The sequence below is a fragment of the Sulfurimonas sp. genome (assembly GCF_041563495.1).
Classification (GTDB): Bacteria; Campylobacterota; Campylobacteria; order Campylobacterales; family Sulfurimonadaceae; genus Sulfurimonas.
This window is the reverse complement of the sequence record NZ_JBFFMZ010000001.1, coordinates 1-57,671: the sequence shown is the minus strand read 5'-3', so window position 1 is coordinate 57,671 and position 57,671 is coordinate 1. Positions and strand designations below refer to the sequence as shown.

Sequence of the window (57,671 nt, the reverse complement as noted above, 5' to 3'; positions counted from 1 at the left end):
TTTTCGCGATTATATCTAAAGAGTAATGAAAATTTGCTTGTATAGTTAAGAAGCTATGCTATACTTAAGATAAGTTAAATAAGGAGATAGATGATATGAAAAGTATATTATATTTGGTAGCAGTTGTAGTGTTTTTAGGTGGGTGTTCTTATAAGAACGAATCGATAAATCTCTCTTCATATAACGCAGAGTATACGGGCGAGATTTCTAAAGAGAAAAAAAGTGTCTTTATTGAGTCGGTAAAAGATGTAAGGGTCGATAAAAGAACTATAGGTTATATTCTTAAAGACGGTATAAAAACTATAAATCTTTTCAGTACTGAAGATTTTGCGAAAAATTATAAAGACGGCTTAAGTAGTGCACTTCGTATAGCTGGGTTTAAAGTTGGCTCAGGTTCTAATGCAGACTTAGTAATGAGCATAAGTATAAAAAATATAGAACTCATTCATAATGATAAAACTTTTGATAAAAATATTAAGGGTGAGATTGAACTAGAAGTTATTATTAAAAAAGGCAATGAGACTATTACTCAAAACTTTAAACCTTCAGCATCAAAGTGGATAGGTCCATCATACAGATCTAAAGATATGGAGCCGTTTTTAAATGAACTCTTTTCAGACAGTATCAATAGTATTGTTTCAAGATTAACGAAACATTGATTTTTTAAACTCACTTAAAATTATTTAAGTGAGTTTAATTGTTCCTGTACTTTTACTTGCTTAGTCTGTGCATCTGCTAGTGCTTCGCGATTTTTCACCAGTACATCCTCAGGTGCATTAGCAACAAATCTTTCATTGTTTAGCATACCGTTAAGTTTATCAATCTCTTTTTGTAGTTTTTCATTTTGTTTAGAGAGTTTTGAGATGATTGAACTCAAATCAATAGAATCAGTAGGTATGAAAGTCTCACAAGTATCGGCTATATCGCTTACTGCATTTTCAACCTTAGTCTCAATAAACTCTACTTCTGTTACCTTAGCAAGTCTAGCGATGAATGGAAGCATCATCTCTTTATCTGCATCTGAGATTCCGTCGATTTTAACAAATGCTTTTTCTATTTTTTGATTAGCTAAATCAACAAGAACTTTTGCGCGTCTGATAGATACAATAGCGTCCATGATAATTTCAAACTTTTTCTCTTCTTTTCTCTGTTTGGTCTTGCTTGGGTATGGAGATATCATAATAGACTCAGCATTCTCAAGTGAAGTTCCAGATAGCTCATGGTAAAGATACTCTGTAATAAAAGGCATAAAAGGATGAAGAAGTTTCATAGCTTCTTTAAAAATTGCGCCAAGTTCTACGATGGCACCTTTGTCAGCTTTACTTAGCTCGATACCCCAGTCACAAAATTCATTCCAAAGGAATCTGTACATAACTGTCGCAGCATCGTTGAACTTGTATTCATCAAGGGCAGCACGGACTTCTTTTGTAGCTAAGTTTAGGCGAGACATCATGTAACGACCTAGGTCACTCTCAACACAGAATCCTTTCATGTCAGGGAAAGTATCTACGTTCATCTGAAGGTATTTAGATGCATTGTAAAGTTTGTTGGTAAAGTTACGGTTTAACTCCAGCTTTTCTTGGCTCATTCTTATATCACGACCTTGAGCTGCGCTGATTGCAAGAGTGAAACGTAAAATGTCTGCAGAGTATTTGTTAACCATGTCTAGGGGATCGATTACGTTTCCTTTGGACTTACTCATCTTGTCACCTTTTTCATCGCGCACAAGAGCATGAAGATAGATGTGCTTAAACGGAAGTTCACCGTTAAAGCTTTCACCCATCATCATCATTCTCGCTACCCAGAAGAAAAGAATATCAAAACCTGTTATAAGCAGAGTATTTGGATAGAAATCTTTCATATCATCTGACTTGAAGAGTTTATCCATCTCAGAGTCGCCGTTACCCCAGCCTAGAGTTGAGAACGGCCATAAAGCAGAACTAAACCATGTGTCAAGGACGTCAGGGTCTTGAGTGAGATTTTTAGAGGCACATTTAGGACACGCTGATGGAGCTTCTTCTTGAGATGCAAACTCATGGTCACAATCATCACAGTAAAATACCGGAATCTGGTGTCCCCACCAAAGCTGACGAGAGATACACCAATCTCTTAAATCACCCATCCAAGAGTTATAGGAGTTTATCCAGTGCGGAGGGAAAAACTTTGCTTCTCCGTTATTAGTTTTTTCTATAGATTTGTCGGCTACTTTGCTTCTTACGAACCACTGCTTTGAGATATACGGTTCTACTACATTTTTACATCTGTAACAATGTCCTACTTGATGTTTATGGTCTTCTATTTTAACCATATAGCCTTCTTCTTCAAGACGCTTTACAATGATATCACGAGATTCTAATCTCTCTAGACCTTTAAACTCTTCTGCATAATCGTTTAAAATACCCTTTTCATCAAATACTGTTATGAATTCCAAGTCATGACGTTTTCCGACTTCGTAGTCATTCTGGTCGTGTGCAGGAGTAACTTTTACCACACCTGTTCCAAAATCCATATCAACGTGCTCATCAGCAATGATAGTTACTTCTCTTTGAAGCAGTGGAAGACGAATTTTTTTACCTATAAGGTCTTTGTAACGATTGTCATTAGGGTGAACCATTACCGCAGTATCGCCAAAGTATGTCTCAGGTCTTGTTGTTGCAACTTCTACATGTCCGCTTCCGTCTGCAAAAGGGTATTTGATGTGATAAAACTTACCGTCATGGTCTTCGTGTTCTACTTCGATGTCACTGAGTGCACCATCGTGTGTACACCAGTTAACCATGTAGTTTCCACGAATTATAAGGCCTTCGTTATAAAGATGAACAAAAGCCTCTTTAACCGACTTTTGAAGTCCCGCATCCATAGTAAAACGTTCACGTTCCCATGCAGGAGATACACCCATTTTACGAAGTTGATCTGTCATTATTCCTGCAGACTCTTCTTTCCAAGCCCATGCACGTTCCAAGAATTTCTCACGGCCTATTTCTTCTTTAGTTGTTCCTTCGGCTAAAAGTTGTTTCTCTACAACATTTTGAGTAGCGATTCCCGCGTGGTCTGTTCCCGGTTGCCAAAGTGTTTTGTAACCATCCATTCTTTTATATCTGGTGATAATATCTTGAAGTGTAAAAGTAAGTGCATGACCGATGTGCAGGCGACCTGTCACATTTGGAGGTGGCATCATAATAGAGAAGTTTTTTCCTTCTTCTTGGATTGCTTTGTTCCCGTCTACCTCGAAGTATTTTCTATCTTCGCAGATTTTGTAAAATTGATTTTCTATATTTTGTGGTTCATAGCCGTTTGACATCTGTATCGCCTTGTTAATAGTGCTTAAAATTTCGCGATTATATCTAAAAAGAGGTGAGTATTTGCTTAGAAGAAGGTTTCTTTATTCTCAAGTTCAAAAAGATAAGAGTTTATAAAATTATAATAATTATGTACGGTAGGTTTTAGTTGTTCAAAATGAAAAAAACTGTTGATATTAGTTAGGTCAGTCTTCTCGACATGTTTTATAAAGGTATAACTATCCACTTCTTCAGCAAATAATAAAAATACAAAACTAAAGTAAGACCCACCTATCTTTATTGTCTTTAATACATCTGTCAGTCTCATATTTTTCTTTATCTGTTTAGATATATCTTCTTGTGTATAAAACAAAACCAGACTGATGGGCACATGGTAACGTCTAATGTTATATGTCAAATATTCTATAGGCGGCTGCAGTCTTTCAACTAGAAACTGAGCTGTTTCTATTTGAGAAAGACCAGTGTGTAAGAATGGTCTTTTTGACATTTAAACATTCCTTTTAAACTTTTATATTCCGGTAATTATTTTTTTAATCGCTATCTTATCTTTATACATGTTTTTATCAGCTTCTGTAATGACTTCTGATAAATTTGCTCCAGCTTTGAATTCACTCACACCAAATGAAAAACTTACATGAAACGAAGCTTCCTGTGCCTTTAGTTTCTTTGATGTTATATCATCCCTAATGCTATTTAAACTCTCAATCGCTTTTGCCTGAGAGACTTTATTTGAAAACATAACTACAAACTCATCTCCACCGTATCTTATTACACTATGTTTTGTCTTTCTGAGTTGATTGGCTATAAAAATAAGAACTTTGTCTCCAATAATATGACCGAAAGTATCATTGACAATTTTAAAATAATTTAAGTCTATGATAGCAAGAGTTCCTGCCTCTTTTAAAGCCTCAGAATCTTCTTGTACAAAATGGTCATGAAGCCATTTCCTGTTTTGTACATTTGTAAGTTCATCTTTATATACTGATTCTTTTAATTTTTCTACTTCACGACGTAAATTTTCAGTCTCTTTTAGTACTGTATTTAGTAGTTTTTCATCTTTTTCTTTAATTGCATCAATAGCTCTGCTTGTGCTTGCGCTTAACTGCATTGCACTTTTGGAAGCTTGATTTTGTAAATCTGTTAAATTTGAGCATTCCATAAGAAGTAAATCTTTGGCAAGAGCTTTTTCATCTGTTATATCAGTATTGTGATTATTGGCATATTTAGCAAAGATCGAAGCATACATACTAGGAGTCACAACTGCGAGTTGATCTATAGAGTGCTTTGTTTCATTGGAGATAATTTTTAACGCTTCTTTGTTGGCTTGCATACCTTGTACCTTTAGTATATTAAGTATACCGTAATTATAACACATAAAAAACTATTACATATTTAAAGATGACATTTTAAGTACATGCCTATTTTAATTTCCATAACATAAGTTTATCTGCTTCATCTGCCGTTATTAATTCATTTGAAGTATGAAAATCAATTTTAAAAACAGTTTGTTTATGACCTTTTAATAGATGCTTTTCTTCAAGAGTTTGGGTGTCAATAATAGAGATTTCACTATTTTCATTTTTAACAAAAGCTGCTTTTGAACCATCAGGACTCAGTGCAACAGCGTAGATGAAAAAAGACCCTTTAGTCATCTTGTAGGATGTAGGTGTTTTATACAAGATTACACGTTTGTCTTTACCTCCGCTTAGGAGCAATCCATGTTTATAATCAATAGAAAAAACATCTCTTTTGTTAGCTTTATTGAATACATCTATAATTTTGCCGCTTTTAATTTCTATTTTTGTTATTTGAGGTGTTTCATCAGCCGTAAAAATATATTTTTTATCTTCACTTATTGCAAAGTCCGAAAAACTGGCTAAATTGAGTTGTTTCTTGTATTTTATTTTTTTATTTTTTAAGTCAAAGAGAATAAGTGCATTATCCATAGTTGCCATCATAATCGTGTCTGCATCTACGAATTTTATCTTTTGTAACTCCATACCTTTAGATTCATCAAGCAATTTTGTCAGTTTTTTATTTTCATAAATATAAAGTTCTCTTACTGTACTTAGTAAACGTTTTATAAAAATAAGTTTTCCATCAAGATAATCAACACTTAAAATTAATGATCGTATATTATCACCCATTATGCTTTTTTGTTTTTTAAGTATCACCTGATCTGTCAGTTTGTCTTTTTTTAAATCATATATATCAATGATTCCTTCCTCTGTACCTATTATTAGCTTGCCACCTACTTTTACAAAGTCCGAAACTGCTTCACTCGCCTGTATAAATTTATAGGGTTCAATATCTTTTGCACAAAGACTTAACAATGATAGAAGAAATAAGTGTATTAAGAGTTTCATTGATTATCCTTTTAACTGTTTTGCCAGACCTACAACAGACACTTTAAAAGCATCATTTGGACATGACTCTATACATTGTCCGCATTTTATACAAGCGGCTCCTGTGATTGGTTTGCTGGTCATTCCAACCATATCTAGTATCTCAACTTCTGGACAGGCTTCAAAACAAGCCATAGAATATAAACATTTGTCCTTGTCGTGAGTAACTTTTATAAGAGAATATTTGCCGATAAGTGCATTGAAACCGCCTAGCGGACAGATGTGTCCGCACCAACCGTATTTTTGCGAAAAAAGATCAAAGATAAAAATGGCAAGAAGAAAGAACCAGCCAAAACCAAAGCCAAAAATAATACCTCTATGAGCGATGCCGATAGGGCTAATCATATCAAATGCGGCAATAGAAAATATAAATGACAATATAAGGGTTATGGCTATTACCCAATAGCGAATATTGCGACTAAATGAAATAGAGTTTTCTTTTTCCAAAAGATTGAATCTTTTTTTTAGCCAGGTAGCTGTTTCGGTTATTATGTTTACGGGACAGACCCAAGAGCAAAAGAACCTGCCTCCTACAACGCCGTAGAAAAATAGTACAACCCCAACACCCATAAGAATATTGGCAGATATAAACGCACCAGCAAAAAACATCTGTAACACTACAAATGGATCTGAGAGAGGAATAAAACCAAAGACTATAGAGCTGCTTAAATCACCTTTTACGATATTCCAACCATAAGCATTGGCTCCAAAATATAAAGTCATTATCAATAATTGTGTTAATCTTCTTGGGATTAAAAAGCGATTTCTATACAAAAAGCTATTCATTGTAAAGTCCTTTTAAGATGCCGTCTACATCATTGACATTGTCTATTGCGCTTTTTTCATTTCTTTTGGTTCTTTGTATTTTTATGTCCGTTGACTTGGCTACATCCAACCTCTGTTCATCTTCCTTTTTCCATCCTACTACGTAGTGAGAACCGATATCACCTTTGCTTAGAGAGAGTGGAAGAATTTGAATAGAAGCGACTGTTGTAGGGCAGGCATGTTCACACATGCCGCAGCCGGTACAGTAGTCTGGATTTACGACAGGTTTTAAAAAAGCATGCATATCTGTGCGTGGGTTACGTTCATTATGAAGAACAATCGCCGTATCAGCCAGTGGACAGGCACGGATACACATTGTACATTGCAGTCCAAGATAGGCAAGACAGGTTTTTGTGTTGATTGTCGCAAGACCCATCCTGGAGTTGTTTATAGATAGTTTATCATCAACCCGCAATAGATTCAAATCAAGAGTCTTAGTCGGACAAGCCGATGCACACGGTATATCAGGACACAGATGACAGGCTTCTTTTCTTGGGGTAAAATATGGAGTTCCGATGGAAATGGTATCTGATATAGTAGAGAGTTTTAAAACATCATAGGGACAGGCTTGGATACACATTCCGCAACGGATGCAGGTTGAGACAAAATCTTTTTCCTCGATTGCCCCAGGTGGTCTTAGAATTAATTTTTTTGCTTGTGCCTGATTTAGATAAGCACTCCACATAATAATGCCAAATGCGCTGTATCCGACTCCCTGCATTATTTTTTGCAGAAAAAATCGTCTATCCGGAGAGTTTAGTTTTTTCATTTACACGCCCCCTGATAAAATACTAATATCTAATCGTTATCATTATAGTCTGTGAAGTTTTAAAACTAAATATAGATTTAATATTAATTATACTTATAATTATCTGATGATTGGATAGTGAATAAAATATAGTGAAGTTTATCTTAGTATAATCACACTTTTAAAATTTTGTGCAGGGGTTTATATTTGCCGTTATCTCGTTTAAATGAAGAACAATATATTGCAGCTACTTCAAATCAATCACAAAATCTAATCATTGCATCTGCGGGAACCGGAAAGACATCTACCATAGTAGGACGAATCGCACATCTCTTAAGTAACAATGTAAAACCTCAAGAAATTTTGCTTCTTACTTTTACAAATAAAGCAGCAGCTGAGATGGTGGAAAGGGTGGCAGAGTTCTTTGGTAAAGAGGTAGCCTCAAAGATAGATGCAGGTACTTTTCATGCTGTTAGTTACAGATGGCTTAAAAAACTTGACGGAAGAGTGGTTTTAAAACAGCAACGTGAACTTAAGACCCTATTTAGAAGTGTGTTTGAGAAACGTTCGTTTGATCATATCGGTGCTGAGATAATGCCTTATGGCGGAAATTATCTATATGATCTGTACTCTTTTTATCAAAACACAGAGTTGCAAAAAAACTTTGAAGACTGGATAGTAGATACTTATCCGGAACATGAGTTGTTTGCAATGATATATGCAGATATAGTCGATGAGTTTGAAGCCCTGAAAAAAGAGTACGGCTTTGTAAATTTTAATGATCTGCTTCTAAATTTCAGAGATATATGTAAAACAAAAGAGTTGGGTTATAAAGAAGTTCTCGTAGATGAGTATCAAGATACAAATGCTCTTCAAGGTACACTTATAGAAGCAATGAAGCCACCGTCTTTGTTTTGTGTTGGAGATTATGATCAGAGCATCTACGCTTTTAACGGTGCCGATATTTCCATAATCGGTTCATTTTCTGAAAAATATCCGGATGCCGTTGTACATACACTTACCAAAAATTACCGTTCAACCGTACCGATACTCTCACTTGCTACGAGAGTGATAGAACATAATGAACGCATCTATCCAAAGCAGTTGGAGGTGACAAGAAACCAAGAAGCTTCTTCACCGACACTTTTAGCATACGATGAACTTTTTGACCAATACCATGCAATTGCCGCAAAGATAAGAAATACTCACACGCCTCAAGAAGAGATAGCAGTCATATTTAGAAACAACTCTTCTGCTGATGGCATTGAAGTAGGGCTTCGTGAGCTTGGCATCCCTTGTAAGAGAAAAGGAGGGACAAGTTTCTTTGATTCAAAAGAGGTAAAGGCGGTTTTAGACTTTTATACTCTGCTTGTAAACGAGTCTGATATGATGTCGTTTATCCATCTTTTTGAGTTTGCCAGAGGTATCGGCAGTGCAATGGCAAAAGAGATATATATAGCTTTAAAAAATCTGGGACACGGAAGTATATTTTACGGTCTTTATGCTCCTGATGAGTCTATTAAAAATCCTTTTGAGAAGAGAAAACTAAATCATCAGCTTGGTCTCTTTGACGACTTTTTGGAACTTGGCGCAGTAGGAAAATTTGCAAAGCTCGGCTTTGAAGACAAGTTTATGAAAAACCCTATTTTAAAGCATCCAAAACTGACAAAAGACAGTGCTACATTTTTGCATGATTTTTATCTTTTGTTTCGTGATCTAAAAGGTGTAAAACAGCCAAAAACTGTTGTCCGCAAAATAGCTGCATCTGCGGTGTTTAAGTATATTGCCGAGATTCTATCAAACAAAAGAGCACAGCTTAAAGACGGTTCTATTGATGAACAGCAAAAAGCTGAGTCAATGACAAGAATTACAAGAAAGATGATGCTCTTAGAAGAGTTGTCCAAACCGTATTCAGAGCATGATAGATTTTTAAATGCCATGATTTTAGGCTCGTCCGATTTGACTCAGGGCGAGGGCGTAAACTTGTTAAGTGTCCATGCATCTAAAGGTCTTGAATATAAAGAGGTCTATATAGTTGATTTGATGGATGGTAGGTTTCCAAACAGAAAGCTGATGCAAAGAGGCGGTTCGCTCGATGAAGAGAGACGACTTTTTTATGTAGCCGTTACAAGGGCAAAAGATATCCTGTATCTTAGTTATGCAAAATACGACAAGATAAAAAAACAAAACTTTATAGCATCTCAGTTTTTATATGAAGCCGGGCTTGTTCCAAAAGATGAAGCCTTTAGAGCCTTGCTTGAAAAAGAGATGGATAAAGAAGAAGAGTAGTTAGGCAACTACTACTTCATTACGAATCTTTCTTACTTCTAAAAAGTAAGTATGACCAAGATAAATCACATAGTAAATAGCACCGAAGAAGATAGCAAACGGCACTAGGGAAATGATATAAAGAGCTAAAGTTTTGAGTATTATTTTATTGCCTGAGAAATAGTGTATCTTTTTGTATTCTTCTTTTGTACAGATATTTGAAGAGATGTCAAATGTGATCATCTTATAAAAAAAGTAATACAGGGGCAGATTAAATGCTATGACATTTACAAGCGGTATAAAGTAAAATGGGATTAACAATATAAACAAAAGCAACATTGTAACTGTCCACTTGAGAACTAAAAACAATCCAGAGAAGATGTTTGAGTATCCAATCATCTCAATATCGTTGTAGTGTCTTTTTTGAAGCTCTTTTAAGACAAAGGGAGTTAAAAAACCGATGACTAAGACGGCTATGAATATTGAAGCGTAAAGAATCAGAAAACTTCCGATTGCGTAGATAAGAAAAGTCGCTATCCAAGAGGTGATGGCATAGCTCATCAAAAACTGAATTATAGCAGAACCTTCAAGCATGGCGCTGACACTCTCGGTATGCGGAATTCCGTTTTGCATAGTAGTCTCACTGGTGTGAACTTGCATCTGTCCCATGCTCTCAACTCCAATGCCAGCTACAACAAAGAAAATAATGTACATAAGCACTATTGTGATGATAAAAGGTGCCAGAGAGTATTTCAGCATCTGCGTTGTAAAGAAGTCTTGTATACTTAGGAGTATAAGATTTTTTTCACTGTTTATATCGTTCATTGTTTGCTCCAAAGTTTTTGGTTTAGTTTCAGCTCATCTACAATCGAGATAGCCAAGTGAAGGGTCTTTACATACTCCATTGCTATTTTATACTCTAATAGTGAACGAAATACAGACGGCTCGAAAAGGTCTTTGTCATAGTACACAGCCATATGGATATGATTGCCTATAAAAGAGATATATACCGGACGCTTAGATTTGTCTTTAAAAATAAGAAGCTTTTTCATAAGTGCATGAGAGAGAATATATCTAGCTTCAATCTGGTCAGATGAGTAGACTACAAACTCTTTCTCAAAGTTGTTGTCATCCATCTTTACAAGTTCATCTCTGCTGAAGTTGTTTGACTGCAGCCAGTTGCCTATGAGATTTCCAAAAGTGCTTTGTGCAGTGTCTGGAAGTATGACGGTCTTGCCGTGAAAGTTCTTGTTGAACTCTGCAACTATAAAGAGCCCTTTAAATATAGTGCTCCAGTTGTCTTTGCCTTTTGAATTTTTATGACGTTTCTCGGCATGCAAATCAGAAAACTCTATGTTTGTGCCGTCTATATTTCCCCTAACATAATCATTTCCGTTCATTCTGTCGGGCACACCGAATAAATCTGAACGCTTAAAGAGATGTTCTGATATATGATGCTCGCTGTTATATGATAGTTTCTCATCTATGGCATGTATAAGCGGTTTGATAATATTTTGTTTAAATACGGACGTGTAGTCTTTGATAAGAAATTTATATATTATGGCTCCAAGAGCAAAGTAACCAAAAGCGGTAAAATAAATAAAATTGGAAGTTTCGTTGACAAGCGGAGCTATTGCAATAGCCAACAATAAAACTATCAAAGAGTAGATAACGCCTACGACAATAATCCTGTGGCGCAGATGTTTTCTCTCAATTTCGAGCTCTTGAAGTGTAGGGTGGAGAGTTTTGTAGTAAAAATCAGTTAACTCGCTGGTTGTTTTCATGAAGCTTAGTTAAAGAGCTCTTTGACATTTACGTTTTTTCTCTCAGTCTCAACTATCTCAAAGACCTGTTTTCTTTTGTAGTTCATAGCACTTGCCATAAAGTTTGTAGGCAGCATCTCTATAGCGTTATTGTAGTCCGTAACAGCTTGATTGTAAGCACGTCTAGCAGCAGATATTTGTTCCTCGACTTCATGCAGAGTGCCTTGGAGATGCATAACATTTTCGTTTGCTTTAAGATCAGGATAGTTCTCAACTGCGACCATGATGGAACCAAGGGCTGAACTTACTTTTGCATCCAGAGCTATTTTTTGTTCATCGCTTATGTTAGGCTTATTTGCTTCTGCGCGCAGTTTTGTGACTTCACTTAGAAGTGATTTCTCATGCTCCATATATTTGCTGACTGTTGCAACAAGATTTGGTATGAGATCATATCTTTTCTTTAAAACAGTATCAACACTTGCAAATATATTTTCAACTTGATTTTTCTTTGCAACCAAGGAGTTGTACATAAAAACTAAAACTAAAACAATAACGATTAATACAATTAAACTTGTCGGCATCTCTTAATCCTTTTTAATGTAGTTTATCAAACTATGACTTTGTTATATCTTTTGCACATAAATAGCCGCTTGCCCAGGCAAAAGCGAAGTTATATCCACCGCGTTTTCCTAGAACGTCTAACACTTCTCCGCAGAAATAGAGGTTTTTTTGTTTTAAAGACTCCATGGTCTTTGGGTTTATCTCAGTCGTGTCAACTCCTCCGCCGCTGACTTCGGCATGACGGAAACCATGAGTATCGGTAACTTCAAAACGCCAGTTTAGCATCTGGTTGGCTATTTTTTTGCTAAGTTTTGTGTGGATATCTTGCGCACTTGTATTTTGCGGTAGTTCAAGACTTTGAAGCAGTCCCTGAGCTATTTTTAGAGGAACAAGTCCCGCTAAGACATCAAGAGCAGAAAACTCGGGCATGGACTTTGCCAGGTTGCTTATGTGAGTCGAGAGTTTTTGAGCGTTAAATGAGGGAAGCAGATTTATGGAGATATCTACTTTTGCATACTCCATCAAAGCCACGCTTGCTCTTTGAGAGATGTCAAGAATTGCAAAACCAGAGACTCCGTAGTTCGTAAAAAGTACATCACCGTGAGTTGAGATATCTTTTTTGTTGTTTATAAGAAGGGTCACATCTGCAACCGTTTTTACTCCGCTCATCTTGTGAGCAATGCTAGAGTTTAGATGAAATTGCACAAGCGAAGGGTAGGTCGGGATGATGTTATGTCCGAACTCTTTTGCAAACTCATATCCGTTAGAGTTTCCGCCCAGATGCTCCGCCGCTTCCGAGCCTGTTGCGACAACGATCGAATCATATCTATTTAGCAGTTCTTTGATATCAGTTATTTTACTGTCTGTATGGATTTTAACGCCAAGGTTTGTAGCATGAGAGAGTAGAAGTGAAGCTACGCTTTTTGACTCGTTGCTAAGCGGATAAGCTCTGCCGTCATCTTTAACATCTAAAAGCAGACCTATGCTAGATGCAAATTGGCTAAACTCTTTAAAGCCAAAACTCTGCAGTGCATCTGCAACGAATGACGGGTTATCACTAAAAAAGTCATGTGTGGATAAGTTTTTGTTTGTAATGTTACAGCGACCGTTTCCAGAGACCAAAATCTTTTTGGCACACTTTGAATTTTGTTCAAAAACATCAACTTCACAAGATGCTCTTGCACAAAATATGGCGCACAAAAGTCCCGAAGCTCCACCTCCGATAACGGCTACTTTTTTAGACACTTTTCTTCTTTGCATTAACCAACCAATAGGCGATGGACAAACCTACTATTACAGTTCCTATAACCAATAAATCATCAGCTTTATCAGAAGATAATGAATAGATTAATATCTTTCTTATAAGTGCCGCCATTGCCAACATAATAAAGGCACTTATGGCAAAGCCTTTACCTTGAAGATGGTGTATCTCTTCGTGAATTAACTCAAGAGCCGCCCATAAGATTAGTAAACTCCCAAGAACAGTTAAAATACCTTTTTCTATTCCAATATTTGAGAAAAAGAGCAGATAAACATCATAACAAAATAAGCCAATAGCAAAAAAAGCAACAAGAGCTAATGCTCCTGCAAGAAAGAAATTAATATAAGAGTTGAATTTTTTTAGACCTGATAAAATTGTTTTTTCAAATTTTGATAAAGATAGAAATTTGCTTAGTTCTTCTTCTCTGTATGAGCTTGTAAGTACATCAAGATTCATATCTATAATCTTTTCAATAGCCTTTATCTCTTTTATGTGTTGTTCTTTGTTTTGAAAATTATCTTCAATATTTTGCAGGATAAATGTTCTAACAAAGTTAAAGGCAGAGTTTACATAATGTGTAGGTAGACCAATCTTCACATGAACTTCTCCTATTTTATATAGGTATGTAAAGTAGGATATATCATAGTTTCCACAAAATAGGTTAATGAACCACTCTTGTATTTTCTTGCGATGATGAGTGATTATTTCTTTGTTTTTTAAGAATTGGGCAGTTTTTCCAAACCCCCAAATATGGTCATAAAATTCATCTATAAAAGTATCGGCAAGTTCTGCCATTCTTGGTTGCAAATCTTTTAAGAGTTGTGCTTCTTCTTCTGAAAACTTGTAATGAGCTTTTAAATCACTATATTGTTGCATCTTGGCTACTTTTATTGAGGTATGTTAATTGTTTAGATTGTACTGCGCTCTATATTTAATAGGACTTAATTTATTATTTTACTCATTATCGTCTTTATAAGCTTCAAGAAACTCAGATAACAAAGAATCCACTGATTCTATTGTGTCTTTTATAGGTTCATCGGATTCCATAAAGTCGGTTGCCAAATAAGTCAGTGCAAAACTGTGTACATTGCCGGGACGGTGAGTTAAAACTTCTTCACCTAGACCTAGCTGAACATGTATTACTTCTGTGTCATTGACGCGAATAGATTCTATTTTTATCATGAAAGTCGTAGAATCTGTCTTGCCAAATACAAAACCTGCTTTTCTTAGTCTCTCTAATACACTCTCTTTTAATTTCTTTTTCTCTTCTTTATCCATAAAGCCTACTTTGTTAGGCATAAACAGACTAAGGTTCTTAACATTGTCAAGTGTATAAAAAGATTTTGAAAAAAGTGAAGTAACGAGTAATAAAAAGAATATTATCTTCATTGTTTATGCTCTCTTTTATAAGCTTTTAAAGCTAAATCCATATCTATTGCAAAGGTCGTTTTATCTGAGTATCCAAGAGATTCAAAGATGTGTTTTTGTGTTTTAGGATTTATAAAAAAGACAGTAGGAATCTGTCTTGAATAAAATTCCGACGGATATTTGCCTTTGTCTCTGTTCTTGTCGATGATTATAGGTATAAAATCTTTTTTTGTCTGTCCTTGAACCAAAGAAGAACTTAATGTTTTTCTCTCAAATTTTTTACACCAGGGACAGTAGTCACCTACTACTACAAGCATAAGCAGCTTATTTTGCTCTTTTGCAATCTTTAATGCAGAAGTGTAATCTCTTGAGTAGTTTACCTCAGATGCAAACTCATCTATCTGTGCAGAAAATATAAAAGAGAATGTCAGTAATATGAATAGAAGTATTTTCATTGAAAACCTTTGTGATAATTAGAAAATATTAGCATAATTACCGTTTAAAGAGTAACAATCTTAGCACCGAATCCACCAAGATGCTGTGGAGCATCTTCAAATTTTTTAACTTTTGGATGTGCTTTTAAAAAGTTTTTAACTGCATAAGAGAGTTTACCTGTTCCGATGCCGTGGTAAATGATGACTTCATCCCAGCCGTTTAGCAGTGCATCTGAGAGAAATTTGTCTAGTGTTTCTTCGGCTTCTTCTGCCCTCATGCCGTGTAAGTCACATTTTAAGCCTGCTCTTTTTTCTACATTTACTTTGACATTTGTTTGAGGTTTTATGTGTATATTTTTAGTCGGTTTTAGATCTTTTGTTTTTACTCTGAGCCTCATACCGCCTACTTCTATAAGAGCCTCTTTTTTATCTTTTATAGATACGATGGAGCCTTTGTTGTTTCTGTATTTGATAAAATCACCGACTTTAAATTGGTAGTTGTTAGGAAGAGGTTCTTTTTTCTCTTTTGGCAACTCTTTGTTTGCTTTGTTCATAGCTCTATGGATGGCTTTTGTGTCTCCGGCTTTTGCTGCCATTTTTGCTTCGTTTATAGCAAGTTCGTAACTCTCCATCAGCTCTTTTTTTTGCTTGTCTATCTCTTTAAATAGTGTCTCTTTTTGCTCTTTTAAATCTAACTCTTTTAGTCTCAACTCTTCAAGTCTTTCATCGACTTTTTTGTGTTTTTGTTTTAGCTCACGTTCTAACTGAGAACCTCTCTCTATAAGAAGGTTTAGTCTCTCGCTGTTGTCGCCGTAAACATTTTTTGCCTCATTTACTAAAATATTTGAGATGCCGTATCTGCTGGCTGTCTCAAAAGCGTAACTTTTACCGATGATTCCCTGCATAAACTCATATGTCGGAACTCTCTGCTCTTCATCATAAATGGCTGCCATAAGCTCTACATCGTCGCGGTCAGCCATCAAAGCGGCAAGACGTTTATGGTGAGTAGTGACTACAACTTTTTGTCCTCTTTTAATAAGGTCATCAAGTATGACTTTAAAAAGGGCTGCCGCTTCATCACTGTCGGTTCCCAGTTCTATCTCATCTATACCGACAAGGGCGGATTTGAACTCGAATATCTTTGAGAATTCCTGCATACGTCCCGCAAACGTCGAGATATCATTTTTTACATTTTGAGGGTCATCTATGATGGCAAGAATATTTTTAAAACTTCCTATGTGTGACTTGTGCTCATTTATTGACATTGGAATGATGTATTTTGCCATAAAAGCAGATGCCAAGATAGACTTTAAAAGCATAGTCTTTCCACCGGCGTTTACACCAGTCACCATAAGTATGTTCTTAGTAAAGTCGACATTCACCGGTTTTGGTTTGTGCAGAGCAGGGTGGGTAAAGTTGTTAAGTATGATTTTGGAGTCATTCTTGGATTTTACGATTTGAAGGTTTTTACTTCTGGCAAAGAGGACTCTCGCCTGATAGTTGTCAAACTTTGTAAACTCTTTGTCTATGTAAGCGATGAAAGGCTGAAGTTCCCATAATACAGTAGAAAACTCTTTTGCATAGGTGTAAAAGATTGCTTCTCTTTCTTGTTCTATGTATCTTATCTGCTCTTTTGATTTTAAGATGCTATCTGGCGAGACGTAGAAAAATCCGCCGCTGCTTCGCCCGATGACAGCACCTTTTAAAACATGGTTAAATCCGCCGCGAACCAAAAGACACTCCTCATCGTTTACGTAGTGAACCTGAGTATCTACAAGATAACCTGCAAGTTTGGAGCTTGACATCATCCTTTTCATGGATGTGCTCATGTTGTTTTTATGTTCTTTTATTCTTGCACTCAAACCAAAAAGTGTCTGGTCCAGATTTTCTTCAAACTTGCCATCGACGGTAAAATACTTTTCAACATCGTGAAACTTTTCATGAACTTCAAAGTTACTCATCCAATCACCGATGATGCCTTCAAGTTCGCGGTTTTTAAAGTAACGAAAATATCTGACTATCTTTACTATCTCAAATATCTGCTCAAAATTAAGCACACCTCTTTTTTTAAGATGTCCTTTTATGTCGTAAAAGTCTGCAACTTTTGGGGGAGCTTTGAATTCGACTTTGTCAAGTGCTTTGATGTAACGAAAATGCAGTTCTTGATCACCTTCGATATATAGTGAACTTTGACGGGAAAAAAAGTTTTTAAATTGTTCTATATGTTCACTCAAGTCGAGTTGATTTATGAGTAATTCTAGTTTAGAGGTTTTGTCTATTGCCATAATTTATTATTTTACCTATTGATTGCTTTTATATTTGCAATTTTAGCTGAATTTTGATTATGTTGGGGTTTTTGGGGGAGTTGTTTAGAGGGTATTGAGCAGAAAAATCTGCTCAATGAGAAAAATTACATTCCTGTAACGTTTTCTGCTTGTGGGCCTTTTTCGCCTTCACCGATTTCGAAAGTAACTTTTTGACCTTCGTTTAGTGAAACACGGTCGTAACCGTTGCTGTTGATTTGACGGAAGTGTACGAATACATCTTTACCACCGTTTTCTTGTTCGATAAATCCGAAACCTTTGTCGCTGTTGAACCATTTTACTGTTCCATTTACTAATTCTGCCATTGTGAATCCTTGTGTGTTAATACACCTTATTTCTAAAGTGGTTGAAAATCTAATATAAAGTCTTATTTTTAGGTGAATTTAACTGTTAACAAGGAGTTATCAATACAAAGCCGACTAAAGATGTAACTAGAATCATCTTTCATTAGCAACAGTATATCTGAATAATCACAAATATACTAATAAATATGTACTTTTGTGATAATTTAGCTATTTGCAGGTAGAAGCACTGATTATTTGACCGTAGTTTTTGGCGTTTTTATTTTATACAATAGCTTGGATTCCCATAAAGAACTAAAAGCTTTTATCACATGAAATTCACTCATATGGATGTAACATCACGATTCTAACAAATGTGATTCTCTCAAAAAATGTTATAAACCAAACTGATTGCATTTCATCCTCTTTAATAACTGAGTACCGATACTTAACAATATCTAGTTCACGATGATCATAATTCATATGTTCCAAGAATTTTTCAGGTATTTGATATTTCATGACATCTATCCAGACATGTGATTCTGGTACAGCAGATAAAATATTATGGTAATGACTTAGCCCACGAACGATTTTCTTAACGACTCGAAGAACTCTTTCATCTTCTCCTGGATAAATTATATGTCTGGATTTACAATCAACCTCGATTAATTGCAAAATATCATGAATGCGACGGTGAGCATCCTTTTCCTCGAAGCTGCATTGAATCTTGCTCTCTCAGAGTTTATTGCGACTATTATTCGGTTCACCCGCTAATGCTAGGACATTTCGGAAATGAGCCTCGTCATTTGCCCATCCATTATTGCACACGTTACAGGAAGGGATAGTAAGTCGCTGTACCTTTGAACTCACCTTTGAGGCTGGATATAAGCTCCTTGGGAAAACATGTTCTTTGTCGGTGGCTTTACCCTTTCCACAATACGCACATAATGTTTGGTTCAAAATAAACATATCCTTGCATTCTATCTAACGGTTGAGTTGAGAAATAGTTACCCGCAGGGTCAACTATTTCTCTCCAAAGGTTTGTTATACTATTTCAGTTTAAAAACCAAGCTTTTTCACTTTTGTTCCACTCAATATCGTATTCTTTTTTAAGTTTGCTAAAAGCGGTCAAAACTGTTTTTTTAATTGCCATGTTTCCATTTTCATTTTCATATACAAATTCATCTCCATATGTGTTTTCAATATCATAAACAATATCCATTTGATACATTGAATTTATCTAACATAAATTGTGCAACATCTACTGAATTTGCCATATAATAATCCTTTAGTATAACTATTTATTCAACAAACATTATAACACTATTAATACCGTATATGTAAAATAAATAAACATGCAAGCTGTATGTTAAATGTTGAAAAATATGTTGTTGTTGTGCAGTGTTTTATAAAATGTAAAGTACGATTAGTAAAGAAGTTTGAATTGCTTTGGGATTAGTTAGATTTTAGTGCTTTCTACTCACAAGTAGAAGCACTGATCATTTGACCGTAATGGGGAGTCTTTTCTTTGCCTATGAATGTATAAGTTCCGATGCTGATTGTGTATTGAGAGTTATTAACATCTATGCCGTTACATTTTACAGTTTTGTTTTGATTGAATTTCATGACAACATTTAGCATCTTGTCTCTTTGGGTATTACTGTAAGCGTTAAAGGCAACAGCACTAAAGACTATGCCTAAAGCGATAGCAGCGACAATTATCTTTTGATGACGAGTTAGTTCCGTAAAGTAATGCAGGGCTAAAAATAAAAACCCTACGATTATCAGACCTGCAATATAAGCCACTATGCTGTTCCTCTTATTTGATAAGTTATATCTCCGGCACCAAAGCCTATGATAAGACCTTTGTCTAAAGTCTTTAGAGTCTCTTTGTCTTTAATGACGGTTATATTGTTGTTTGCTCTTTTTATAGTGTCTGCCATAGTAAGGTTGTAGTTTTTAAACTTCTCTTTGAAGTCTATATCACGAGGAGCTTCACCTGCTGACCATACAGGAAGTATAATAAGCTCCTGAGCGCCTTCAAAACATTTTATGAACTCTTCAAGGTTGTCAATCGTTCGTGAATATTTATGCGGTTGCCAGATAGCCGTGATCTTGTCAAAACCTTTTAGATGTGCATACTCTTTTACAGATTCAAATGTTGCTTTTATCTCAGTAGGATGATGTCCGTAATCGTCAATGATAACGCTGTCGATTTCAGCTCCGACTATATCAAAACGTTTTTTGATACCTTTGAATGTAAGAAGCTTGGCTCTTATCTCTTCGATATCCATAGACTCGTTTGCAGCTAAAATTGCAAGTGCCGCATCAAGAGCAATATGTTTACCAAAGCCCCATACATCAAATGAACCTAAATCTTTAAGAGTAAATCTTGTGTGAGGTTCATCGTTGATAAGAACAAACTCTATGTCTTTTATATCTTTACTAGGGTAGAGCCAGTGAGCATCTACTTCATCTTTTAAAGTATTTAAAAATGGGTCTTCTGCATTTAAAACACGACACGGAGCAGAGTTAATAAATGTTTTGTATGAATCGTAAAATAGTTCATAGTTATAGTCATAATACTCCATGTGCTCAGGTTCGGCGTTGATAACTATTGCGCAATGAGGATTTGAGTTGATAAAACTTCCGTCACTCTCATCAGCTTCAAACAACATTACATCGTTTGTCTCATCATATCTTACGTTTGAACCGAATGCTTTTGATTCTGCACCGATTATCGCAGAACCGTCCATAATAGCCGTTAAAATAGCTGTAGTCGTACTCTTTCCGTGAGCACCGGCAACAGAGTAGACTTTTGAAGTATCAAGGATTTGAAGCAGTGCTTCGCGACGGGCAAGTACTTCTATGCCTTTTTTCTTCGCCTCTATGATTTCCGGATTATCGGGACGGATAATTGCCGAGTGTATTACCAGATCTTGGGAGTCAATAGCGTCCGCGCTATGAGGTACTGTGACTTTTATGCCTAAGTCACGAAGTTTTTTGGTGATTATTGTATCAGATATATCTGAGCCGCTGACTTCATGCCCTTTGTAGTGCATGTATTGAGCCAATCCTGAGATACCTATGCCGCCAATTCCGATGAAATGAATTTTCATACGCTTACTCCCCGTTACTTTGGGATTTGTCTAGCAATTTCTGTGCCTCTTTTGTGAAAGCACTTATGTAAAATGTACCTGCATCTTGAGTTGCATTCATGTCCGCAATCTTATTCATAAAATCGTCAAGATTTATATTCTCTGAAGAAGCTATCCAGTGAAACTTTAGGGCATTGGAAAATTTCTCATCATTTGTAAGTCCGCTTAGAACTTCAAAAAGAGCACTTGCATCTGAGATGTTTCCTGAGTGATAATACTCCATAGCGTACTCATACAGTGCTCTTAGAGTTGCAAAGTCTTGAACTTCAGTCATATCCATTACTCTGTGGGCTTCAAGTGTTTCTGTGAGTCTCTCTAACGCCAAATCGAGGATATTTGCATAAAAGCCTTGAAGAGTATCTTCATCAAATAGCTCATGTGCTTCTTGTTCTAGGACGTACAAAGAAGCTATATCAGAGTTTTGTTGAGCTTCTAGTACTTTTGCTTTTAAATCTTCTGCACTCATGCTAAACACTCCTTGATTCTTGTTAATGCGCTTCTTGTCTTTTCTTCATCTTCAACTAAAGCTATTCTTACGAAATCTTTTCCGGGATTTTCGCCTTCGCTGTTTTCTCTTGCAAGATATTCACCCGGCAGAACTTTTACGTTGTACTCTTCGTAGAGTTTTTTTGTAAATTCCAAAGGATTTTGCACTTTTAGCCAGATGTAGAATGTTGCTTTTGGCATCTCAATACCAAGTATCTCTTTTGCAAGAGCAAAATTCTTTTTGTATATTTTTCTGGCTGATTCAACATGTTTTTCTTCACTCCATGCAATTGCCGCTGCACCTTGAAGAGGAAGAGGAGAAGCACAACCGATGTATGTTCTATAGTTCATGTACTCTTTTAAAATATTTTTATCGCCTGCAATAAAACCTGAACGAAGACCAGGTGCCGATGAACGTTTTGAGATAGAGTTTACTACTAAAATATTTTTAAAATTATAATTTCCTGCATTCATTGATGCCTCTAAAAGTGAGGGTATCTTAGCATCTGTATAAAGTTCACTGTAACACTCATCGTTTATAAGTACAAAGTTATGCTTTAGACTTAGTTTTACCCACTTTGAGAGCTCTTCAAGAGTCAGTACGGAAGATGTCGGGTTGTTTGGAAAGTTGATGATTACAAGATCACACTTGCTTAACTCTTTTTCATCAATTTCCGGTTTAAAGTTGTTACTTTCATTTAAGTTCATAAGCAGCATCTTAGCTTTTGAAGCTATGGCAGCGCCTTCGTAAATCTGATAAAAAGGATTTGTAAAAGCCATAACAGGGTTTTCTTTATCAAAGAGTAAAAATTGTGGAAAATTAAAAAGTACTTCACGAGTTCCAAAAGTAGGAATAATCTCATCATCTCTTAGTTCAACTCCAAATCTTTTTTGTACAAAATTTCTTTGAGCAGTTCTTAGATTCTCTTCACCTGAAGTTTTTGGATATTTTTTAAGTAAATATGCATCGTCGCAAAGTCTGTTTTGAATAAATGCGGGAGTCTCAAACTGAGGCTCACCGATTGTCAAAACTGAGGGAGCATAATTAGGGTTAGGTACAATATTTTTCAGTAAATCATTTAGTTTTTCAAATGGATATGGTTCAAATTTCATATATTGTTCGCTTAGTTTAAATTATTGCAATTATATCTTAAATCTATTAGAAGCACTTTAACGATATTCTTATAAAAAGCGTAAGGATGTACAAGATGAAAATAATACTCTCGATAGTTCTCGCATTTTTATTTCTGGGATGCGGTGAAGACGGTAAAAAAGAGGTGCAACAGGCTCAGCCAAAGCAAGTTGTAAAAGAGGCTAGTGAAGTTAAAAAAACACCTTCAACAGAAGTTGTTGAAGCACCAAAAGAAGTCGTTGTAAAACAAGAAGAAGTCAAAGTAGACGGCAAGACTATCTTTAATGTTTGTTCTGCTTGTCACGGTCAAAATGCCGAAAAATCAGCACTTGGAAAATCTAAGATTATAAAAGGCTGGGATGCAGGAAAAATTGCAGATGCATTAAAAGGCTATAAAGAAGGAACTTACGGCGGAGTTATGAAAAGCGTTATGGTAGGTCAAGCTTCTAAACTTGATGATGAAAAGATTAAAGCAGTGTCGGACTACATCTCTAAGCTATAGCTTAGGGAGTCCGAATTTTTGAGTTATAAGTTCGCCTTCATCGTTAAAAAAAAGATAGTATAGAGTGTCTTTTTTAACACTCAGGCCTGCTAAATATCTAAGAGCCAGATTAGCCTGCAGAGATGCTATGTGCATAACAATAGGTGCAGCTATTCCTGCAGGTGTTTTTTGGATAATCTTAAAAGCATCCGTAAAAGATGAATTTTCTATGAAACATACTTGTCCGTGAAAAGCTTCGACACTTCCATATACCCACGGCACGTTTTTTCTTTTTGCATACTCGTTTATCTCACCGCGGCTTGGAAGATTATCCGTAGCATCTATGATTAAATCAACATCAATATTTTTTTTAGAGAACTCTTCAAAGTTACATTCATGAGCTATGGCTTTAACATAAGGGCATCTTTGCTCTATAAGCTGTGCATTGATAACAGCTTTGTTTTTGCCTACATCACCGCTTTTAAAAGCTATTTGGCGGTGAATGTTGTGAAGAGATACTTCGTCAAAATCTATCATATGGATTTCACCGATTCCACTTGCGCCCAAAGCAAAAGCCAAAGAACTTCCAAGTCCGCCTGAACCGACAACAGCTATCTTTTTAGTTTGCAGAAGATTTTGAGTCTCTTCGCCCCACAGTTGCACCTGACGGTGAAAATAATTCATCATGTTCTTATCCTTTTGTTCATCATCTCTTTAAAACCCCAAGAGCGTCTTGCTCGAATAACTTCCGTATGGCTCATGTCTACTATCATAAGTTCTTCTTTGTTGCCTAGGTGGGTAAGCAGCTCTCCGTTTGCAGATGCCAGTATGGAGTCTCCGTAAAATTTCCACGTAAACTCTTTATCTTTGTACTCACCTATGCGGTTAGCTCTAAGAATGTAGCAGTTGTGAGTAAATGCACGAGAAAGTATCAGACTCTTCCATCTGTCGTAAGAGTCAAAAGTCGAGACACTTGGAAGCAGGACGGCATCTACGTTTTTAGCAGATATCTGTGTCCACAACTCATCAAAGTGAAGCTCAAAACCGCTGATGATTGCAAACTTGAAACCGTCAACCTTAAAAATCATAGGTGTCTGTATAGGTTTGATGTCGTTTGCAAAAAACTTCTCTTCATTCCAATGTGTATAGTTTATAAGAAGTTGTTGTTGATAGTAAGCGGTAGAAGAGGGAGCAAATTTGGCTACTGTTTTATAAACCTGCTGCTTTTTTACGATTACGAGAGGCACGACTATCGTCATGTTGTAAGTAGAAGAGAGTTCTCTTAACACTTTGCTCTGATGCTCCGCCTGCTCTTTAATCATAGAGACAGACATGTTTTCAAGTTCTTTAAAAAAAGGGTTTAAAACATATTCGCCAAGAAGTAGGACTTTAACACCTTTGCTGTTTGCGACTCGTATGTAATTGTATAGTTTTGTACTACTCATTCCCTGCGCACTGAGTTGTAGCACCGCACAACGCATCAGCTATTCTTTATTTCGTTGATTTTTATAACGGCTTCTTCGAGTATCTTGCTGGCTTCAGCCAACTCTTTCATACCTTGTTCATACGCTTTTACACTGTTTTGGAGTGTGATCTCAGGATTCATTAGAGTCTCTAAAGTCTTTTTTGCATTTTCGAGTTTTGTCTCGAAATTCTCTGTCTTACTCATTGAGTGCATCCTTTACATAATCTTCAAATTTGTCAAGTTCAACCAAGAAGGCATCATGACCGTAGTCGCTGTCTATATCTATATAGTCATAATTTTCATTGCCTATTTGACTAAGAGTGTCGGCTATAGTTTTCATCTCCGTGTTTTTAAAGAGCAGGTCATCTCTAAAACTGATGAGATGCACTTTTGCAGTTATCTTTTTAAGAGCTTCTGCAAGTGAATCAAAATCACGGGAGAGATCAAAAATATTTATAGCTTTTGTAATATACAGATAAGCTAACGGGTCAAACCATTTTGTAAAGTTGTAACCGTTATATTCCAAATATGATTCAACTTGAAACTTACCGAAAAGTTCGTAAAGACCGTCAGTCCTTTTATACTCTCTGCCAAATTTACTTGCCATTGATTCATGAGATAAAAAGCTGATATGTCCCGCCATACGACCGACCGCCATACCTGCGAGACCCTGTTCTTTTATAAGCTCAGGATCATAATAACCTTGTTTAAATTCCGGATCTTTTAGGATTGACTCTTGTGCAACTTTATTAAAGGCTATCGCCCAAGGCTGTGTTGCATGTGTAGATGCCATAGAGATAATCTTGTTTGCAAAGTTTGGAAAGTGGATAGCAAACTGAAGAGCTTGCATTCCGCCCATAGAACCGCCGACAATAGCATGAACTCTGTGAATATTAAGTCTGTCAAAAAGGATGCGTTGAGCTTTTACCATATCTTTTATGGTTACAACGGGAAACTTGTAGCGGTAATAATCATGATGATGGTGCTGCATGCTCATAGGACCCGTTGAACCGAAACAACTGCCTATGACGTTTGAACAGACTACAAAATACTTATCTGTATCTATAGCCTTGCCCGGACCGATAAGTCCATCCCACCAACCGGGTTTTGTCTCATCTTCATATACGCCTGCACAGTGGTGTGAACCTGTCAGTGCATGACAAACTACAACTACATTGCTCTTGTCTTCGTTTAGCTCACCATATGTCTCATATGTGATGTCGTAAGGTTCTAAAATACGACCGCTTTCAAGATAAAGAGGATTTGTAAAATGCTCAGTATGTGTTTGTAGGTTCAAGGGCAAGTTGTAGCTCTCCATAAAATAATTGTGTTATTTTAGCGAAAATGACTTAATACTAATTTGATTGAGGGAAAAAGGGCAAAATAATCTGCCCTTTATTTCTCTACGCTAAGCTTCTAAAGCCTGTTTCATATCATCTATAAGATCTTTTATGGATTCAAGTCCGCAAGAGATTCGGATAAGTCCCTCAGGAACACCGCATGCGATAAGTTCATCTGGAGTAAGTTGCTGGTGAGTCGTAGATGCAGGATGAGTGATGATTGATTTAGAATCACCGATATTTACAACCAGAGAGTAAAGCTTAGTTGCATCTACTATCTTTGTAGCTTCTTCTAAAGACGCAACTTCAAAACTTAGAAGACCGGAACACTGTCCGTCTTCAAAATACTTTTGTGCATTTTCATAGTTTGAGTTGCTTTTTAGTCCTGGATAGTTTACTTTCTTGACTTTTGGATGCGACTCTAAAAACTCTGCAAGTGCAAGTGCATTTTTAGAGTGTTCACGCATACGAAGAGAGAGATGCTCCATTCCTTGGATGAATAACCATGAGTTAAACGGAGACGATACTGCGCCTAAATCACGAAGAAGTGAAAGTCTTGCTCTAAGGCTAAACGGAGGAAGAGGAATATCTGTGTAAACCAGACCGTGATAAGAAGCGTCAGGTTCATTAAAATGGGAATACCTGTCATTGCCTTTTAGTTTATCGACCAGACCGTTTCTCTCTACCATAATACCGCCGATAGCAAGACCTTGACCTGTTGTGTACTTAGATGCACTGTGAACCGTGATGTCGGCACCAAACTCAAAGGGGCGGCATAAAACAGGAGTTGCTACCGTGTTATCCACCACTGTCAGAATGTTGTGTTTATTTGCAATAGCAGTTATAGCCTCGATGTCGGCAACGTCAATGCTAGGGTTTGTCAAAGATTCAAAGAAGATGACTTTAGTCTTAGCATCTACAAGTGCTTCAATCTGCTCTGGTTTATGAACATCAAAAAATCTTGCTTCGATTCCAAATCTCTTTAATGTATGAGCAGTCTGAGTTAAAGAACCGCCGTAAAGCTGTTTGGCACAAACAATGTTATCTCCGGCTTCAGCAGCATTTGCGATAGCAAAAAAGATAGCACTCATACCGCTTGAAGTAGCGATTGCCGCAGCACCGCCCTCAAGCTCTGCAAAACGTTTTTCAAACACATCCGTAGTAGGGTTGTTAAGACGAGTGTAGATGTTTCCAAGCTCTTTTAGAGCAAATAGATTTGCAGCATGTTCAACATCACGAAACTCATAAGCTGTTGTCTGATAGATAGGGACTGCCATAGTCCCCTGAGCGTCTTTTTCGTAACCGGCATGCAGTGCTTTTGTCTGTAAATCCATAATATCTCCAATAGAGGTGGTTTAAAATATTTGAGCAATTTTATCAAAAATTGCTTAATATAAAAATATGTAATATATTGGTGTTTGCGTAGAAGCTCTTTAGTAGCCTTTTACATGTAGTAGTCTGTATTGTTCACAAGCTCTTTCATATCCAATGTTGCAGGCTTTACCAAATAATAACTTTGCTTTTCTTTTGTCCTGTTTTATGTCTTCACTACCTTGTTTATATAAAACACCAAGATAAAAACAGGCCTTAGAATGTCTTGATTTACATGATTTGGTAAATAGTTTTTTCGCTTTTTTTCTGTCTTTTTTTACCCCGTCACCATTAACATGTAAAACTCCAAGCTCTATACAAGCATACTTGTCTCCACCATCACAAGCTTCATCGTAGAGTTCGGCAGCTCGTTGCATATTTCCTTTTTTACATTCAGCCAGCCCATCTGTTAGTAAAGTAGCGGATAAAGTTATATTTAACAAAAAAACAATACTCATTATTATTCTAATCATTTCAATCCCTAGTAATTTTTTAATAGTCGTAATTCTAACAAAATTGTAATAATGCTGACTTAATTAAAAAAGTTAGATTAATTATTCTTTATCAAAACTATCAACTATTATTGCACCCATAGATGCCGGCATTGCAATAACTATCATTCTCTTTATTGCAATAAATGAATTGTCTAATATTGGAAACTTGTCAATTGCCAATAGTATCATAGCGACTACGAAAACAGTTATTAAATAAGCTATAAAAACACGAAATACAAATACTAAAAATCTTTTTTGAATATTTGCTTGAAATACATTCTCATATGCATAAAATGATAAAAAACCAAATGATAAAAAAACTAAAATCATTAAATTAAATATAGGAAGTGTTTCTCCAATCTTCCAAGCTTCTTCTGAAAAAGAAATAGGCACAGCAAGTGCAAAAGCGCCGATGGCTATTTGAGAAACATCTTCTAAATTGAAATATAAGTTTATTTTCTTTGTCATTTAACTACTCTGTTTTTTCCACTGTTTTTTGCTTTATATAAAGCTTTGTCTGCTGTTTCAATTAATTTCATTGCACTATTTACATTGTCATCTGTTTGACCAACTCCAATACTTACTTTAACACTAAAGTCATCAAATGTTAGTTTTGATATATTCTCTCTCATCTTATCAGCTATCTTAAAAGCTTGATTGACAGTTGTATTTGGCATAAGAATAACTATCTCTTCTCCACCATATCTGGCTGCCATATCCATTTCTCTAATATTGTTGTTTAAAAACTTACCTATTGTTTTTAGTACTTCATCACCTTTTTGATGTCCATATGTATCATTTACTTTTTTGAAGTCATCAATATCAATCATCAATAAAGAGAGTTTTCTATGACTTCGTTTTGACTCACTGATCTCTTTAGCTAAAACAACATCAAAAACATCTCTTAAATAGAGTTCGGTAAGCTCATCAATTGTTGCCATTTCGGATAATACATTACTTTTTTCTTCTTCAATGATTTTCGGTTCAGATAAAATATTGACAATATTTGTTAAATAATCTAATGAAGCGACAACCAAGCCTACATCTCTTTGCAAAATATTATTTAAATTTTTATAATGAGAAATTATCTCTATAAAAAGCTTTTTTGCTTCTTCATTACTTTTAAAATGTTCATGCGTAATGGAAGATAGAATAGTTTTATATAAGTTATCAGGATAATAATCTTCATATTTTTTTAAAATACTTTCATCATCTAATATCTTTTCTATATCAGAAATTTTAAAAACAATCTCTTCATTTTTTATAATATCTTCTATCTCTTGTGTCTTCATTTGTTGTTTTAACCTTTTAGGCAAATAACCTTTTGAAGTCTTCGCTCTCTTTTAAATTCTCAAACAGCTCTTCATTATCAATTTCATCTTTAAGATTAGGGGATTTTTCTATTGCTGTTGTCAAATCTGCTATTGCTTCTTTTTGATTTCCAAGTGCAGCGTTTGCACAAGAACGTTGCCAATACGCATATCCGTAATCAGCATCAATCTCTATCGCCTTGTTGCTTAGATTTAGAGCCCATTCATATTCATCCATATCAATAACAGCATCTGCTTTGTAGGCATAAACTTCCGCATCATTCTCATTTACTTTTAGTATTTCGTCATATATATCTATTCTTGATTGAGTGTTCGTTTCCAAATTTGAACGCATCCATAGAGAGTGAATATATTGGGTGTTGTATATTTTATTTTGATTGTCTAGTATTTTTTTTGATTGTTGTGTCATGCCTTCTTCAAGGCTTTGCATTTGAGCATTGTATTTTTGCGTGATTTTATTCACTCTTTCTTCAATAATATTTTCTGTCTTACTTCGAATATCTCTAAGAGAGTTCCAGCCTGCAAAAATAAGTATTGACGTAGCAGCGGCAATTAAATAAAATACATTTCCAATTGTATCAGTCATGTATCTTGCAGCTCGATCTGTTTGTTCAACTTCTGTTCTTGTTATTCTTCTCTCAACTTCATTTCTTAATTTCATATTTTCTATACGCAAATCTTTTAGTTCGTCTAAAATATATCTTTCAATCAGAGGTTTTTCCAACAATGGCTTTGACGCATGAGCATCTTTGTCATTGGCAAATACTACACTTGAAAATATGAGCAACATAAAAAATATAAAAAACTTCAACGTGAAATTCATAGATAGCCTTTGTTATTAAAAATTACTTTCATTATAACAAAGATGTCTTCAATAAAATTTAGATATAAAAACTTCTACAACCATATAGTTGGTTGCAGATTAACGCTTTTCGTAAAGAGATTTACTTCTAGCATTAAGAAGGGTAGGTTTTTGAGAGAGAAACTCATCTACTGCGATGGCACACTCTCGTCCTTCATGTATTGCCCAGACTACTAGTGACTGACCTCTGCGCATGTCTCCGGCACTAAAGATGCCCTCTACAGAAGTTGCATAGTTATTTGTTGCTACGTTGCTTCTTGGGTCAGTTTCAAGTGAGAGTTCTTCTATCATACCTGTCTGCTCAGGTCCTAAGAATCCCATAGCCAAAAAGATGATGTCTGCTTTTAGTATAAATTCGCTCCCATCTATCTCAGTGAAACCTTTATCTCCCCATTCTATTCTTGCACAGTTGATGCCGGTTACATTATTATTTTCATCTTTGATGAACGATTTTGAGAGGATGTTATAGTCAAGCTCGCAACCCTCTTCCTGAGAAGAAGATAGTTTAAATACTCTCGGGTAAGTAGGCCACGGCATCCCATCGGTACGCTCAAGCGGAGCTTTTGGCATCAGTTCTATCTGCGTGATAGATGCAGCGCCTTGACGAACAGAGTTTCCGACACAGTCACTTCCAGTATCACCGCCGCCGATAACTACTACATGTTTAGCAGTTGCTAGAATCTCTTTTTCTTTTGGAATCTCTTCACCTTCGATGCGGGAGTTGCACTGAGATAAAAACTCCATAGCAAAGTGGATGTTGTTAGCATCTCTGTTTTGTATCGGTAAATCTCTCGGCAGAGATGCACCACCGCACAGAACTACGGCATTGTACTGTTCCTGCAGAGATTTTAAAGGTATATCTACGCCGACATGAGCCTCAGTGATAAACTCTACGCCTTCTTCTGCCATAATGTCTACACGACGCTGAACAACTTTTTTCTTGTCAAGTTTGAAGTTTGGAATACCGTAACGCACAAGTCCGCCGATGCGCTTGTCTCTCTCATAGACACTTACGGCATGTCCGGCTTTGTTTAGCTGATTTGCAACGCTGAGTCCTGCAGGCCCTGAACCTACAACGGCAACTTTTTTACCCGTACACACTTTTGGTATCTGAGCTTTCATCCAGCCTTCTTCGTAAGCTCTCTCAATAATAGAATACTCGATTCCTTTAATGGTCACTGCATCATCATTGAGACCAAGCACACATGCAGTCTCACAAGTAGCAGGGCATACACGGCCTGTAAACTCAGGAAAGTTGTTTGTGCTCATAAGCGAGCGAAAAGCGTTTTCCCACTTGTCTCTGTATACTTGGTCGTTAAACTGAGGTATGAGATTGCCAAGCGGACAGCCATAGCTACTGTGACAAAACGGAACTCCGCAGTCCATGCATCTGGCGCCTTGGAGTTCCATTTCTTCTTTAGATGCAGGAGTTACAAATTCATTGGAGTGCTTGATACGCTCATGTACCGGCGCTAGTGAAAAGTTTTGACGTTTGTACTCTTTAAATCCTGTTATTTTTCCCATAATCAAACCCTCCTATGCGCTTATATGTGCTGTAACATCTTGTTCATCTTTTCTTCTTTTTAGATGTGCAAGAACCCGTTTGTAATCTACAGGCATGACTTTAATAAACTTCCCTTTACTTGTCTGCCAATTTGCTAAAATATCAGATGCCTCTTTTGAAGAGGTATATTTGACATAATTTTCTATCATACCTTTTACTTCTGCTTCATCTTCATCTGTCTCGATTTTGTCAAGGTCTACCATGCCTCTGTTGATTCTTTTAGAAAGATTGTCGTGTTCATCATAGACATATGCTATACCGCCGCTCATACCCGCTGCAAAATTCTTTCCGATTTCACCAAGGATGACTACACGACCGCCTGTCATATATTCACAACCGTGATCGCCGACGGCACCTACTACTACGTTGGCACCTGAGTTACGTACACAAAAGCGCTCACCTGCAAGACCGTAGATATAAGCTTCACCGCTTGTAGCACCGTAAAAAGATACATTTCCCAGTATTACGTTTTCGTTTGCCTCATAAGTCGCGTTGTGGGGAGGGTAGAGTATAAGCTTACCGCCGCAAAGACCTTTACCGAAGTAGTCGTTTGCATCTCCCTCTATCTCAAAAGTTATTCCGCTGTTTACAAATGCACCAAAACTCTGTCCGCCGCTTCCCGTGGCTTTGAAGTAAATAGTATCATCAGCAAGACCGGCATCTCCATACTTGCGCGTAACTTCTGCTGAGAGCATTGTTCCTACTGTACGATTGATGTTGCGGAGTCTTATCTTCTCTTTAATCGGAGTTGCATTTTTTAGTGCAGGCTGGGCTAACTCAATAAGTCTGTTATCAAGCGCTATATCCAAGCCATGGTCTTGTTCTGTAGTCTTGTAAGCCGTATCGTCGCTTCTCAGGTGAACACGGTGTAAAAGTTTGTCAAGTTGGAGATGCTTTGCTTTCCAGTGGTTTACACCCTCACGAGCTTTTAGTTTGTCTGTACGACCCACCATCTCGTTGATAGTTCTGAATCCGAGCTCTGCCATTATCTCACGTAACTCTTGTGCAATAAATTTTACATAGTTTACTATGTGTTCAGGCTTACCAGTATATTTTGCACGCAGTTCTTTATCCTGTGTAGCGATTCCGACAGGACAAGTATTTAAGTGACACTTACGCATCATGATACAACCCTCGACAACAAGTGCAGCAGTAGCGATTCCCCACTCCTCAGCACCCAGCAGAGTCGCTATAGCAATATCACGACCTGTACGAAGCTGACCGTCAGTCTGTACTACGATGCGTGAGCGAAGACCGTTTTTAACTAGAGTCTGGTGAGTCTCAGAAAGACCAAGTTCCCAAGGAAGACCGGCATGTTTGATGGAAGTCTGCGGAGATGCTCCCGTACCCCCGTCAAAGCCTGAGATAAGAACAACGTCTGAGTGCGCTTTTGCAACACCTGCGGCAATGGTTCCGACACCTACTTCAGATACAAGTTTGGTGTTTATACGAGCTTTGGTATTTGAATTTTTAAGGTCATGAATCAATTGCTTCAAATCTTCTATAGAGTAGATATCATGATGCGGAGGAGGGGAGATAAGCCCAACACCCGGGGTTGAGTGACGGGTACGACCGATAATCTCATCTACTTTGTGACCTGGAAGCTGACCGCCTTCACCCGGTTTTGCACCTTGGGCTAGTTTAATCTGAATCTCATCAGAGTTTACAAGATAGTTTGCAGTTACGCCAAAACGCCCGGACGCGACCTGCTTGATCCTGGAGTTTTTCTCAGTACCAAACCTCGCAGCATCTTCTCCGCCTTCACCTGTATTGCTTCTTGCACCGATGGAGTTCATAGCGATGGCTAGTGTAGTGTGAGCTTCTTCTGAGATAGAACCGTAACTCATAGCTCCCGTAGCAAAACGAGTGATGATGGACTCAACGGATTCTATTTCGTCAATGTCTATAGGCTCTTGTCCTTTAAAATCAAGAAGCGAGCGAAGAGTCACATAAGCTTCTTGAGGTTCGTTTATAAGTTTTGCATACTGCTTATAAGTCTCGTAACTATTGTTTTTTGTAGAATTTTGAAGCAGGAAAATCGTCTCAGGTGTAAAGAGATGGTTTTCTCCACGTTGACGGTAGGCATAGTGACCTCCGACAGGTAAGTCATTTGCCTCAATAATATCACGAGGATAAGCTATAGAGTGACATAAAAGAGTCTCTTCTTCGATAGTGTCTATGTCTATACCTTCAAGACGAGTCGGCGTACCTTTGAAGTAGTTGTCAACAAGGTTTTGAGAAAGACCGATCGCTTCAAATATCTGCGCGCCCGTGTAAGAGCGTATGGTCGAGATACCCATCTTTGACATTACTTTAAAGATTCCTTTTCCGATGGCTGTTATGTAGTTTTGTATAGCCTGCTCATGAGTGATGTCTTCATCTATAAGTTTACGAGCGCGCATATCTTCAATGGACTCAAATGCCAAGTAAGGGTTGATGGCATTTGCTCCGTAACCGATAAGCGTAGCAAAGTGATGTATAGCTCTTGCTTCGCCTGTCTCTACGACTAGACCGCAGTTTGTTCTGATGCCCTCGGAAATGAGGTGATGATGAACGGCACTTGTAGCAAGCAGAGTCGGAATGGCAGCTTGGTTGATAGAAGTGCCTCTGGTTGAGAGTATGATGACTTCAAAACCTCTCTTTACCGCATCGCTTGCCTGTTTTATGACAGAGTCAAGGGCTTCTTTCATTGAACCCGGTTTTTTGGAGTCAAAAAGTATGCTTATTTTTTTAGCACGGAAATTAAACTCGTTGATACCGCTGAGTTTCTCAAACTGTTCATTAGTCAAAATAGGGGAGTTTAGTTTTATGAACCTGCGATCTTCATCCACTTCTTGGAAAAGATTTCCCTGAGGTCCTATGTAAGAGACTAAAGACATAACGGACTCTTCTCTGATAGGGTCAATCGGAGGATTCGTCACTTGTGCAAAAAGCTGATGGAAATAGTTGTAGAGATTGATGGAAGCATTTGAAAGGACTGAAAGTGCCGCATCGTTACCCATAGAACCTGTTGCTTCGTATGCCGTATTTGCCATTGGTGTTAGAGTGACTTTTAAGTCCTCTTGAGTATATCCAAAACATTTCTGACGTTGAAGAATTGTCTCATGATTTGGTTGTTTTACTTCGTTGTTAAGCTGTAAATCATTAAGGTCGATTTTTTGTTTTTCTATCCACTCGCCGTAATTATGGACACTTGAGATATTTGCTTTAATCTCATCATCGCTGATTATTCTGCCTTGCTCCAAGTCTGCCAAGAACATCTTGCCCGGTTGCAGTCTTCCTTTTAGAACTATGTCTTCAGTTGGAAATTCCAAAGCACCTTGTTCAGATGCCATTACTAAAATATCGTCTTTTGTAAGAAAGTAGCGTGAAGGACGAAGACCGTTTCTATCAAGCGTTGCACCGACTACTTTTCCATCTGTAAAGGCTACGGAAGCAGGACCGTCCCAAGGTTCCATAAATGTTGCGTGGTATTCATAAAAAGCACGTCTCTCTTCATCCATCTCTTCATCTTTCCAAGCTTCAGGAATCATCATCATCATAACGTGAGCAAGCGGGCGACCTGCAAGGGTTAAAAGTTCTATAACATTATCAAGAACTGAAGAGTCTGAACCTTTGGCTTCGTTGATGAGGTAAGGGTAGATTTTTTCCAACTCATCATCAGTGAATAGTTTTGATTTGAGCATAGATTGACGTGCCCGCATCCAGTTTATGTTTCCGCGAAGAGTGTTTATCTCACCGTTGTGAGCTATGTATCTAAAGGGCTGAGCAAGAGGCCATGAGGGAAAAGTGTTTGTTGAGAAACGACTGTGAACCAGTGCGATAGCAGATTCATAATCCGGTTCGTTCAAGTCAGGAAAATACAGAGGCAGTTGCTCAGTGATAAGCTGACCTTTATAAGAGATGGTCTTGTGTGACATCGAAGGCATATAAAAGTATCCAGTACCGTTGATCGGTGAAGCCGTTACTTTTGACTGTGCATACTTACGGATTACAAAAAGTTTACGCTCAAAAGCATCTGCGCTTTCAAGGTCAGGGTTTCTGCCTACAATAACTTGATGTACATACGGTTCAACATTTTTAACCGTATATCCAAGTGTCTCGTTTGAAGTAGGGACTCTTCTCCACCCGATAAACTTCTGTCCAAGCTCTTCGATGCAGTTTTCTACTATTGTCTTACACTCTGCGTAAGCTTCAGGGTCTTTTGGTAAGAAAACCACACCGACACCGTAGTGTTCAAACTCAGGCAGGTCAATGGAGTCATCTTTGAGGATTCTTCGTAAAAATCTGTCTGGCATCTGTGTTAGGATTCCCGCACCGTCACCTGAGTTTTTCTCAGCTCCGACAGCACCGCGATGCTCAAGATTTGCTAAAAGTGTAATACCTTTTTGTACAATGTCGTGAGATGAAATTCCTTTTAAGTGGGCAACAAAACCGACACCGCATGCGTCATGTTCAAATTCCGGATTATAGAGACCCTCCCTCTTTGGTAAATACTCAGCTTTCATGGTTTTTCCCTTCAAAATAATTCACGCAGATGTAATCATAATTTCTTAAAATAATATCTAAAGTAATATTAAATACCTATTCATAATTATTGAGAAAAATATAATAAAACAGTGTATATATAAAATGCTTATGATAAAATATATAATAATAAAATTTATAATTATGGGGACCGATGAATGTCATCTAATCAAAAAGTACATTGGGATGATAGATATAAACTAGGTATTGATGCTATAGATACTCAGCATGAGAAGCTGTTTGAGTTGGTTAACAGACTCTTTGACCTTGAAGATTCAAACAGTGATAAAGAAGAACTTAGAAAAATATTATATGAGTTTAGTGACTATATGAAAGTTCATTTCCGCGATGAAGAAGAGTATATGGCATCTATAGATTTTCCAACTCTTGAAGAGCATAAAAAATTACATCAAGAGATTATTGAAAGCATTGCTCAGGTTATTTCTACACCGGCAAAATTAAATATCATAAAGTCTAAGATGAGAATAGTCTCAAAGCGTGCTTTGATAGATCATATAATGCATGAAGATACTAAGATGAATATATTTTTGGCTGAGAAGGAAGATGAAAATATATTTGATATCTCAGATATCTAAGTAGATTCTTTTTCTATTCGTAAATAACTACAGTTCCCGCTAAGAGGTCGTGAAGACCTCTTTTGTCACGTCTAAAAGCTACCATAAAAAAACCTATTAAAAGTGCTAATGTAGATACGATGTAGCCAAAAGAACGGGTTACGGCCTGTGTATTGTCAATATCTTGAAGAGTCTTAGCATCTACGATTTTAATATGGACAAATTTTTTACCGGGAGTAGCACCTCTCCATCGTCTCCAAAAGAGCATTGTAACAAGTAAAACTGCCATTTCAAAAAGAAGTTCCCATTTCAAAGAAGTTTGCGGTTGAGATTCCAGAGCTTTTTGAGCATTTCCGCTCATAGCGTAAGCGATGTTTTGTTGATATTGTGCGAAGTCAAACCAGTTGCCATCACTTAAAAAATAAATGACAACGGCTACTGGCAGAGCCAGAAAAAGAGTGTCTAAGAATGAAGCAATAAAACGAATCCAAAAACCTGCGTATTTTACTTCATTCATAATTTATCCTTGAGATAACTCTACCTCGAAAGAGGTAAGCTTTAGTGCCCTAGCGGCTAGCGTAATAAAGATGGGCTTTTGCTCATCTTTATGTTATACATGGTAGTTGGGTGCTTCTTGAGTGATGATAACATCGTGAACATGAGACTCTTTAAGCCCCGCACTTGTAATCTCAACAAACTCAGCTTTCTCCCAGAACATCTGGATGCTTTCACTTCCGCAGTAACCCATTGATGAACGAAGACCACCCATCATCTGGTGAACAATACCGGCAATAGAACCTCTAAAAGGTACACGGCCTTCGATTCCTTCAGGAACAAGTTTGTCTGCTGCCGTTCCTTCTTGAAAATATCTGTCAGTTGAACCGGTTTGCATAGCACCTATACTTCCCATACCGCGGTATGATTTATACTGACGTCCTTGAAACATGATAGTCTCACCAGGAGACTCTTCCGTACCTGCTAGAAGTGAACCTGCCATTACACATGAAGCACCTACAGCTAAAGCCTTGGCAATGTCTCCAGAGTATTTTATACCGCCATCGGCGATAACAGGAACTCCGTGTTTTTTTGCAGCTTCAGCACACTCAGAGATTGCAGAAATTTGAGGAACACCGACACCTGCAACGATACGAGTAGTACAGATCGAACCAGGTCCGATACCTACTTTTACTCCGTCTGCTCCAGCTTCTATAAGAGCTTCAACTGCTTCTGCAGTAGCGATATTACCTGCAATAACATCGATTTCCATAGTCTCTTTTATTCTTTTAACAGTATCTAAAATGCCTTTAGAATGACCGTGAGCAGAATCAAGAACTAGAACATCACAACCTGCATCTACTAATGCTTTTGCACGGTCAAGTTGACCGACACCGATTGCTCCACCGACTATAAGTCTTCCAAATGGATCTTTATTTGAGTTAGGATACTCGATGCGTTTTTTGATATCTTTGATAGTCACAAGACCTTTTAAAAATCCTTCTTCATCAATAATCGGAAGTTTTTCTATCTTGTTTTGGTGCATAATATCTGCCGCTCCGTCAAGTGAGATACCCTTTGTTGCAGTGACAAGCGGCATTTTAGTCATAACTTCACTTGCAAGTTTACTCATGTCTTTTTCAAATCTCATATCACGGTTTGTAAGGATACCGAGAAGTTTGTTGTGAGTGTCTACAACAGGCACACCTGAAATCTTGAACTCTTTCATCAGTGCATCAGCATCAGCAAGTGTAGCATCTGGATGAACATAGATAGGGTCTATAATAATTCCGCTTTCACTCTTTTTAACCTTAGTAATCTGTTTAGCCTGAGCTTCTATATTCATATTTTTATGGATAATTCCGATACCGCCAAGTCTAGCCATAGCGATAGCTGCTCTATACTCAGTTACTGTATCCATTGCTGCAGAAACCATAGGAATTTTTAAAGTAATATTACGAGTCAGTTTTGTCTCTAGTGAAACTTCTTTTGGTAATACTTCAGAATATTGTGGTACTAACAGTACATCTTCAAATGTTAGGGCGCGTTTACGAATTCTCATGGTTATCCTTTGGTGCTAAGAATATAATATGCTTATTTCTTTATAATTTTTGGATTATATCTTTTTTGTGGTTAAAAAGAGGTAAAGAGAAAATTTATGATAGAGATAACAAGCAGTTATCTTCTATCAAAATGATATATTGAGCTGTTAGTTTTAGGCTTTTTATTTTCCCAGCTTAGATATGAAGTCTTTAGATGCTTACCGTCGTTTGTGATTTCATGGATGATAGTGTGTACATGGTCTTCATTAGATTGGCATATCTCCGTGCTCATATCGCAGTCAAATACTATTTTAGTCGGTGTGCTTTTTTTAAAATTTGCTATAAACTCAGGTTGGTTTTGCTTTACACAGTAGTGAGTTGCCTTAATCTGTTCACACTTTATGTCTTTACAGTGGTACATCGTAACCATTTGTTTTGGAGAGTTTGGAAGCAGGTCTTCTTGTATGGTGGAGTTTCTGCCTATGGACTTAAACGCTATGCCTGTTTTGTCTGTTCCGACCATTGGCAAAACATATTTATTTTTGTAAGAGTTGGTACCTATCTGCTTATCAGCAGGAGATAAAACCCATTCACCGCGAAGCGATTCCATCCACTCATATATATCAAATGCATCTGCATCTTTTGCATAGCCGGATGCTGTAATAAAAAGAGTAGCCAATAAGCTCATAAGAATTTTTTTAAACATATCGTTTCCTTGAAAAATATTGCAGTATTATAGCTTGTTAAATATTTATTGTGTAGATGCAGGGCGTTGATTGTTGTTGTGTGTAAGTTCCCACTTTAAAGGTGGGAACAAGAAAAGAAAATATTATTTGGTGTAGTTTATTTGTTTTTCTAAAGAAAGAGAGCCGTCAAAAAGAGTCTGCTCATCGTAAGGTTTAGCGATAAGCTGAAGTCCTACAGGCATTCCTTCATCAGATTTTGATATTGGGAGGCAAAGGGCAGGTAGTCCCGCTAGATTTACACTGATAGAGTAGAGGTCGCTTAAGTACATATCCATCGGATTTTCAAGCTCACCAAATTTTGGTGCAGTTCCCGGTGCTATCGGTGAAAGGATTAAGTCTACATCTTTAAAGATTTCGTTGTATTGGTCTTTAATCATGTGTCTTGTCTTTTGTGCTTTCACGTAGTAAGCTTCATAGTATCCGCTTGAGAGTACAAAGTTTCCAAGTAAAATACGACGCTTTACTTCATCCCCGAAACCGTTGCTGCGAGTCTTGATGAAAGTGTCTTCAAGGTTTGAACCGGTTACGCGGTTACCGTAACGGATGCCGTCGTAACGTGCAAGGTTTGTAGCAGCTTCGGCAGTTGCCGTAATGTAGTAAGCAGAGATGTCAAACTTGGCATCCATCAACTCTTTTTCAACTATGGTATGACCTGCAGCTTTAAGTGCCTCTATAGCTGTCTGATAAGCTTTCTTTACATCTTCGCTTGCATTTTCAACATGCTTTGGAAGAACAGCGATAGTCAACTTTCTGTTGGCATCTAACTTATCTGAGACTTTGTCATCCATGTCTGCAGAAGTCGAATCTTTTAAGTCATGTCCGCTGATGATATCGTACAAAATTGCGGCATCTTCTACATTTTGTGTCATTGGTCCGATCTGGTCAAGTGAAGAAGCATAAGCACCTAAACCGTAACGGCTTACTCTTCCGTAAGTCGGTTTCATCCCTACGATACCGCAAAATGACGCAGGCTGACGGATAGAACCGCCTGTATCTGAACCAAGGGCGGCAATAGCAAGACCTGCGGCAACAGCAGCAGCAGAACCGCCTGAACTCCCTCCCGGAACACACTCAGAGTTGTGAGGGTTTAAAGTCTTACCGTAAAAGCTGGATTCTGTAGTCGAACCCATAGCAAATTCATCCATGTTTGTTCTACCAAACGGACTAAGACCTGCTTTTTGCATCTTCTCGATTACAGTTGCGTTGTATGGAGCGATGTAACCTTGGAGTATGTTTGAACCAGAAGTCACAGACCAGCCTTTTACCTGGATGTTGTCTTTTATAGCAATGGGTACACCGTCACCGACATTGTTTACATCTATGTAAGCATTCAGTTCTGCTCTTTCTTGTATCTTAGTTTTTAGTTCTTCTTTAAATTTGTTTAGTTCATCTTTTGATAATTTTAAGGCTTCTTTTAACGTAATCACTAGATTTCCTTTGATTTTTTTACTTTTTGCACAGCAAAAATTCCAAGAGCAACAACTACAAATATTACAGCTATGCTGATAGCTATAAATGAAGTTGAAACAGGCTCTGCGAAATTAGGCATTTACAACTCTCGCACATCTTTCACATGTACACTCTTCACTGGCTGCTTGATATTTCCAGCATCTAGGACATTTGTGAGCAGTCGCTTTTTGTATTGTAAACGTATCATTTTCAACTTTGAAACTGCCAAGCTCTTCACCCGAAGCTTCATCTGATACGGCAGATACTACAAACCAGTCTTCAGCATCTGTGCTGTCAATTGCAAGAGCAATCTCTGAATCAGTTGAAATAACAACTTCGAGAGTGCTTTTGATGATTTTTTCTTTTTTGAGAGTATCTATGATTGTTCCAAAGCCTTCACGTGCTTTAGTCATATACTCGGCATTGAAAGTAGATTTACCTGTTTTAATCTCTTCATATGTCATGTCAAAGATAGTTTGTGCATCACCTTTGATGATAGCCGGAGCATTTTCAACAATCTCATCTGCCGTGTAAGTGAGTATTGGAGCCATTAGAAGAAGTAAAGTCTTTGTGATGATTGCCATAGCACTCTGACTTGCCATTCTTCTTGGGTCATTTTTTGCATTACAGTAAAGAGAATCTTTTGTCATATCGATGTACATACCGCTCAACTCATTTACGATAAAATTGTTTAGCATGCTCATACCGTTAACAAAGTTGTAGTTAGCAAATGACTTATGGACATCTGCAAGGACTTTTTGAGCAACGTCAAGTATCCACTTGTCTAACTCACCCATATCTTCATAAGCAGTTAAACTTTCAAGGTCGTTAATGTTTGCAAGCATGATTCTAAAAGTGTTTCTTAATTTACGGTAGTTCTCAGATGTCTGTTTTAAGATGCCCTGAGAGATTTTCAAGTCCCCTTGATAATCACTAGATGCAACCCATAGACGAAGAATCTCACTTCCGTACTCTTTTAAGACTTTCTCAGGAGCAATAACATTGCCCTTGGATTTTGACATCTTCTCGCCTTTTTCATCTACCGTAAAACCGTGAGTTAAAACACCTTTATAAGGTGCTTTGTGCTCAACTGCACAAGATAAGAACAGAGATGATTGGAACCAACCGCGGTGTTGGTCAGAACCCTCTACATAAAGGTCTGACTGGTATTCACCTGCGTCATAGTTACGGGACTTTAACACTGAGTTCCAAGTCGAACCGCTGTCAAACCAAACGTCAAGGATATCAGTTACTTTTTCAAGTTCATCAGCTTTATATCCTGCACCCGGATAAAGAAGTTCTTCGATAGGCATTGAGTACCAGGCATCACTTCCTTGCATCTCAAATATCATTGCCGTGAAGTTTAGTACTTTTTCGTCCAAAAGAACTTCACCTGTCTCTTTAACTCTAAAAAATGCGATAGGAACACCCCAGTCACGCTGACGTGAGATACACCAGTCAGGACGGTTTTCAACCATGGAAGTAAGTCTTTTTCTTCCTGTCTCAGGGATGAAAAGAGTCTTTTCAACTTCGCTGAGCGCTATCTCTCTTAGAGTATTGTCTTCGCCCTCAGGTTTTCCGTCCACAGAGATAAACCATTGTCTAGTTGCTCTAAAGATAAGAGGAGTATGGCTTCTCCAACAGTGCGGGTATGAGTGAGTGAACTTTGACTCGTAAAGAAGAGCATCGCCTAAAAGCTCCAAGATTCTATCATTTGTTTTAAAGATAAGTTGACCTACAAACTCTTCAGGGTTCGGAAGAAGTTTTTCTTTAACAATCGTTTCATCAAAACAGCCGGTCTCATCAACGGGCATAATAACTTCCAAGTCATATTTCAGCCCGACACGGTAGTCATCTTCACCATGCCCGGGAGCCGTGTGAACACCGCCGGTACCGCTGTCCATAAGAACATGGTCACCAAGAACAATCTTTGAACTTCTTCCGTTTAACGGATTAGTAGCTACTTGATTTTCAAAAAGTTTAGAATCTATCTCTTTTGCTATTTCACCTTTTACAACGCCAAGTTCAAGCAGAGATTCAAAAAGTGCCTTAGCCACGATATAACCGTCGGTAGTAAGAACATACTTTTCTTCCGGATGAAGAGAGATACCTGTGTTTGACGGAAGAGTCCAAGGCGTAGTTGTCCAGATGACAAGAGATGCTTTACCTGTTAAGCCGGCTTTAGCTTTAGCTTCATCACTCAACTCAAATGCTACATAGATTGAGTGAGACTCTTTGTCTTCATACTCAACCTCTGCTTCAGCAAGTGCAGTACGTTCTGCCCATGACCAGTAAACAGGTTTACTACGCTCAATCAGAAGACCTTTTTTTGCAACACTGCAAAGTGTGCGGTAGATGTTTGCTTCAAACTTATAGTCCATTGTTACATAAGGATTTTCCCAGTCAGCCAAAATACCCAACTGTTTAAACTCGCCTTTTTGTATATCTACAAATTTAGCGGCGTGTGCACGACAAAGCTCTCTTACTTTTGAAACTTCTAAAAGCTCTTTTTTCTTCTTACCGCCAAGCTTTTTCTCAACCTGTTGCTCGATTGGAAGACCGTGACAATCCCAGCCCGGAGTAAAACGAACAGATTTACCGTCGAAGTAGTTATATTTGATAATAATATCTTTTAAAACCTTGTTAAGCGCGTGACCGATATGTATGTTTCCGTTTGCATAAGGAGGTCCGTCATGAAGAGTGAAGCTTGGTGCACCTTTACGGTTAGCCTTCATTTTTTCATAGATTTTATTTTTATCCCATGACGCATAACGCACAGGTTCGTTGTTTACTAGATTGCCTCTCATAGCAAAGTTTGTAGTAGGTAAAAGTAGTGTCTCTTTGTAGTCCATCTGTACCTCAAAAGTGTTTAAAATTTTTGGATTATATCTATTGTGTGTTTAAAAGCTTCTTTAAACTGTGATAATGGTGCTATAATAAGCCAATCCAAATTTGCTTAAAAGGGCTATTGACACATGAGACTGCATCTTATATTTATTGGTAACAAATTTATTTATAACGTATCTTTACAAGAGTATATTTTAAGAAAAATAAGGCAAAAATCTGATTTTATAGATGCTATCACATATTTTAAAGAGAGTGATAATTCACTATTTTTATACCTTGAACAAGAACTAAACTCATCCGATAAGATTATTATCATAACTACTAAACAGAACTTTTCAACAATTGGCAAGTTGATATCCACGGTAACAAGCGACAATCAAGTTCTAAAAGACAATATGCTTATTCCATCTAACTGTTCGGTTTTTGAAGAGGCTTCTTACCTGCTTGAGTACAAAGATTCTATAACAAACGTATTACATATAGACGAAATGCAGAAGATGCCTGAGATACTACTTCATTTTGAAGAGAGCAAGGCTGTTGTACATGTTTTTGAGCAAAGCAGAGACTCGACATATGCGATGCTAAACCCCATAGCTCAAACTTTCGATGTAAATATAGATGTCATCACTTTAATAGACGGTTGGGTGAGAGTTGATATAGTGAGTAAAAAGTATGGAAATATCTCTAAGTTTATAAATTCAGCCAAACAGTTACTTCCAAGAAACCTCATAGCAGCATCAAACATAGTTCTGTATATCATAGAAACACTATCAAGAAATCAAAAGAGACTTACTTTTGCAGAGAGTTGCAGCGGGGGGCTGTTGAGTTACTATTTCACAAAAGAAAACGGTGCTTCTAAAATACTTGACGGAGCATTGATTACTTATTCAAATGAGATAAAAGAAAATTGGCTTGCAGTTGAGCACACTTCATTGCAAGAATTTGGAGCAGTAAGTGAAGATGTCGTAAAAGAGATGAGTGAAGGAGCACTAAATGTAAGTAATGCCGATTATGCACTTTCTATTAGCGGGATTGCAGGAGATTCCGGAGGAACTGAATTTAAACCGGTCGGTACTGTTTTTGTCGGAGCAAGTTCCAAGACTCATCAGGCACAGATGCACCTTAAGTTGGATGGAGACAGGAACTATGTGCAGCATCAAAGTGTATTATTTGCAATAAAAATGCTTATTTTAATAGATAAAGAGATGTTTTTTTAAATTTGTCCAAAAATATCTTGACATCTAAAATCTATTTGTCTATAATTTCGACCTCTTAAGAATAAGAGGAAAAAGTCTTGTTAGCTCAGCTGGTAGAGCACGTCACTTTTAATGATGTGGCCGATGGTTCGAATCCATCACAGGACACCATTTTTTACACTAAAAAACATTTATGCGGTGGTAGTTCAGTTGGTTAGAATACCTGCCTGTCACGCAGGGGGTCGCGAGTTCGAGTCTCGTCCACCGCGCCACTGTTTTTTGGTTAATTGATGGGCGCTTAGCTCAGTTGGTAGAGCGCTACCCTTACAAGGTAGATGTCACTGGTTCGAGTCCAGTAGTGCCCACCATATATATAAGCCTTTTGTTTATGAAAGTGACCCTTTCGTCTAGTGGCCAAGGACACTATCACTTCATGGTAGGGACAGAGGTTCAAATCCTTTAGGGGTCGCCACTTATTTGGTGTTATGCAAAGTTACAAAATGGGCGCTTAGCTCAGTTGGTAGAGCGCTACCCTTACAAGGTAGATGTCACTGGTTCGAGTCCAGTAGTGCCCACCATTTTAGTAACACTTTTTACAATTATGCGCGGTGGTAGTTCAGTTGGTTAGAATACCTGCCTGTCACGCAGGGGGTCGCGAGTTCGAGTCTCGTCCACCGCGCCACTTCATTTTGATTATATGCAACTTAATTTTCAGCTCACATACTAGAGAGTATTCTTCGTTAAAAACTTAAGCACAACTAATTCAAAATATCTTATTTTAACTCTCTTCTTGTACTCTTTTTAGCAACTCTTTAAATTTATTGGAAACCTGTCTTGTCTTTCTAAGTTTTTTTGTTCTGCTGAGTCTGTAAACACCGTTAGTGTTTATAAAAGCATTTACCTCTAAATCAGCCCTTTTATTTAAGTCTAAAACTTCACAGCTTAGAGAATCCAAGATAAGCGGAGGTTTGTCTGCTTGGGCAAAATAACTAAGAACCATATGGTCTCTTTTTGAGTATTTATCATATGCTATTGTAATAAAAAGTTTGTCTTTTTCAAATCCAAGTTTTAAAAGTGTGAAGTATTTTATGATAGCGTAGTCTTCACAATCCCCGTGTCCGGTAGTTAAAAACTCTTTTGGTGTAGCCCAATAATCGCTATGGTTGTCTATTGATCCATCAGGTTGATATTTTAGTCTGTTTAGATAGTTGTTGATTTTAGTAAGTTGTATAAATTCAGAATCATTTTTAATTGAGCTAATCGTTCTATCGTACTCTTGGATTCTGTCACAGGCTTCTTGTCCCGCGCTTTTTTGTATATAAAAAATCTCATTTTTTGTAAATGACGGATATACGGAACCGTAAAGAGTTACAGTAAATAGTAGAAATATAAGTAATTTAATAACTCTTCCTTGGAATTTTATTATGAGTATATCGGTTGATCCTCTTTTAACTTTATAAAAAGCTTTTTGTGCCTCTGACGTCATACATATCTTTGTATCTAAATGTGATTAGATTCTGCATAATCGCAAATAAAATTATAAAGTTAATAAAGCTGCTACCACCGTAACTAAACATTGGTAAAGGAACTCCGACAACAGGTGCGTAACCTATCGTCATTGATATATTAACACCCATATAGACAAATATCATAAAAGAGATAGCGATGGTTACTACCTTAATATAATAGTCGGTATTGTAGATGCTAAGGCTCATTAGATGAAGAATAAGCATAACGTATACCAATATGATTGCAAGAGCACCTAAAAACCCGGTTCTCTCAACAAGAAAAGCAAAGATAAAATCACTTGTAGCTATAGGCAGAAATCTCATCTGTGTCTGCGTAGCTTCTTCTTTTGACTTCCCAGTTAAGCCTCCTGAACCGATTGCAATGATTGATTGCTGAACATGGTAAGATGGCTTTTCACTTAAAAAATCTGTAATTCTTGTTTTTTGATAATCATGCAGGGCAAATTTATATACCAGTGGAGAAAAAAGTAAAATAGCTGCCAAGATGCTTACCCATATCTTCCAATAGACACCTATAAAAAAAAGAACACCGTAGCCAATAATCAGAAGAACAAGAGCAGTTCCCAAGTCAGGTTCTTTTACTATTAGAACAAATGGAAGAAGTATATAAAAGCTGATATACAAAAAATCCTTGACTCCATATCCATTCATCGGAGGCGGGTTTCTTTGAATAATGTATGCCAGCATTAAAATGAGTGCAGGTTTTACAAACTCTGAGGGTTGAATAGTTGCGTTGATAAACGGAATGTCAATCCACCTCTGTGCTCCAAGCCTTGAATGTCCAAAAAACTCAACAGCAAGTAAAAGAGCGACATTTGCCCAGTAAATCAATGGTATCAGCCAACTCATTCTGCGAATAGGGAGTAAAAAGACAAATAAAAATGCTATAACTGCAATACCTACATATGTGCTTTGTTTTTGTGCAAGAGCAGGAACAACTTCACCTATCAGCCAATTGGAAGTAAAAACAAGCGGTATAATTAAGATAATAGAAAAAAAATCAAATTGTGCTAAAATACGCTTATCAAATCTCCACAAGTTTGTAACTCCAAAAAATTTTTAAAATTGTATCACAAAGGGACATAATGAGCGATATAAAAAGCTATATTTGCGATAATCCACAGAGATTGGACATATTTTTAGCATCTGAGATAGGGCAAACACGCTCACAAATAGCTTCTTTAATAAAACACGGATGTGTTAAAATAGAAGCTAAACCGGTAACTCGTCCCGGAGTAAAACTAAAAGCGGGGCAAAATATAGAGGTTGAATTTCCACAAGCCAAAGAATCTCCCGCTATGGATATTGATTTTGATGTTGAGATTCTTTACGAAGATGATGATGTTTTGGTTATTAATAAACCAAGCGGTGTTACAGTGCATCCGGCACCAAGTGTAAAAGAGGCGACACTTGTTGATTGGCTGAAACATAAAGGCATCAGACTTTCAAATATAAGCGGTGAAGAGCGACACGGAATAGTCCACAGACTGGATAAAGGCACGAGTGGAGCTATGGTGGTTGCAAAGAACAATGAATCTCATGAATTCTTATCACAACAGCTTCAAGATAAAAGTATGGGAAGATACTATCTGGCAGTTGTAAATCCGCCTTTAAAAGATGATATAACGACAATAGAACAAAATATCGGTAGAAGCTCACATAACAGGTTGAAAATGTCTTGCAGTGACAACTCTAAATCAAAATATGCAAAAACCATGTTTAAAGTTCTTGCGCTTTCTAGTGATGAAAAACAGCAACTGGTCGCTTGTAAATTATTTACTGGACGTACGCATCAGATACGTGTGCATCTAGAGACAATTAACCGTCATATTATTGGAGATCATATATACTCTTTAAGCCCAAAGCAAGAGAAGTCGGAACGAATTTTGCTACATGCTTACATGATATATTTCATTCATCCAACTAGTAAAAAAGAGATATCTTTTGTCGCAGAGCTGGACAATGTGATGAAAAATTATATAGACAAAAAATTTGATATGGAGCAAATAAATGAAGTTATGGAAACTAGCAACATTTTGCGCGGCTTCTCTACTAATTCTTAGTGGTTGTGGCGGTGCAATACCGAAACCTGCCGATGAGATAAAGATAGATAAAACACTGCCGATAGTAAAACTCACGCAAAACGGAACTGTTGAAGACATGAATGCAGTCGCGTTTGAATGGAAAGCAATTGAAGACGAGAGAGTTAAGGGTATATATATCTATAAGCAGGTTGTGAGCGAAGAAGCAGCTGAGCTTGAACACTACAAAACAATAAACAATCGTTTTACGACTCATTATCTTGACAGAGATATAAAGCCCGAAACGACTTACAACTATAGCTTTAAGACTTTTTCAAAAGAAGCAGAATCTCCAATGAGTGAAGTAAAGGTTGTTAATTCTCTTCCTGTATTACAGTCTGTCGTTTGGATTCAAAGTATTCAAAATATGCCAAGAACTGCAAAAATTATCTGGAGACCTCACGCAAACCAAAAAGTAAAATCATACATTATTGAGAGAAGAACTTTAGAAGAAGATAAGTGGAGCAAGATTGCAACAGTTGATGGCAGATTAAATGCAGAGTTCATAGATGTAGATCTTAAAGATAATTTTGTATATAAATATCGTGTTCGTGTTTTAACATATGACGGTATTGTTTCAACACCGAGTGAAATAGTTCAAGTTGTCACAAAAGCATTGCCGATAAGCGTTAAACATATTGTTGCAACTACAGACTTACCGAGAAAAATTGAGATAAACTGGGAAAAATCAACTACTGAGGATTTTGACCGTTATTATCTTTACAGATCAGAAACATCAGATGGAAGTTATGAGTTAATAGCAAAACTTTACAACAATACGTTTACTGATGTAATCGAAGAAGATGGAAAAGAGTATTTTTACAGAGTAAGTGCTGTTGAGAAAAATGGACTAGAGAGTATTCACGATAAGCTTTCAATTCAAGGTATAACTCTTATTAAACCTGAAACTCCGTCATTAGTAGAAGCTAAGATAGCAGAGAATAAGATTGAAATCAAATGGAACAATAAGGATCCAAGAGTTAAAACGTACACTGTTGTTAAAAAAGCTAAAACTGGCTGGTTTGACGCTAAAGATGAAGAGTTTGTAGAGATAAAAGGTACAAAATTCTTAGATTCTGAAATCGGACCGAATGTTACCTACTATTACCAAGTATTTGCTATTGATGAGTTTGGTATAAAATCACAACCAAGTATTGAAGTGGAGATCAAGACTCCAAACACAGTTGCTGATAATAGAAAAAAAGAAGAAGAGATAACAGAACCTAATTCTAAAACTCAAAAGAAAAGTGAAGAGGTAATCATACCTACTCAAGATTTTAACTAAAACGAGAATTAATGCCGCATCTACATATTCAAGAGTTTAAAGAGATAAGTTTTCCTCAAAGCCATGATGAAGTTTCATTTAACTTCATGGCTAAAAATGCAAAACACAGTGATGAGACTCTTATCTCTGTCACTGTCGAAGAAGATGATTTCTTTTTGCTTGTAAAAGAAGAAGATAATAAGAACCTTTTAAAGACAGATAAATTAACCAGACCAGCATCTATACATAACGTGCATAAAGCACTTCTATCTTATGCTCAACTTGCAGATTTAGAGATTATTTCTTCAAACGTTCCTCAAAAACAAAAAAATATTCACTTAGAAGAAGCAACAGCACTTAAACATATAAGTTATTTTGCAGATAATTTTCCCCAAGCATCTGAGATAAGGATTGAAGTGGGTTTTGGTTCGGGTAGACATCTGATTCATCAAGCTACACAAAACCCGGATATTTTATTTATTGGTATAGAAATACATAGACCTTCCATTGAACAGGTCTTAAAACAAGTCAGCATCCAGAAGATAGAAAATTTGCTGGTTTTGGATTATGATGCAAGACTTTTTATGGAACTTGTTCCATCAAATATTGTAGGCAGGATTTATGTTCACTTTCCGGTGCCATGGGATAAAAAACCGCATCGCAGAGTAATATCTACTTCTTTTATAGAAGAATCAAGAAGGGTTTTAAAAGTAGACGGACGACTGGAACTTCGTACAGACAGTGAAAACTATTATGCTTACTCTTACGAAACATTTATAAACTTTCATAAAACTATACTTCACATAAACAAGAACAAAGATATTGCAATAAGTTCTAAATATGAAGATAGATGGAAGAAGATGGAGAAAAACATCTATGATTTAACCATGATAAATGAAGAAGAATCAGATAAGCTTAGTTTAGACGGCAGCTTTGAGTTTTCTACGGTTGGCTTATCGGATGAACAACTAATAGAACTTCATGGTATCACTCAAAGATTTGAGGGTGGTTTTATCCACTTTGAGAGAGTTTACAAGTTAGATGATGGTGTGATGCTTCGTGTATCTCTTGGAAGTTTTGACAGACCTGAGCATCTCTATGTTCTTATAAGAGAGAAGTCTGCTTCTTATTATCCTGCCCTCCCGTTAAAATCAAAAAGTAATCTCTTGGCACACAGATATTTAGACGGAGTATTTAATGGATAAGGTAATTATGGCACAGGATTTATCGCTTTCATATTCTAATGATGAAACGATTATCAATAAAGCGAATTTTTCTATTGACTCAGGTAGTTTTATTTTTATTACCGGTGCAAGCGGTAGTGGAAAATCTACCCTTTTAAAATCTCTTTATGGTGCCTTAAAACCTAAACAAGGTAGTTTAATAGTCGGTGGTGTTGAGCTACGCGGTGTCTCAAGTGCAAAACTAAACTTCTTAAGAAGACATGTCGGCATAGTCTTTCAAGATTATAAACTTGTTAAAGAGTGGACTATTGAGAAAAATATCATGCTTCCTCTTATTATAAACGGATATGAAAAAAATGTAACACAAAATCAAGTTGATTCTCTTTTGAAGCATGTCAGACTTAAACATCAATCAGGAAAGTATCCTTTAGAACTTAGTGGTGGAGAACAACAGCGTGTTGCAATGGCAAGAGCTTTAGCACACAACCCTATTTTAATACTTGCAGATGAGCCGACGGGAAACTTGGATGATTACTCTTCACAGCTAATTTGGAATCTTTTAGAAGGTGCAAATGAGCAGTTAAAAACTACGGTAATAGTAGTTACACATAACATTCCTCAGACAATAAATGTAGATTATAAACACTATAATATTGAGTACGGGAGCGTGCATGAAGTCGTTTAAAAATCATCTCTCTTTAGTTGTAGCGCTTCTTAGCATACTCTTTTCTATTCAAATATTTATTATTGTAGATAGGTCTATAGAGGCTTATAAAGAAAATTTATCTAACAATTATGCGGTAATAATCGTAAGTCAAAAAAAACTTTCAGATGAAGCTATCTTTGATATAAACGATATGATTTCAAACGTGAGTGAGTTGTCCGCAGAAAGCGTCATAAAAAGATTAAACAGTGGAATAAATAAAAAAAACATAGAACTATTAAAACTGACTCTACCAAAATTTTATAAGCTAGGTCTTGCATATTATCCTAGTCCAAAAGAGATAAAAAGACTCAGAAAAGATTTGCTCAAAAACAGCTCTATAAAAAAAGTCGAAGATTTTTCGCATAACCATGACACAACATATAAGCTTCTGCTTCTTTTTAAAAATGTTGTTTTAATATTTGCAGTGGTCGTGTTGATAGTTACCATACTCCTTATATTTAAAGAGCTTCGCATATGGCAGTTTAAACATAGCGAACGTATGAGTATCATGGGACTCTTTGGTGCACCTGTATGGCTCCGCTCAGCTGTTCTTTTTAGACTGGCAATCGTGGATGCAATCATTGCAAGTGTTATAGCCTTTAGTATATTTATGTATATATCAACATCTTTGTGGGTGCAAGAACAGTTTAATAACATAGGCATTAATGTTGTTATTTATGATCTTATAAATGATTCGGCATTACTTTTTGGTGCAGCGATGGGATTGTCTATTTTACTAGCTTCACTTATTGTTCTAGGACATAAAGAAGAGGTATGATTCGTTTACTTATAATCTTTATATTGTCATGTATCTATGTATCGGCAAAAACGAGTGTAGATGTAAATATAGAAAAGACCAGCAATAAATTAAGCGCTTTTTCTAAAAATTATTCAAACATAAATAAAAAAGTAGCGCAAACCGCAGAGGCGATATTAAAACAAAAAAAAGAGATTGAGATACAGCAAAAGCATTTAGACTCTCTAAAAAAAGAACTTGGTGAAAAAGAAAGTAGTTATAATGAAAATACTATTCAGCTAAAAGAGCTAAAAAAAGTTCAATCAACTCTTAAAGCAACTCAAGATAAACTCGAAGAAGAACTGGTCTTTACTATAGCACAGAGTGTTTCGCTTTCAGTAATACTAGAAGAAGAGATTGCCGCAAGCGAAGAGTCACTTATAGAATTTGAAGTTCTAAAGGTAATGTTGGAAAATTCAAAAAAGAAGGTAAAAGAGTTAAACAGAAGATTTTATGAAAACTCTAAAGAAATAGACGCTTTAAGTGAGCATGCAAGTTTTTTAGAGGTAGAAATAGCAAATATAGACAGTAAGAGAAAAGATTTGCTTAACACACAAAAGAAGAATAAAAAAGCATTAAAAGAACTCAATATTGCAAAATCTTCGTATAAAAAAGAGTTACAAAAACTTCTTAAAAAGCAAGATGCACTTAAAAAGACACTCGCTAAATTAAATATTATAAAAATAGATGAGATTAGAAAAGCAAAACAAGAAGAAGAGAGAAGAAAAGCTTTTGATTCTAAAAGTATTATCTCAGATAAAGATCTGCCAAAGGTTAAAAAACATGGCAGTAGTTATCAAGCAATAAAAACAAAACGTTATGTCGGGAACAAGACTATTGCACCGTTTAGTCCATATACAATAACAAAAAGATACGGCACATATACAGATCCTATATATGGCATCAAGGTCTTTAATGAGTCTATTTCATTGAAGCCTGAACGTAAAAACACAAAGGTTAAAACGGTGTTTAACGGCAAGATTATATATGCAGATAAAACGGCAGTTTTAGATAATATTGTCATCATAGAACATGAAAATGGACTTCACACTATTTATGCAAACCTTTCACAAATATCACCAAATATTAAAAAAGGCAAAAAGATTAAAAAAGGCTATACAATAGGCCGTGTAAGTGATGAGCTAATCTTTGAAGTAACGCAAAAATCCTTTCACATTAATCCTATAAGGCTTTTTCAATAAGAAAATATGTCGGTATTTTTTATTGTCTGGGCAATTGGCTATTAAATAGTAGCTACGCTTGCACTGATTAGTATATTTATAATGTATCTTAAGTATGATGAAGATTCTGATTAGATATAATTGCAAAAAAAATAAGTAGAGAAAAACATGAACTTTATCCAAACTCGCGGATGCGATGAGAACAAACTTGCAAGTGTTACATTTTCCCAAGCTATTTTAAGTCCTATAGCTTCTTTTGGCGGTCTGTACGTGCCGGAATCATTACCGGAACTTGGAAATGAATTTTTAAATAAACATCTTAACTCTTCATATAAAGAGTTGGCATCTGATTTACTTAGCCGTTTTGAGATAGATATTGAGCAAAGTGTGATTGATGAAGCGCTTAACCTCTACGATAAATTTGATGACTCTAAAAACCCTGTTCCGGTTGTGAAAGTAAAAGAAAATCTTTTTGTAAGTGAACTTTACCATGGTCCGACTCGTGCATTTAAAGATATGGCCCTTCAGCCCTTTGGTAAGATACTTTCATCGGTCGCCCAAAAAAGAGATGAAAACTATTTGATCTTGGCTGCTACAAGTGGAGATACGGGACCGGCTGCCTTAGAGACTTTTAAAAATCAAAAAAATATTAAAGTTGTTTGTATGTACCCTGCAAACGGGACTTCCGATGTACAAAGACTGCAAATGGTTACCGAAGAAGCATCGAATTTAAAAGTCATTGGAATAAAAGGTAATTTTGACGATGCTCAAAGCGCACTCAAAAACCTATTGTCATCTCCTAGTTTTGATGCTACTTTAAAAGAAAAACATATTTCACTCTCAGCTGCAAACTCTGTAAACTTCGGACGTATTATTTTTCAAATCATCTACCATATTCACAATTACTTAGAACTAGTAAGACAAAACGCTGCTAAAATAGGGGATAAAGTATATTTGAATGTCCCAAGCGGAAACTTTGGAAATGTACTTGGGGGTTATTATGCGATGCTTATGGGACTTCCTGTAGAGAAGTTGATCATTGCTTCAAATGAGAACAATATCTTAACACGTTTGATTCAAACAGGTGTTTATGATATGCGTGACCAAGAGCTTATACTTACGACTTCTCCTGCTATGGATATTTTAAAATCTTCTAATGTTGAGCGTGTTCTTTACGGATTATACGGAGCAGACAGAACAAAAGAGCTTATGCATGATCTTGACACTAAAAAGATATATACGCTTACTCAGGAAGAATTGATAAAATTACAAGAGATTTTTGTTGCCGATTATTGTAAAGATGCTGAGGGTAAAGAATATATTAAGAATACTTTTAATGAAGGTTATTTGATGGACCCTCATACTGCTACATGTTTTAAAGCTTATGAGACATGTGCTACCAAAGATATACCTACAATCATCTACTCAACAGCCGAGTGGACAAAGTTCTCTCCTGTAATTGCAAATGCTCTAACTGGTGAAGAAGACGCGCAAGATATTGTAGCATTAGAGTCTATATCTAAAACAGCCAATGTCGAAATACCGTCGATGATAAATGAACTCTTCAGCAAAAAGATAATCCATGATACGGTTATAGAAAAAGAGAATATAGAAGAAGAGATACTTAAGTTTTTATAACAATTATGACTATTTGTCTTTAATCAATCCGCTAATACTTTGTGCAATTGATCTTGGTGATGAATTTTTTGATAATAGTCTGTGTACAGTATATATATCTGTACTTTTACTATTACCTAAAAGTATTATTTTAGGAATAGAAAAAATATATTTTTTATAATATTTTAAAAATATGTCAATTTGCATCTTTGATAACTGGTCTTCAACAATTAAAATTTTCACATTGTTTTTTAAAGCCCATTTTAGAGCCAGTTTTTCATCTATAAATGATTTTACTTCATAAGACTTGTGCATATTCTTTATTGTTGCAGTATATTCCATAGCATCTTCTGTAGAATTTACAACAATCATTATATTGTCTTTCTCTAATGAAGAAAGGTATTTATATAAATTAAAAAGCTTTTTAGTATCGGTTGACATTTTGTTAGAATCTTGTGAGTCTAAATAATATTTTAAATATGTTTTTGTATTAAACTCACCGGAAATACCTGCCTTATGCAGGTGGGCTTTAACTGCTTTTGAGGCTTTAGCTTCATGCCATAGTTTTTGATCAAGTATAAAAGTCTGTGCACTTAATATGTCTACTATACTTACCTTATATTTAATAGCTGCATTGCTAAAGAGTTCATAAAAATCATTTCTGTATTCTTGTTCAAAATTTGTGAGAAGCTCCATATCATGCTTATATCTTTCATCAAGTTCAGCCATCATATGAACAATGTCAACATAGGATCCATTTAGAGATTTAAAGTTCTCTTTCAATATGTCAAACTCTTCACTTTTTATATTCTTTTCCAATTCATTTTTTTTTACTTTTAAAATAGTCCCAACATGCTGTTCACTTCCTTTAAGTTGATCCAGTTTTTCAATAGTCTTTTGAGCACCATTCTTAATTTTTTGATATTCAGCCTGGCATGCAAGAAATACCTCTTCATAAGCAAGTTGTGGGTATCTTGTTTTTTTTACAAAATCATCATACACACTTGACATCGCTTTTAAATCATTTTTAAGTGATTTTATTTTTGGTGTCACTATATGTAAGTCTATTTCACTTAAGTTATTAAAAGTTGTCCAGATAAATCGTCTTATTTGAATGTAATCTAATCTGCCTTGTACTTTTTTATAAGAGTTTCTTTTAGATATATTTTCTTCAATAATATTAAAGTAATTTGCAACTGCATTATGAAGATTTAGTGTTAGCGTTACACTCTCTTCTCTTGGACCTATCTCTTCTTCAATATCTTCAAAATTGTTTATAATATTTACATGTTCATCAGACTCAAAGTGTTCGGGATAAGAGTCCTCTATCTTAGTATTTGGAAGTTCATTTTCTGTTTTTTTTGATTTAAAATCATCATCTTTATTTTCATTTACTTTATCAATTTTTGATTCAAGTTGATATTTTTTTGTTTCTAGTTCTGGATCTGGATCTGGATCTGGATCGCTGGTCGTTAATTCGGGTTCTGGCTCTGGCTCGCTGTTTGTTAATTCAAGTTTTGGAGTCTTTTCTGAAAGGTCTTTAGTGATTTCTTCTTGAGTTGCTTCATCTTTTTGTTTGTCCGAAACAGTGTCTTCATTCTCTAAAGAAACTATGGCAAATGCTTGACTGTCTTCATAGTTAAAGCTGACTTCTAGACCTAACGATGGCATAGTGTCAAAATCATCCCACTCTTGAACGGTAAAGTTGATTTTATCTTTTTTGGAGGTGATTATAATACCTTTTCCATCATTAGCATTGAAGAAAAGAATTTTCCCTATTTGTCTCATATACTGATTCTAGCACTTAATAACTTAATATAATTCATTTGTGCAAAAAATCTGGTTATTATTCAAAGACAAATAGAATGACTGACTATTAAGTTACATTTGATAGATTATAATAAGGATATTAAAGATCAATAGCCCTTTTATAAGCCTTCTCAATAGCATCCATACAGGCGCTTCTTACGTTTCCGTCTTCAAGTGCTCCGTAGCCGGCAGCCGTTGTTCCCCCTGGACTCATAACACCGTCTTTTAAAAGTGCAGGGTGAATATCTTGTATCAGTTCTCCAAATCCGCCAAAAAGACCTCTCATTATAGCCATAGCATCATCTCTTTTTAGTCCTTGTTTAACCGCTCCGTCTGTCAGCGCTTCTGAAATTAGAGCAAGATAAGCAGGACCGCTTCCGGCAAGTGCGGTAGCAATGTCTATCTCTTTTTCACTTGCTAACCACCTTGTATTTCCTATAGCCCCTAAAAGTTCCTCGGCTTCTTCTTTGAACTCTATGTCTCCTGTTAATGTAGTCATTGATTTGTTTATACTTGCAGCAAGGTTTGGCATAGTTCTAACCACTGCATTAGGACCTAAGTTTTGCTTTAATGTAGAGATGCTTGTACCTGCTAAAACAGAGTAGATAACTCTTGCTTTACCTTTGATTTTGGAAGAGACTTCTATAACATTTGCAGGTTTAACACAAAGCATTATAGTCTTATTGTTAACATTAAAATCATCAAGTAAAAACTTATCTATACTCGTACCGATATCTTTTTCAAATTTCTCAAGTTTTTCAATATTTCTGCCGACTACTTCTATTTTATAATTGTTTTTTAATCCTTTGGCAATGCTTAGTGCCATGTTTCCGTTTCCGATAAAAGTTATAGTTTTCATAATAGTGCCTTAAAGTTTTTATGTTAGTATAGCATCTATACAACAATT

54 protein-coding genes and 6 tRNA genes are annotated in these 57,671 nt (G+C 36.5%); 18 read left to right on the top strand and 42 right to left on the bottom strand.

What is annotated here, in order from left to right:
* Positions 1-95 precede the first annotated feature (95 nt).
* On the top strand, positions 96-659 hold the full coding sequence (locus ABYK18_RS00300) for a YajG family lipoprotein (RefSeq protein WP_373034538.1): 564 nt from the start codon (positions 96-98) through the stop codon (positions 657-659).
* 20 nt (positions 660-679) lie between these two features.
* Here ABYK18_RS00300 and ABYK18_RS00295 read toward each other — a convergent pair whose 3' ends face one another.
* From ABYK18_RS00295 to napG, 6 genes are all read right to left on the bottom strand, one after another.
* Positions 680-3,301, bottom strand: a complete 2,622-nt coding sequence (locus ABYK18_RS00295; protein ID WP_373034537.1) for a valine--tRNA ligase — start codon at positions 3,299-3,301, stop codon at positions 680-682.
* Positions 3,302-3,366: 65 nt separating this feature from the next.
* Positions 3,367-3,786, bottom strand: a complete 420-nt coding sequence (locus ABYK18_RS00290; RefSeq protein WP_373034536.1) for a hypothetical protein — start codon at positions 3,784-3,786, stop codon at positions 3,367-3,369.
* Between the two features lie 21 nt (positions 3,787-3,807).
* Positions 3,808-4,629, bottom strand: a complete 822-nt coding sequence (locus tag ABYK18_RS00285) for a GGDEF domain-containing protein (RefSeq protein ID WP_373034535.1) — start codon at positions 4,627-4,629, stop codon at positions 3,808-3,810.
* A gap of 88 nt (positions 4,630-4,717) precedes the next feature.
* Positions 4,718-5,665, bottom strand: coding sequence for a hypothetical protein (locus ABYK18_RS00280; protein ID WP_373034534.1), 948 nt, complete (start codon positions 5,663-5,665; stop codon positions 4,718-4,720).
* 3 nt (positions 5,666-5,668) lie between these two features.
* Positions 5,669-6,490 (bottom strand): quinol dehydrogenase ferredoxin subunit NapH, encoded by an 822-nt coding sequence (napH, locus tag ABYK18_RS00275; protein WP_373034532.1) that lies wholly within the window; start codon positions 6,488-6,490, stop codon positions 5,669-5,671.
* Positions 6,483-7,298, bottom strand: coding sequence for a ferredoxin-type protein NapG (napG, locus tag ABYK18_RS00270; RefSeq protein ID WP_373034530.1), 816 nt, complete (start codon positions 7,296-7,298; stop codon positions 6,483-6,485). Before napG ends, napH begins: the two co-directional genes overlap by 8 nt.
* A 186-nt stretch (positions 7,299-7,484) precedes the next feature.
* On the opposite strand from napG, the gene ABYK18_RS00265 reads away from it, so the two are divergent.
* Positions 7,485-9,566, top strand: coding sequence for an ATP-dependent helicase (locus ABYK18_RS00265; RefSeq protein ID WP_373034528.1), 2,082 nt, complete (start codon positions 7,485-7,487; stop codon positions 9,564-9,566).
* On the opposite strand, the gene ABYK18_RS00260 is transcribed toward ABYK18_RS00265, so the two are convergent.
* From ABYK18_RS00260 to ABYK18_RS00190, 15 genes are all read right to left on the bottom strand, one after another.
* A complete protein-coding gene (locus ABYK18_RS00260) occupies positions 9,567-10,370 on the bottom strand; it encodes an EI24 domain-containing protein (protein ID WP_373034526.1) in 804 nt (267 codons plus the stop codon).
* Positions 10,367-11,329, bottom strand: a complete 963-nt coding sequence (locus ABYK18_RS00255) for a DUF3137 domain-containing protein (protein WP_373034524.1) — start codon at positions 11,327-11,329, stop codon at positions 10,367-10,369. The genes ABYK18_RS00260 and ABYK18_RS00255 overlap by 4 nt, the downstream gene beginning before the upstream one ends.
* Positions 11,330-11,334: 5 nt before the next feature.
* On the bottom strand, positions 11,335-11,889 hold the full coding sequence (locus ABYK18_RS00250; protein WP_373034522.1) for a LemA family protein: 555 nt from the start codon (positions 11,887-11,889) through the stop codon (positions 11,335-11,337).
* Between the two features lie 31 nt (positions 11,890-11,920).
* A complete protein-coding gene (locus ABYK18_RS00245) occupies positions 11,921-13,129 on the bottom strand; it encodes an NAD(P)/FAD-dependent oxidoreductase (RefSeq protein WP_373034521.1) in 1,209 nt (402 codons plus the stop codon).
* Complete coding sequence (locus ABYK18_RS00240) at positions 13,107-14,006, bottom strand: protoglobin domain-containing protein (RefSeq protein ID WP_373034520.1); 900 nt, start codon at positions 14,004-14,006, stop codon at positions 13,107-13,109. Before ABYK18_RS00240 ends, ABYK18_RS00245 begins: the two co-directional genes overlap by 23 nt.
* A gap of 78 nt (positions 14,007-14,084) precedes the next feature.
* Positions 14,085-14,519 carry a hypothetical protein gene (locus ABYK18_RS00235; RefSeq protein ID WP_373034518.1) on the bottom strand — a complete coding sequence of 145 codons (435 nt, stop codon included), beginning with the start codon at positions 14,517-14,519 and terminating at the stop codon, positions 14,085-14,087.
* The gene (locus ABYK18_RS00230) at positions 14,516-14,953 is read right to left on the bottom strand and encodes a thioredoxin family protein (RefSeq protein ID WP_373034517.1); all 438 of its coding nucleotides are present in this window, start codon (positions 14,951-14,953) and stop codon (positions 14,516-14,518) included. Before ABYK18_RS00230 ends, ABYK18_RS00235 begins: the two co-directional genes overlap by 4 nt.
* Before the next feature lie 44 nt (positions 14,954-14,997).
* Positions 14,998-17,217 (bottom strand): endonuclease MutS2, encoded by a 2,220-nt coding sequence (locus ABYK18_RS00225; RefSeq protein WP_373034516.1) that lies wholly within the window; start codon positions 17,215-17,217, stop codon positions 14,998-15,000.
* 125 nt (positions 17,218-17,342) lie between these two features.
* Complete coding sequence (locus ABYK18_RS00220; RefSeq protein WP_373034515.1) at positions 17,343-17,561, bottom strand: cold-shock protein; 219 nt, start codon at positions 17,559-17,561, stop codon at positions 17,343-17,345.
* Between the two features lie 315 nt (positions 17,562-17,876).
* Positions 17,877-18,212, bottom strand: coding sequence for a hypothetical protein (locus ABYK18_RS00215; protein WP_373034514.1), 336 nt, complete (start codon positions 18,210-18,212; stop codon positions 17,877-17,879).
* 379 nt (positions 18,213-18,591) lie between these two features.
* Positions 18,592-18,768 carry a hypothetical protein gene (locus tag ABYK18_RS00210; RefSeq protein ID WP_373034512.1) on the bottom strand — a complete coding sequence of 59 codons (177 nt, stop codon included), beginning with the start codon at positions 18,766-18,768 and terminating at the stop codon, positions 18,592-18,594.
* A gap of 245 nt (positions 18,769-19,013) precedes the next feature.
* The gene (locus tag ABYK18_RS00205) at positions 19,014-19,343 is read right to left on the bottom strand and encodes a hypothetical protein (RefSeq protein WP_373034511.1); all 330 of its coding nucleotides are present in this window, start codon (positions 19,341-19,343) and stop codon (positions 19,014-19,016) included.
* Positions 19,343-20,656: a UDP-N-acetylmuramate--L-alanine ligase gene (murC, locus tag ABYK18_RS00200; protein WP_373034510.1), complete on the bottom strand. Its 1,314-nt coding sequence runs from the start codon at positions 20,654-20,656 to the stop codon at positions 19,343-19,345. The genes ABYK18_RS00205 and murC overlap by 1 nt, the downstream gene beginning before the upstream one ends.
* A gap of 4 nt (positions 20,657-20,660) precedes the next feature.
* Positions 20,661-21,161, bottom strand: coding sequence for a hypothetical protein (locus ABYK18_RS00195; protein ID WP_373034508.1), 501 nt, complete (start codon positions 21,159-21,161; stop codon positions 20,661-20,663).
* Positions 21,158-22,294, bottom strand: a complete 1,137-nt coding sequence (locus ABYK18_RS00190; RefSeq protein ID WP_373034507.1) for a succinyldiaminopimelate transaminase — start codon at positions 22,292-22,294, stop codon at positions 21,158-21,160. The genes ABYK18_RS00195 and ABYK18_RS00190 overlap by 4 nt, the downstream gene beginning before the upstream one ends.
* A 95-nt stretch (positions 22,295-22,389) precedes the next feature.
* On the opposite strand from ABYK18_RS00190, the gene ABYK18_RS00185 reads away from it, so the two are divergent.
* Positions 22,390-22,815: a cytochrome c gene (locus tag ABYK18_RS00185; RefSeq protein ID WP_373034505.1), complete on the top strand. Its 426-nt coding sequence runs from the start codon at positions 22,390-22,392 to the stop codon at positions 22,813-22,815.
* On the opposite strand, the gene ABYK18_RS00180 is transcribed toward ABYK18_RS00185, so the two are convergent.
* The 11 genes from ABYK18_RS00180 to gltB form a co-directional block, all read right to left on the bottom strand.
* A complete protein-coding gene (locus ABYK18_RS00180; protein WP_373034504.1) occupies positions 22,810-23,481 on the bottom strand; it encodes a ThiF family adenylyltransferase in 672 nt (223 codons plus the stop codon). The two genes, ABYK18_RS00185 and ABYK18_RS00180, sit on opposite strands and share 6 nt — an antisense overlap.
* Positions 23,478-24,275 carry a carbon-nitrogen hydrolase family protein gene (locus ABYK18_RS00175; protein WP_373034503.1) on the bottom strand — a complete coding sequence of 266 codons (798 nt, stop codon included), beginning with the start codon at positions 24,273-24,275 and terminating at the stop codon, positions 23,478-23,480. The genes ABYK18_RS00180 and ABYK18_RS00175 overlap by 4 nt, the downstream gene beginning before the upstream one ends.
* The gene (gene xseB / locus ABYK18_RS00170; RefSeq protein ID WP_373034502.1) at positions 24,275-24,463 is read right to left on the bottom strand and encodes an exodeoxyribonuclease VII small subunit; all 189 of its coding nucleotides are present in this window, start codon (positions 24,461-24,463) and stop codon (positions 24,275-24,277) included. Before xseB ends, ABYK18_RS00175 begins: the two co-directional genes overlap by 1 nt.
* Complete coding sequence (locus tag ABYK18_RS00165) at positions 24,456-25,577, bottom strand: homoserine O-acetyltransferase (RefSeq protein WP_373034501.1); 1,122 nt, start codon at positions 25,575-25,577, stop codon at positions 24,456-24,458. The genes xseB and ABYK18_RS00165 overlap by 8 nt, the downstream gene beginning before the upstream one ends.
* Positions 25,578-25,667: 90 nt before the next feature.
* The gene (locus ABYK18_RS00160; RefSeq protein WP_373034500.1) at positions 25,668-26,933 is read right to left on the bottom strand and encodes an O-acetylhomoserine aminocarboxypropyltransferase/cysteine synthase family protein; all 1,266 of its coding nucleotides are present in this window, start codon (positions 26,931-26,933) and stop codon (positions 25,668-25,670) included.
* Positions 26,934-27,032: 99 nt separating this feature from the next.
* Entirely contained in the window at positions 27,033-27,443 is a 411-nt protein-coding gene (locus tag ABYK18_RS00155) for a tetratricopeptide repeat protein (protein ID WP_373034499.1), read from the bottom strand.
* Positions 27,444-27,524: 81 nt separating this feature from the next.
* Complete coding sequence (locus ABYK18_RS00150; RefSeq protein ID WP_373034498.1) at positions 27,525-27,932, bottom strand: DUF2391 family protein; 408 nt, start codon at positions 27,930-27,932, stop codon at positions 27,525-27,527.
* Positions 27,929-28,756 (bottom strand): GGDEF domain-containing protein, encoded by an 828-nt coding sequence (locus ABYK18_RS00145; protein WP_373034497.1) that lies wholly within the window; start codon positions 28,754-28,756, stop codon positions 27,929-27,931. Before ABYK18_RS00145 ends, ABYK18_RS00150 begins: the two co-directional genes overlap by 4 nt.
* A gap of 16 nt (positions 28,757-28,772) precedes the next feature.
* Complete coding sequence (locus ABYK18_RS00140) at positions 28,773-29,618, bottom strand: tetratricopeptide repeat protein (protein WP_373034496.1); 846 nt, start codon at positions 29,616-29,618, stop codon at positions 28,773-28,775.
* A gap of 99 nt (positions 29,619-29,717) precedes the next feature.
* On the bottom strand, positions 29,718-31,181 hold the full coding sequence (locus tag ABYK18_RS00135; RefSeq protein ID WP_373034495.1) for a glutamate synthase subunit beta: 1,464 nt from the start codon (positions 31,179-31,181) through the stop codon (positions 29,718-29,720).
* A 12-nt stretch (positions 31,182-31,193) separates the two neighbouring features.
* Positions 31,194-35,729 carry a glutamate synthase large subunit gene (gene gltB / locus ABYK18_RS00130; RefSeq protein ID WP_373034494.1) on the bottom strand — a complete coding sequence of 1,512 codons (4,536 nt, stop codon included), beginning with the start codon at positions 35,727-35,729 and terminating at the stop codon, positions 31,194-31,196.
* Between the two features lie 177 nt (positions 35,730-35,906).
* On the opposite strand from gltB, the gene ABYK18_RS00125 reads away from it, so the two are divergent.
* Positions 35,907-36,344 (top strand): bacteriohemerythrin, encoded by a 438-nt coding sequence (locus ABYK18_RS00125; RefSeq protein WP_373034492.1) that lies wholly within the window; start codon positions 35,907-35,909, stop codon positions 36,342-36,344.
* A 13-nt stretch (positions 36,345-36,357) separates the two neighbouring features.
* Here ABYK18_RS00125 and ABYK18_RS00120 read toward each other — a convergent pair whose 3' ends face one another.
* The 6 genes from ABYK18_RS00120 to ileS form a co-directional block, all read right to left on the bottom strand.
* Positions 36,358-36,840, bottom strand: a complete 483-nt coding sequence (locus ABYK18_RS00120; RefSeq protein WP_373034491.1) for an RDD family protein — start codon at positions 36,838-36,840, stop codon at positions 36,358-36,360.
* A gap of 93 nt (positions 36,841-36,933) precedes the next feature.
* On the bottom strand, positions 36,934-38,379 hold the full coding sequence (guaB, locus tag ABYK18_RS00115) for an IMP dehydrogenase (protein ID WP_373034490.1): 1,446 nt from the start codon (positions 38,377-38,379) through the stop codon (positions 36,934-36,936).
* A 116-nt stretch (positions 38,380-38,495) separates the two neighbouring features.
* A complete protein-coding gene (locus ABYK18_RS00110; protein ID WP_373034489.1) occupies positions 38,496-39,065 on the bottom strand; it encodes a hypothetical protein in 570 nt (189 codons plus the stop codon).
* Between the two features lie 123 nt (positions 39,066-39,188).
* Positions 39,189-40,532 carry an Asp-tRNA(Asn)/Glu-tRNA(Gln) amidotransferase subunit GatA gene (gene gatA / locus ABYK18_RS00105; RefSeq protein ID WP_373034487.1) on the bottom strand — a complete coding sequence of 448 codons (1,344 nt, stop codon included), beginning with the start codon at positions 40,530-40,532 and terminating at the stop codon, positions 39,189-39,191.
* The gene (locus tag ABYK18_RS00100; RefSeq protein WP_373034485.1) at positions 40,532-40,654 is read right to left on the bottom strand and encodes a hypothetical protein; all 123 of its coding nucleotides are present in this window, start codon (positions 40,652-40,654) and stop codon (positions 40,532-40,534) included. Before ABYK18_RS00100 ends, gatA begins: the two co-directional genes overlap by 1 nt.
* Positions 40,647-43,406, bottom strand: coding sequence for an isoleucine--tRNA ligase (ileS, locus tag ABYK18_RS00095; RefSeq protein WP_373034483.1), 2,760 nt, complete (start codon positions 43,404-43,406; stop codon positions 40,647-40,649). Before ileS ends, ABYK18_RS00100 begins: the two co-directional genes overlap by 8 nt.
* Before the next feature lie 123 nt (positions 43,407-43,529).
* Here ileS and ABYK18_RS00090 point away from each other — a divergent pair, with 123 nt between their 5' ends.
* The 7 genes from ABYK18_RS00090 (at position 43,530) to ABYK18_RS00060 (ending at position 45,279) form a co-directional block, all read left to right on the top strand.
* A complete protein-coding gene (locus ABYK18_RS00090; RefSeq protein ID WP_373034482.1) occupies positions 43,530-44,618 on the top strand; it encodes a CinA family protein in 1,089 nt (362 codons plus the stop codon).
* A 74-nt stretch (positions 44,619-44,692) separates the two neighbouring features.
* A tRNA-Lys gene (locus ABYK18_RS00085) sits at positions 44,693-44,768 on the top strand.
* Between the two features lie 24 nt (positions 44,769-44,792).
* A tRNA-Asp gene (locus tag ABYK18_RS00080) sits at positions 44,793-44,869 on the top strand.
* 20 nt (positions 44,870-44,889) lie between these two features.
* Positions 44,890-44,965: transfer RNA gene (locus tag ABYK18_RS00075), tRNA-Val, on the top strand.
* Between the two features lie 28 nt (positions 44,966-44,993).
* Positions 44,994-45,069 (top strand) — tRNA-Glu (locus tag ABYK18_RS00070).
* A 30-nt stretch (positions 45,070-45,099) separates the two neighbouring features.
* A tRNA-Val gene (locus ABYK18_RS00065) sits at positions 45,100-45,175 on the top strand.
* 27 nt (positions 45,176-45,202) lie between these two features.
* A tRNA-Asp gene (locus ABYK18_RS00060) sits at positions 45,203-45,279 on the top strand.
* A gap of 96 nt (positions 45,280-45,375) precedes the next feature.
* Here the strand turns inward: ABYK18_RS00060 and ABYK18_RS00055 are convergent.
* On the bottom strand, positions 45,376-46,083 hold the full coding sequence (locus tag ABYK18_RS00055; RefSeq protein ID WP_373034481.1) for a transglutaminase-like cysteine peptidase: 708 nt from the start codon (positions 46,081-46,083) through the stop codon (positions 45,376-45,378).
* Positions 46,052-47,164, bottom strand: coding sequence for an FtsW/RodA/SpoVE family cell cycle protein (locus ABYK18_RS00050; RefSeq protein WP_373034480.1), 1,113 nt, complete (start codon positions 47,162-47,164; stop codon positions 46,052-46,054). The genes ABYK18_RS00055 and ABYK18_RS00050 overlap by 32 nt, the downstream gene beginning before the upstream one ends.
* 47 nt (positions 47,165-47,211) lie before the next feature.
* Here ABYK18_RS00050 and ABYK18_RS00045 point away from each other — a divergent pair, with 47 nt between their 5' ends.
* From ABYK18_RS00045 to thrC, 7 genes are all read left to right on the top strand, one after another.
* Positions 47,212-48,189, top strand: coding sequence for an RluA family pseudouridine synthase (locus tag ABYK18_RS00045; RefSeq protein ID WP_373034479.1), 978 nt, complete (start codon positions 47,212-47,214; stop codon positions 48,187-48,189).
* Positions 48,137-49,492, top strand: a complete 1,356-nt coding sequence (locus ABYK18_RS00040; protein ID WP_373034478.1) for a fibronectin type III domain-containing protein — start codon at positions 48,137-48,139, stop codon at positions 49,490-49,492. The genes ABYK18_RS00045 and ABYK18_RS00040 overlap by 53 nt, the downstream gene beginning before the upstream one ends.
* 11 nt (positions 49,493-49,503) lie before the next feature.
* Positions 49,504-50,676, top strand: coding sequence for a tRNA (guanosine(46)-N7)-methyltransferase TrmB (gene trmB, locus ABYK18_RS00035; RefSeq protein ID WP_373034476.1), 1,173 nt, complete (start codon positions 49,504-49,506; stop codon positions 50,674-50,676).
* Positions 50,669-51,340, top strand: coding sequence for a cell division ATP-binding protein FtsE (locus ABYK18_RS00030; protein ID WP_373034475.1), 672 nt, complete (start codon positions 50,669-50,671; stop codon positions 51,338-51,340). Before trmB ends, ABYK18_RS00030 begins: the two co-directional genes overlap by 8 nt.
* Complete coding sequence (locus tag ABYK18_RS00025) at positions 51,327-52,139, top strand: cell division protein FtsX (protein ID WP_373034473.1); 813 nt, start codon at positions 51,327-51,329, stop codon at positions 52,137-52,139. Before ABYK18_RS00030 ends, ABYK18_RS00025 begins: the two co-directional genes overlap by 14 nt.
* On the top strand, positions 52,136-53,359 hold the full coding sequence (locus ABYK18_RS00020) for a murein hydrolase activator EnvC (protein ID WP_373034472.1): 1,224 nt from the start codon (positions 52,136-52,138) through the stop codon (positions 53,357-53,359). The genes ABYK18_RS00025 and ABYK18_RS00020 overlap by 4 nt, the downstream gene beginning before the upstream one ends.
* A 147-nt stretch (positions 53,360-53,506) precedes the next feature.
* Positions 53,507-54,976, top strand: coding sequence for a threonine synthase (gene thrC / locus ABYK18_RS00015; protein ID WP_373034471.1), 1,470 nt, complete (start codon positions 53,507-53,509; stop codon positions 54,974-54,976).
* Between the two features lie 9 nt (positions 54,977-54,985).
* On the opposite strand, the gene ABYK18_RS00010 is transcribed toward thrC, so the two are convergent.
* Entirely contained in the window at positions 54,986-56,743 is a 1,758-nt protein-coding gene (locus tag ABYK18_RS00010; protein ID WP_373034470.1) for a hypothetical protein, read from the bottom strand.
* Between the two features lie 121 nt (positions 56,744-56,864).
* On the bottom strand, positions 56,865-57,623 hold the full coding sequence (locus ABYK18_RS00005; protein ID WP_373034469.1) for a pyrroline-5-carboxylate reductase: 759 nt from the start codon (positions 57,621-57,623) through the stop codon (positions 56,865-56,867).
* Positions 57,624-57,671 lie beyond the last annotated feature (48 nt).

Bases quoted from the DNA above. Each gene is read 5' to 3' on its own strand.
- ABYK18_RS00165 (WP_373034501.1), bottom strand. From the start codon at position 25,577: ATGGAGAGCTACAACTTGCCCTTGAACCTACAAACACATACTGAGCAT.
- ABYK18_RS00295 (WP_373034537.1), bottom strand. From the start codon at position 3,301: ATGTCAAACGGCTATGAACCACAAAATATAGAAAATCAATTTTACAAA.
- ABYK18_RS00100 (WP_373034485.1), bottom strand. From the start codon at position 40,654: ATGCCTAATTTCGCAGAGCCTGTTTCAACTTCATTTATAGCTATCAGC.
- ABYK18_RS00245 (WP_373034521.1), bottom strand. From the start codon at position 13,129: ATGCAAAGAAGAAAAGTGTCTAAAAAAGTAGCCGTTATCGGAGGTGGA.
- ABYK18_RS00260 (WP_373034526.1), bottom strand. From the start codon at position 10,370: ATGAACGATATAAACAGTGAAAAAAATCTTATACTCCTAAGTATACAA.
- napG (WP_373034530.1), bottom strand. From the start codon at position 7,298: ATGAAAAAACTAAACTCTCCGGATAGACGATTTTTTCTGCAAAAAATA.
- ABYK18_RS00055 (WP_373034481.1), bottom strand. From the start codon at position 46,083: ATGACGTCAGAGGCACAAAAAGCTTTTTATAAAGTTAAAAGAGGATCA.
- ABYK18_RS00090 (WP_373034482.1), top strand. From the start codon at position 43,530: ATGAGACTGCATCTTATATTTATTGGTAACAAATTTATTTATAACGTA.
- ABYK18_RS00230 (WP_373034517.1), bottom strand. From the start codon at position 14,953: ATGAAAATACTTCTATTCATATTACTGACATTCTCTTTTATATTTTCT.
- ABYK18_RS00280 (WP_373034534.1), bottom strand. From the start codon at position 5,665: ATGAAACTCTTAATACACTTATTTCTTCTATCATTGTTAAGTCTTTGT.
- ABYK18_RS00240 (WP_373034520.1), bottom strand. From the start codon at position 14,006: ATGCAACAATATAGTGATTTAAAAGCTCATTACAAGTTTTCAGAAGAA.
- ABYK18_RS00125 (WP_373034492.1), top strand. From the start codon at position 35,907: ATGTCATCTAATCAAAAAGTACATTGGGATGATAGATATAAACTAGGT.
- ABYK18_RS00150 (WP_373034498.1), bottom strand. From the start codon at position 27,932: ATGACAAAGAAAATAAACTTATATTTCAATTTAGAAGATGTTTCTCAA.
- murC (WP_373034510.1), bottom strand. From the start codon at position 20,656: ATGAAAATTCATTTCATCGGAATTGGCGGCATAGGTATCTCAGGATTG.
- xseB (WP_373034502.1), bottom strand. From the start codon at position 24,463: ATGAGTAAGACAGAGAATTTCGAGACAAAACTCGAAAATGCAAAAAAG.
- trmB (WP_373034476.1), top strand. From the start codon at position 49,504: ATGCCGCATCTACATATTCAAGAGTTTAAAGAGATAAGTTTTCCTCAA.
- guaB (WP_373034490.1), bottom strand. From the start codon at position 38,379: ATGAGAATTCGTAAACGCGCCCTAACATTTGAAGATGTACTGTTAGTA.
- ABYK18_RS00160 (WP_373034500.1), bottom strand. From the start codon at position 26,933: ATGGATTTACAGACAAAAGCACTGCATGCCGGTTACGAAAAAGACGCT.
- ABYK18_RS00300 (WP_373034538.1), top strand. From the start codon at position 96: ATGAAAAGTATATTATATTTGGTAGCAGTTGTAGTGTTTTTAGGTGGG.
- ABYK18_RS00020 (WP_373034472.1), top strand. From the start codon at position 52,136: ATGATTCGTTTACTTATAATCTTTATATTGTCATGTATCTATGTATCG.
- gltB (WP_373034494.1), bottom strand. From the start codon at position 35,729: ATGAAAGCTGAGTATTTACCAAAGAGGGAGGGTCTCTATAATCCGGAA.
- napH (WP_373034532.1), bottom strand. From the start codon at position 6,490: ATGAATAGCTTTTTGTATAGAAATCGCTTTTTAATCCCAAGAAGATTA.
- ABYK18_RS00255 (WP_373034524.1), bottom strand. From the start codon at position 11,329: ATGAAAACAACCAGCGAGTTAACTGATTTTTACTACAAAACTCTCCAC.
- ABYK18_RS00045 (WP_373034479.1), top strand. From the start codon at position 47,212: ATGAGCGATATAAAAAGCTATATTTGCGATAATCCACAGAGATTGGAC.
- ABYK18_RS00005 (WP_373034469.1), bottom strand. From the start codon at position 57,623: ATGAAAACTATAACTTTTATCGGAAACGGAAACATGGCACTAAGCATT.
- ABYK18_RS00025 (WP_373034473.1), top strand. From the start codon at position 51,327: ATGAAGTCGTTTAAAAATCATCTCTCTTTAGTTGTAGCGCTTCTTAGC.
- ABYK18_RS00290 (WP_373034536.1), bottom strand. From the start codon at position 3,786: ATGTCAAAAAGACCATTCTTACACACTGGTCTTTCTCAAATAGAAACA.
- ABYK18_RS00190 (WP_373034507.1), bottom strand. From the start codon at position 22,294: ATGAAATTTGAACCATATCCATTTGAAAAACTAAATGATTTACTGAAA.
- ABYK18_RS00225 (WP_373034516.1), bottom strand. From the start codon at position 17,217: ATGGCAATAGACAAAACCTCTAAACTAGAATTACTCATAAATCAACTC.
- ABYK18_RS00145 (WP_373034497.1), bottom strand. From the start codon at position 28,756: ATGAAGACACAAGAGATAGAAGATATTATAAAAAATGAAGAGATTGTT.
- ABYK18_RS00120 (WP_373034491.1), bottom strand. From the start codon at position 36,840: ATGAATGAAGTAAAATACGCAGGTTTTTGGATTCGTTTTATTGCTTCA.
- ABYK18_RS00040 (WP_373034478.1), top strand. From the start codon at position 48,137: ATGAAGTTATGGAAACTAGCAACATTTTGCGCGGCTTCTCTACTAATT.
- ABYK18_RS00220 (WP_373034515.1), bottom strand. From the start codon at position 17,561: ATGGCAGAATTAGTAAATGGAACAGTAAAATGGTTCAACAGCGACAAA.
- thrC (WP_373034471.1), top strand. From the start codon at position 53,507: ATGAACTTTATCCAAACTCGCGGATGCGATGAGAACAAACTTGCAAGT.
- ABYK18_RS00185 (WP_373034505.1), top strand. From the start codon at position 22,390: ATGAAAATAATACTCTCGATAGTTCTCGCATTTTTATTTCTGGGATGC.
- ABYK18_RS00285 (WP_373034535.1), bottom strand. From the start codon at position 4,629: ATGCAAGCCAACAAAGAAGCGTTAAAAATTATCTCCAATGAAACAAAG.
- ABYK18_RS00180 (WP_373034504.1), bottom strand. From the start codon at position 23,481: ATGATGAATTATTTTCACCGTCAGGTGCAACTGTGGGGCGAAGAGACT.
- ABYK18_RS00135 (WP_373034495.1), bottom strand. From the start codon at position 31,181: ATGGGAAAAATAACAGGATTTAAAGAGTACAAACGTCAAAACTTTTCA.
- ileS (WP_373034483.1), bottom strand. From the start codon at position 43,406: ATGGACTACAAAGAGACACTACTTTTACCTACTACAAACTTTGCTATG.
- ABYK18_RS00010 (WP_373034470.1), bottom strand. From the start codon at position 56,743: ATGAGACAAATAGGGAAAATTCTTTTCTTCAATGCTAATGATGGAAAA.
- ABYK18_RS00140 (WP_373034496.1), bottom strand. From the start codon at position 29,618: ATGAATTTCACGTTGAAGTTTTTTATATTTTTTATGTTGCTCATATTT.
- ABYK18_RS00195 (WP_373034508.1), bottom strand. From the start codon at position 21,161: ATGAGTGCAGAAGATTTAAAAGCAAAAGTACTAGAAGCTCAACAAAAC.
- ABYK18_RS00110 (WP_373034489.1), bottom strand. From the start codon at position 39,065: ATGTTTAAAAAAATTCTTATGAGCTTATTGGCTACTCTTTTTATTACA.
- ABYK18_RS00155 (WP_373034499.1), bottom strand. From the start codon at position 27,443: ATGATTAGAATAATAATGAGTATTGTTTTTTTGTTAAATATAACTTTA.
- ABYK18_RS00210 (WP_373034512.1), bottom strand. From the start codon at position 18,768: ATGTATCAAATGGATATTGTTTATGATATTGAAAACACATATGGAGAT.
- ABYK18_RS00175 (WP_373034503.1), bottom strand. From the start codon at position 24,275: ATGCGTTGTGCGGTGCTACAACTCAGTGCGCAGGGAATGAGTAGTACA.
- ABYK18_RS00235 (WP_373034518.1), bottom strand. From the start codon at position 14,519: ATGAAGATAATATTCTTTTTATTACTCGTTACTTCACTTTTTTCAAAA.
- ABYK18_RS00030 (WP_373034475.1), top strand. From the start codon at position 50,669: ATGGATAAGGTAATTATGGCACAGGATTTATCGCTTTCATATTCTAAT.
- ABYK18_RS00250 (WP_373034522.1), bottom strand. From the start codon at position 11,889: ATGCCGACAAGTTTAATTGTATTAATCGTTATTGTTTTAGTTTTAGTT.